This window comes from Vibrio rotiferianus, from assembly GCF_002214395.1.
Taxonomy (GTDB): Bacteria; Pseudomonadota; Gammaproteobacteria; order Enterobacterales; family Vibrionaceae; genus Vibrio; species Vibrio rotiferianus.
Genome location: NZ_CP018312.1, coordinates 1152531 through 1210201 on the forward strand (window position 1 = coordinate 1152531; position 57671 = coordinate 1210201).

General features: G+C 44.8%; 56 protein-coding genes and 1 pseudogene (2 of these 57 cut by a window edge). 29 read left to right on the forward strand and 28 right to left on the reverse strand.

Annotated features, from left to right (window positions below):
• Positions 1-139, forward strand: the 3' end of a protein-coding gene (locus BSZ04_RS14365) for a ferredoxin reductase domain-containing protein (RefSeq protein ID WP_088880645.1). It extends 548 nt beyond the left edge of the window; the window shows 139 of its 687 coding nt (coding positions 549-687); its start codon lies off the left edge, out of view; it ends in the stop codon at positions 137-139.
• A 54-nt stretch (positions 140-193) separates the two neighbouring features.
• Here BSZ04_RS14365 and BSZ04_RS14370 read toward each other — a convergent pair whose 3' ends face one another.
• The 6 genes from BSZ04_RS14370 to hutC form a co-directional block, all read right to left on the reverse strand.
• Positions 194-919 (reverse strand): DUF3581 domain-containing protein, encoded by a 726-nt coding sequence (locus BSZ04_RS14370; RefSeq protein ID WP_010448633.1) that lies wholly within the window; start codon positions 917-919, stop codon positions 194-196.
• Positions 920-1177: 258 nt separating this feature from the next.
• Positions 1178-2713 carry a histidine ammonia-lyase gene (hutH, locus tag BSZ04_RS14375; protein ID WP_010448635.1) on the reverse strand — a complete coding sequence of 512 codons (1536 nt, stop codon included), beginning with the start codon at positions 2711-2713 and terminating at the stop codon, positions 1178-1180.
• An 11-nt stretch (positions 2714-2724) separates the two neighbouring features.
• Positions 2725-4422, reverse strand: coding sequence for a urocanate hydratase (gene hutU, locus BSZ04_RS14380; protein ID WP_010448637.1), 1698 nt, complete (start codon positions 4420-4422; stop codon positions 2725-2727).
• Between the two features lie 96 nt (positions 4423-4518).
• Positions 4519-5532, reverse strand: coding sequence for a formimidoylglutamase (gene hutG / locus BSZ04_RS14385; RefSeq protein ID WP_088880646.1), 1014 nt, complete (start codon positions 5530-5532; stop codon positions 4519-4521).
• Position 5533: 1 nt separating this feature from the next.
• Entirely contained in the window at positions 5534-6784 is a 1251-nt protein-coding gene (gene hutI, locus BSZ04_RS14390; RefSeq protein ID WP_088880647.1) for an imidazolonepropionase, read from the reverse strand.
• A 120-nt stretch (positions 6785-6904) separates the two neighbouring features.
• On the reverse strand, positions 6905-7612 hold the full coding sequence (gene hutC, locus BSZ04_RS14395; protein ID WP_088880648.1) for a histidine utilization repressor: 708 nt from the start codon (positions 7610-7612) through the stop codon (positions 6905-6907).
• Positions 7613-7801: 189 nt separating this feature from the next.
• Between hutC and BSZ04_RS14400 the strand changes: the two genes are divergently transcribed.
• Complete coding sequence (locus tag BSZ04_RS14400; RefSeq protein WP_088880649.1) at positions 7802-8545, forward strand: sporulation protein; 744 nt, start codon at positions 7802-7804, stop codon at positions 8543-8545.
• A gap of 217 nt (positions 8546-8762) precedes the next feature.
• On the opposite strand, the gene BSZ04_RS14405 is transcribed toward BSZ04_RS14400, so the two are convergent.
• The 7 genes from BSZ04_RS14405 to BSZ04_RS14435 form a co-directional block, all read right to left on the reverse strand.
• Positions 8763-9254 (reverse strand): hypothetical protein, encoded by a 492-nt coding sequence (locus BSZ04_RS14405; protein WP_088880650.1) that lies wholly within the window; start codon positions 9252-9254, stop codon positions 8763-8765.
• A complete protein-coding gene (locus BSZ04_RS14410; RefSeq protein ID WP_161493757.1) occupies positions 9239-9934 on the reverse strand; it encodes a winged helix-turn-helix domain-containing protein in 696 nt (231 codons plus the stop codon). The genes BSZ04_RS14405 and BSZ04_RS14410 overlap by 16 nt, the downstream gene beginning before the upstream one ends.
• A 122-nt stretch (positions 9935-10056) precedes the next feature.
• Positions 10057-11661, reverse strand: a complete 1605-nt coding sequence (locus BSZ04_RS14415; RefSeq protein WP_088880652.1) for an MFS transporter — start codon at positions 11659-11661, stop codon at positions 10057-10059.
• A 121-nt stretch (positions 11662-11782) separates the two neighbouring features.
• Positions 11783-12559 (reverse strand): hypothetical protein, encoded by a 777-nt coding sequence (locus BSZ04_RS14420; protein ID WP_088880653.1) that lies wholly within the window; start codon positions 12557-12559, stop codon positions 11783-11785.
• 240 nt (positions 12560-12799) lie between these two features.
• Entirely contained in the window at positions 12800-14443 is a 1644-nt protein-coding gene (locus BSZ04_RS14425) for a zinc-binding metallopeptidase family protein (RefSeq protein ID WP_088880654.1), read from the reverse strand.
• A 408-nt stretch (positions 14444-14851) separates the two neighbouring features.
• The gene (locus BSZ04_RS14430; protein ID WP_161493758.1) at positions 14852-16444 is read right to left on the reverse strand and encodes an amidohydrolase; all 1593 of its coding nucleotides are present in this window, start codon (positions 16442-16444) and stop codon (positions 14852-14854) included.
• Positions 16445-16600: 156 nt separating this feature from the next.
• Complete coding sequence (locus tag BSZ04_RS14435) at positions 16601-18217, reverse strand: MFS transporter (RefSeq protein WP_088880656.1); 1617 nt, start codon at positions 18215-18217, stop codon at positions 16601-16603.
• Positions 18218-18661: 444 nt separating this feature from the next.
• On the opposite strand from BSZ04_RS14435, the gene thrS reads away from it, so the two are divergent.
• From thrS to pheT, 14 genes and pseudogenes are all read left to right on the forward strand, one after another.
• Positions 18662-20590: a threonine--tRNA ligase gene (thrS, locus tag BSZ04_RS14440; protein WP_010448649.1), complete on the forward strand. Its 1929-nt coding sequence runs from the start codon at positions 18662-18664 to the stop codon at positions 20588-20590.
• 3 nt (positions 20591-20593) lie between these two features.
• Positions 20594-21145, forward strand: a complete 552-nt coding sequence (infC, locus tag BSZ04_RS14445; protein ID WP_081469140.1) for a translation initiation factor IF-3 — start codon at positions 20594-20596, stop codon at positions 21143-21145.
• A 123-nt stretch (positions 21146-21268) separates the two neighbouring features.
• A complete protein-coding gene (gene rpmI / locus BSZ04_RS14450; protein ID WP_010448653.1) occupies positions 21269-21463 on the forward strand; it encodes a 50S ribosomal protein L35 in 195 nt (64 codons plus the stop codon).
• A gap of 40 nt (positions 21464-21503) precedes the next feature.
• On the forward strand, positions 21504-21857 hold the full coding sequence (gene rplT, locus BSZ04_RS14455) for a 50S ribosomal protein L20 (RefSeq protein ID WP_004727974.1): 354 nt from the start codon (positions 21504-21506) through the stop codon (positions 21855-21857).
• Positions 21858-22121: 264 nt separating this feature from the next.
• Positions 22122-22667 (forward strand): GNAT family N-acetyltransferase, encoded by a 546-nt coding sequence (locus BSZ04_RS14460; protein WP_088880657.1) that lies wholly within the window; start codon positions 22122-22124, stop codon positions 22665-22667.
• Between the two features lie 59 nt (positions 22668-22726).
• Positions 22727-23011 carry a MazG nucleotide pyrophosphohydrolase domain-containing protein gene (locus tag BSZ04_RS14465; RefSeq protein WP_010448672.1) on the forward strand — a complete coding sequence of 95 codons (285 nt, stop codon included), beginning with the start codon at positions 22727-22729 and terminating at the stop codon, positions 23009-23011.
• A 15-nt stretch (positions 23012-23026) separates the two neighbouring features.
• Positions 23027-23388, forward strand: a pseudogene (locus tag BSZ04_RS14470) (RidA family protein).
• Positions 23389-23398: 10 nt separating this feature from the next.
• A complete protein-coding gene (locus tag BSZ04_RS14475; RefSeq protein WP_088880658.1) occupies positions 23399-23788 on the forward strand; it encodes a VOC family protein in 390 nt (129 codons plus the stop codon).
• 1 nt (position 23789) lies between these two features.
• The gene (locus BSZ04_RS14480) at positions 23790-24104 is read left to right on the forward strand and encodes a heavy metal-binding domain-containing protein (RefSeq protein ID WP_005443150.1); all 315 of its coding nucleotides are present in this window, start codon (positions 23790-23792) and stop codon (positions 24102-24104) included.
• 104 nt (positions 24105-24208) lie between these two features.
• On the forward strand, positions 24209-24703 hold the full coding sequence (locus tag BSZ04_RS14485) for a hypothetical protein (protein ID WP_231896317.1): 495 nt from the start codon (positions 24209-24211) through the stop codon (positions 24701-24703).
• Positions 24704-25042: 339 nt separating this feature from the next.
• On the forward strand, positions 25043-25852 hold the full coding sequence (locus BSZ04_RS14490; protein WP_010448682.1) for a helix-turn-helix domain-containing protein: 810 nt from the start codon (positions 25043-25045) through the stop codon (positions 25850-25852).
• A gap of 337 nt (positions 25853-26189) precedes the next feature.
• Positions 26190-27308, forward strand: a complete 1119-nt coding sequence (locus BSZ04_RS14495) for a GGDEF domain-containing protein (RefSeq protein ID WP_029560997.1) — start codon at positions 26190-26192, stop codon at positions 27306-27308.
• 233 nt (positions 27309-27541) lie between these two features.
• The gene (gene pheS / locus BSZ04_RS14500; protein WP_005439802.1) at positions 27542-28525 is read left to right on the forward strand and encodes a phenylalanine--tRNA ligase subunit alpha; all 984 of its coding nucleotides are present in this window, start codon (positions 27542-27544) and stop codon (positions 28523-28525) included.
• Positions 28526-28543: 18 nt separating this feature from the next.
• Positions 28544-30931, forward strand: coding sequence for a phenylalanine--tRNA ligase subunit beta (gene pheT, locus BSZ04_RS14505; protein WP_045390358.1), 2388 nt, complete (start codon positions 28544-28546; stop codon positions 30929-30931).
• 130 nt (positions 30932-31061) lie between these two features.
• Here pheT and BSZ04_RS14510 read toward each other — a convergent pair whose 3' ends face one another.
• A complete protein-coding gene (locus BSZ04_RS14510) occupies positions 31062-31787 on the reverse strand; it encodes a metallophosphoesterase family protein (protein WP_088880659.1) in 726 nt (241 codons plus the stop codon).
• A 100-nt stretch (positions 31788-31887) separates the two neighbouring features.
• Entirely contained in the window at positions 31888-32766 is an 879-nt protein-coding gene (locus BSZ04_RS14515; RefSeq protein WP_045389282.1) for an AEC family transporter, read from the reverse strand.
• Positions 32767-33293: 527 nt separating this feature from the next.
• On the opposite strand from BSZ04_RS14515, the gene ihfA reads away from it, so the two are divergent.
• Positions 33294-33590: an integration host factor subunit alpha gene (ihfA, locus tag BSZ04_RS14520; RefSeq protein ID WP_010448692.1), complete on the forward strand. Its 297-nt coding sequence runs from the start codon at positions 33294-33296 to the stop codon at positions 33588-33590.
• 147 nt (positions 33591-33737) lie between these two features.
• Here the strand turns inward: ihfA and BSZ04_RS14525 are convergent, their stop codons facing one another.
• Entirely contained in the window at positions 33738-34511 is a 774-nt protein-coding gene (locus BSZ04_RS14525) for a nucleotidyltransferase family protein (RefSeq protein WP_088880660.1), read from the reverse strand.
• A gap of 335 nt (positions 34512-34846) precedes the next feature.
• Here BSZ04_RS14525 and BSZ04_RS14530 point away from each other — a divergent pair, with 335 nt between their 5' ends.
• Entirely contained in the window at positions 34847-35497 is a 651-nt protein-coding gene (locus BSZ04_RS14530; RefSeq protein ID WP_071236205.1) for a thiopurine S-methyltransferase, read from the forward strand.
• Positions 35498-35576: 79 nt separating this feature from the next.
• Here the strand turns inward: BSZ04_RS14530 and purT are convergent, their stop codons facing one another.
• From purT to BSZ04_RS14560, 6 genes are all read right to left on the reverse strand, one after another.
• Positions 35577-36752, reverse strand: a complete 1176-nt coding sequence (gene purT / locus BSZ04_RS14535; RefSeq protein ID WP_088880661.1) for a formate-dependent phosphoribosylglycinamide formyltransferase — start codon at positions 36750-36752, stop codon at positions 35577-35579.
• A 146-nt stretch (positions 36753-36898) separates the two neighbouring features.
• Complete coding sequence (cdd, locus tag BSZ04_RS14540; RefSeq protein WP_088880662.1) at positions 36899-37786, reverse strand: cytidine deaminase; 888 nt, start codon at positions 37784-37786, stop codon at positions 36899-36901.
• 265 nt (positions 37787-38051) lie between these two features.
• Entirely contained in the window at positions 38052-38729 is a 678-nt protein-coding gene (locus BSZ04_RS14545) for an LrgB family protein (RefSeq protein ID WP_088880663.1), read from the reverse strand.
• 1 nt (position 38730) lies between these two features.
• The gene (locus tag BSZ04_RS14550; RefSeq protein WP_010448702.1) at positions 38731-39105 is read right to left on the reverse strand and encodes a CidA/LrgA family protein; all 375 of its coding nucleotides are present in this window, start codon (positions 39103-39105) and stop codon (positions 38731-38733) included.
• Between the two features lie 58 nt (positions 39106-39163).
• A complete protein-coding gene (gene sbcB / locus BSZ04_RS14555; protein WP_088880664.1) occupies positions 39164-40585 on the reverse strand; it encodes an exodeoxyribonuclease I in 1422 nt (473 codons plus the stop codon).
• 130 nt (positions 40586-40715) lie between these two features.
• Positions 40716-41411, reverse strand: coding sequence for an NAD(P)H-binding protein (locus BSZ04_RS14560; RefSeq protein WP_010448704.1), 696 nt, complete (start codon positions 41409-41411; stop codon positions 40716-40718).
• A 662-nt stretch (positions 41412-42073) separates the two neighbouring features.
• Between BSZ04_RS14560 and BSZ04_RS14565 the strand changes: the two genes are divergently transcribed.
• The 9 genes from BSZ04_RS14565 to btuD all read left to right on the forward strand — a co-directional run bounded on the left by BSZ04_RS14565 (position 42074) and on the right by btuD (position 50711).
• On the forward strand, positions 42074-42685 hold the full coding sequence (locus BSZ04_RS14565; protein ID WP_010448705.1) for a flavin reductase family protein: 612 nt from the start codon (positions 42074-42076) through the stop codon (positions 42683-42685).
• Positions 42686-42704: 19 nt separating this feature from the next.
• Positions 42705-43748, forward strand: a complete 1044-nt coding sequence (gene cobT, locus BSZ04_RS14570; RefSeq protein ID WP_088880665.1) for a nicotinate-nucleotide--dimethylbenzimidazole phosphoribosyltransferase — start codon at positions 42705-42707, stop codon at positions 43746-43748.
• Positions 43748-44554, forward strand: a complete 807-nt coding sequence (locus BSZ04_RS14575) for an adenosylcobinamide-GDP ribazoletransferase (RefSeq protein WP_088880666.1) — start codon at positions 43748-43750, stop codon at positions 44552-44554. The genes cobT and BSZ04_RS14575 overlap by 1 nt, the downstream gene beginning before the upstream one ends.
• Positions 44551-45084: a bifunctional adenosylcobinamide kinase/adenosylcobinamide-phosphate guanylyltransferase gene (gene cobU, locus BSZ04_RS14580; RefSeq protein WP_088880667.1), complete on the forward strand. Its 534-nt coding sequence runs from the start codon at positions 44551-44553 to the stop codon at positions 45082-45084. The genes BSZ04_RS14575 and cobU overlap by 4 nt, the downstream gene beginning before the upstream one ends.
• An 11-nt stretch (positions 45085-45095) precedes the next feature.
• Positions 45096-45710: an alpha-ribazole phosphatase family protein gene (gene cobC / locus BSZ04_RS14585; protein ID WP_088880668.1), complete on the forward strand. Its 615-nt coding sequence runs from the start codon at positions 45096-45098 to the stop codon at positions 45708-45710.
• A gap of 82 nt (positions 45711-45792) precedes the next feature.
• The gene (locus BSZ04_RS14590; RefSeq protein ID WP_088880669.1) at positions 45793-47592 is read left to right on the forward strand and encodes a M3 family oligoendopeptidase; all 1800 of its coding nucleotides are present in this window, start codon (positions 45793-45795) and stop codon (positions 47590-47592) included.
• 238 nt (positions 47593-47830) lie between these two features.
• Positions 47831-48859 (forward strand): succinylglutamate desuccinylase, encoded by a 1029-nt coding sequence (locus BSZ04_RS14595; protein WP_010448714.1) that lies wholly within the window; start codon positions 47831-47833, stop codon positions 48857-48859.
• Between the two features lie 102 nt (positions 48860-48961).
• Entirely contained in the window at positions 48962-49957 is a 996-nt protein-coding gene (gene btuC / locus BSZ04_RS14600) for a vitamin B12 ABC transporter permease BtuC (RefSeq protein WP_009697375.1), read from the forward strand.
• Positions 49944-50711, forward strand: coding sequence for a vitamin B12 ABC transporter ATP-binding protein BtuD (gene btuD, locus BSZ04_RS14605; protein ID WP_088880670.1), 768 nt, complete (start codon positions 49944-49946; stop codon positions 50709-50711). Before btuC ends, btuD begins: the two co-directional genes overlap by 14 nt.
• A gap of 54 nt (positions 50712-50765) precedes the next feature.
• Here btuD and BSZ04_RS14610 read toward each other — a convergent pair whose 3' ends face one another.
• Positions 50766-51089 (reverse strand): hypothetical protein, encoded by a 324-nt coding sequence (locus BSZ04_RS14610; protein WP_088880671.1) that lies wholly within the window; start codon positions 51087-51089, stop codon positions 50766-50768.
• A 173-nt stretch (positions 51090-51262) separates the two neighbouring features.
• Here BSZ04_RS14610 and BSZ04_RS14615 point away from each other — a divergent pair, with 173 nt between their 5' ends.
• The gene (locus BSZ04_RS14615) at positions 51263-51895 is read left to right on the forward strand and encodes a class I SAM-dependent methyltransferase (RefSeq protein WP_088880672.1); all 633 of its coding nucleotides are present in this window, start codon (positions 51263-51265) and stop codon (positions 51893-51895) included.
• Between the two features lie 98 nt (positions 51896-51993).
• Here BSZ04_RS14615 and BSZ04_RS14620 read toward each other — a convergent pair whose 3' ends face one another.
• The 3 genes from BSZ04_RS14620 to BSZ04_RS14630 form a co-directional block, all read right to left on the reverse strand.
• Positions 51994-52569, reverse strand: a complete 576-nt coding sequence (locus BSZ04_RS14620) for a nucleoside triphosphate pyrophosphohydrolase family protein (RefSeq protein ID WP_088880673.1) — start codon at positions 52567-52569, stop codon at positions 51994-51996.
• Positions 52570-52677: 108 nt separating this feature from the next.
• Positions 52678-53259, reverse strand: coding sequence for a DUF1415 domain-containing protein (locus BSZ04_RS14625; RefSeq protein WP_009697385.1), 582 nt, complete (start codon positions 53257-53259; stop codon positions 52678-52680).
• Positions 53260-53341: 82 nt separating this feature from the next.
• Positions 53342-54553, reverse strand: a complete 1212-nt coding sequence (locus tag BSZ04_RS14630) for an MFS transporter (protein WP_088880674.1) — start codon at positions 54551-54553, stop codon at positions 53342-53344.
• A gap of 112 nt (positions 54554-54665) precedes the next feature.
• Here BSZ04_RS14630 and BSZ04_RS14635 point away from each other — a divergent pair, with 112 nt between their 5' ends.
• The gene (locus tag BSZ04_RS14635) at positions 54666-55535 is read left to right on the forward strand and encodes a LysR family transcriptional regulator (protein ID WP_071236217.1); all 870 of its coding nucleotides are present in this window, start codon (positions 54666-54668) and stop codon (positions 55533-55535) included.
• A 152-nt stretch (positions 55536-55687) separates the two neighbouring features.
• Here the strand turns inward: BSZ04_RS14635 and BSZ04_RS14640 are convergent, their stop codons facing one another.
• Together BSZ04_RS14640 and BSZ04_RS14645 are read right to left on the reverse strand one after the other, a co-directional pair.
• Complete coding sequence (locus tag BSZ04_RS14640) at positions 55688-56692, reverse strand: DUF2955 domain-containing protein (protein WP_088880675.1); 1005 nt, start codon at positions 56690-56692, stop codon at positions 55688-55690.
• A protein-coding gene (locus BSZ04_RS14645; RefSeq protein WP_088880676.1) for an HlyD family secretion protein crosses the window boundary here: on the reverse strand, positions 56682-57671 show its 3' portion. Its footprint extends 117 nt past the window's final position; the window shows 990 of its 1107 coding nt (coding positions 118-1107); its start codon lies beyond the right edge, outside the window; its stop codon occupies positions 56682-56684. The genes BSZ04_RS14640 and BSZ04_RS14645 overlap by 11 nt, the downstream gene beginning before the upstream one ends.

Consider the following 57671-nt stretch of genomic DNA (forward strand, 5'->3'; position numbering starts at 1 on the left):
CAGCTACGATTTAGCGCTAGATTTTTCAGCGGCAGATATTTATGTTTGTGGAAGGCCTGAGATGGTGAGAAGTTGCAAACAACACATGCTTAAATATTTAGCAGTCGATGTTGAACACTTTTATTCTGATGTCGAATAGAACCAAAAAGCCCAGCGATTTGCTGGGCTTTTTTGAGAACTGGTCGGCGGCTGGTTAAGCTGCCTTAGCGAACTTTGCTAAAAAAGCGTCTTTGCGTTCGTGGAAGCGTTGAACTAAATCGTCTACCGCCTCTTGGTCGTATGGCTTAAGGCCACTAGCTACCATGCGCTTAATGCCTTTACCAACAACTTCACCATCTTCTTTGAAAGCGAAGTTTAGCGTCACTAAGCCTCGTTTGCCTTCAACGTCAAACGTTGCACCCGTAAAGTCCACTTCTGGATGAGTTAGGTCCAGACGGCTGAATTCCACTTCCATACTCTCGTAGATTACTAGAGGTCGTTGGCAGTTGATCATCATTTGTTTGTCTTCCATTAGAGGAACCATGATGTGAGGGAAGTTCATGCCAGAGAACTGAACGTAGTTTGTTACGACATGCTCAATGAACGCAGGGTTGTGGTTAGTTTCGCCTTCACGCGACATGTGCAGGTATTCTTTGCCCGCATCATCAACTACCGCACTCTCTTTTTCACACTTATTTTCAATGTGAAGTGCAACACCATCATTTACCATTCCGGAGAAATCGAAACGCATCTTTTGGCTTACGCCTTCTTTGCTCAGCAAAACGGCAAAAAGCAGATCACCAGGCACACAAAAGCGTTTGTTGTCTTCATCATGGATAGGGTTGTAATCACCAGCTACGCGCTTTGCGAAGTGACTTGCTTGTTCACGAGTGAACTGAAATTGGTGATTAGTGTTTGAAAAATAAGGTGTTAGAAACATAATTTTTACGTAGTAACCAAAACTGTCAGGGATTATATGCGAATATCTGCGTAGCAATGGTCCATCCAGTGAAAACTTCACTGTATCTTAACAATGAAACGATAACGCAGCGGAATAAAGCACCAAAAATGGCGTTTTTGTATTGCACTATTCAGTATGGCTATAAATCAGTAATTTACCATATCATTGAAGGACGCGATGCGTATAAATACAATAAAGGCTCCACGAAGGAGCCTTTAGGGTTATCAGCAATAATGATTAATGCACGCTAGGGAGCAAGCTTTCTGGCATTAATGCGTTGTGAAGAGCAAGCTTGAGTAGTGCGTTGGCTTGCTCAATATCTGGTGCGAAGTAGCGGTCTTTGTCGTAGAACGACACTTTTTCACGCAGCATTTGTTTTGCAATCTCGATACGTTCAGAAGATTTGTTTGGCGCGCGGAAATCCAACCCTTGCGCTGCTGACAAGTATTCAACCGCCAAAATACCACGCGTGTTTTCACCCATCTCTTTCAGACGACGAGCTGCGAAGGTCGCCATTGATACGTGGTCTTCTTGGTTTGCGGATGTTGGCAAGCTATCGACAGAAGCAGGGTGAGCGAGCGTTTTGTTTTCACTCGCTAGTGCTGCTGACGTTACCTGCGCAATCATAAAGCCCGAGTTGACGCCGCCATTGTCGACCAAGAATGGAGGAAGTTTAGACAGAGCACTATCAATAAGCAGTGCCATGCGACGCTCTGACAAGCTACCAATCTCTGCAATCGCAAGTGCAAGATTATCCGCCGCCATCGCAACGGGCTCAGCGTGGAAGTTACCGCCAGAGATGATGTCGTCGTCTTCCGCAAACACAAGCGGGTTATCGGACACCGAGTTCGCCTCTACTTGTAGAGTGTCTGCCGCATTGCGGATTTGCTGTAAACAAGCACCCATAACTTGAGGCTGACAGCGCAGTGAATAAGGGTCTTGAACCTTTTCACAGTTGGTATGGGATTCACCAATCTCACTGGTTGCTTCTAACATATGTCGATACGCTAACGCCGCATCCATTTGGCTGCGATGGCCACGAACACGGTGGATACGTGGGTCGAACGGACGACGGCTGCCCAGAGCTGCTTCTACTGACATCGCGCCACAAACGGTAGCAGAAGAGAAGAGGTCCTCTGCAATGAACAAGCCTTCTAACGCAAACGCCGTTGATGCTTGAGTACCGTTAAGCAATGCAAGGCCTTCTTTTGGTGCCAGTGTGATTGGTTCTAGACCTGCAATTTGCAGAGCTTCTAAGCCAGAAATGACTTTGCCATTGTGACGCGCTTGGCCTTCACCAAGAAGCACCGTACTCATGTGAGCCAGCGGCGCTAAGTCTCCCGATGCACCTACTGAGCCTTTTTGTGGCACGCATGGGTACACCTGCGCATTCACAAGGTCAATTAGCATGTTGATCACTTTCAAACGTAAGCCTGAAAAGCCACGCGCAAGGCTGTTGATTTTCAGCACCATCATCAAACGAACGGTCTCGTCTGACATGAATTTACCGATACCAGCAGCGTGCGAAAGCACAATACTGCGTTGCAGTGTCTCTAGATCCTCTGGTGCAATGCGAGTGTTTGCGAGTAAACCGAAACCCGTATTGATGCCATAAACGGTGCGATCTTCTGCAATCACTCGGTCGACAACTTGAGTGCTTTCCTCAATGGCCGGAATGGCTTCTGGATCGAGAGTAAGGTTGACAGGTGAGCGGCTCACCTGACGCAATTCGTTTAAGCTAATATGGCCTGGCTTTAGCGTTAAATTGAGCATGTCTTTCATCCTTACTTCAGCTTTTTCAGTTCTTCATTGAGCATTGGCAAATCCAGTTTTTGCTCGGCTGCACATTGTTTTGCGATGTCATATCCCGCATCAGCATGACGCATAACGCCCGTCGCTGGGTCATTGTGAAGTACGCGAGCAATACGCTCAGACGCATCATCACTGCCGTCACAACAAATCACCATACCTGAGTGCTGAGAGAAGCCCATGCCAACGCCGCCACCATGGTGAAGTGATACCCAAGTTGCGCCGCCTGCGGTGTTCAATAGAGCATTGAGTAATGGCCAATCCGATACGGCATCAGAGCCATCCATCATACCTTCGGTTTCGCGGTTCGGGCTGGCTACCGAGCCAGAGTCTAGGTGGTCACGGCCGATAACGACCGGTGCTTTCAGTTCACCGTTTTTCACCATTTCATTAAAGGCTTGGCCAAGGCGCTCACGGTCTTTCAGACCTACCCAACAGATACGTGCAGGCAGACCTTGGAACTGAATGCGTTCACGTGCCATATCTAGCCAGTTGTGTAGGTGAGGGTTATCAGGGATCAGCTCTTTTACTTTCTGATCGGTTTTGTAGATGTCCTCTGGGTCGCCAGACAATGCTGCCCAACGGAATGGCCCAATGCCTTCACAGAATAAAGGACGAATGTAAGCTGGTACGAAACCTGGGAAATCAAACGCATTTTCGACGCCTTCTTCCAACGCCATTTGACGGATGTTGTTACCGTAATCCAGTGTTGCAGCGCCGCGGTTTTGCAGTTCTAACATAGCTTGAACTTGCACAGCCATTGATTGTTTTGCCGCTTTAACTACGCCAGCTTCGTCTTGCAAGCGCATTTCTGCTGCATGAGACATGCTCCAACCTTGAGGCAGGTAGCCGTTCAATGGGTCGTGCGCGGAGGTTTGGTCTGTTACTACGTCTGGCGTGATGTTACGTTCCACTAGCTCAGGGAAGATGTCTGCTGCGTTACCTAGTAGACCGACTGAAATAGGCGTGTCGGATTCTTTGATCATCGCTAGGGCTTCATCTAGCGATGTGGCTTTCTTGTCGACGTAGCCTGTGCGTAGACGGTAATCGATGCGTGACTCGTCACACTCAACAGCAATCATTGAGAAACCTGCCATTGTGCCAGCTAGAGGTTGAGCGCCCCCCATACCGCCAAGGCCGCCAGTTAAAATCCAACGACCTTTCGCGTCGCCGTTAAAGTGCTTTTTAGCTACTGAGACAAACGTCTCGTAAGTGCCTTGAACAATGCCTTGTGAACCGATGTAAATCCAGCTACCTGCAGTCATCTGTCCGTACATCATCAAGCCTTCTTTATCGAGCTCATTGAAGTGCTCCCAGTTGGCCCAATGTGGTACTAGGTTTGAGTTCGCAATCAGAACGCGTGGCGCATTTTTATGAGTTGGGAAAACGCCAACTGGTTTGCCTGATTGGACGAGAAGCGTTTGGTCATCGTCGAGTCTTTCTAACACTTCAACAATCTTATCGAAGCATTCCCAATTTCGTGCTGCTCGACCAATACCACCGTATACAACGAGCGAGTGAGGGTGCTCGGCTACATCTGGATCAAGGTTGTTCATCAGCATACGAAGCGGGGCTTCCGTCAGCCAAGATTTGGCGCGCAGTTGTGTACCGTGTGGAGCACGAATTGTTCTGCTTGTATCAAGTCGTGGATCTTGTCCCTGGCGCTGTGTCATTTTAAGACTCCTTTAGTTTCACGTGTGTACCAAGTCTGTGCTTGGCTATTTCTACTCGAGTAAAGTGCTGTTCGAGTTGATTCTTATTGGGTTAGGTTATTTTGGTTTATGGTCTTTCTCTGCCATGGCATTGGCAATGTCCCAACATAGGCGGGCTGCCAATCGAGCGGTTTGGCTATCGACGTCATAAGTGGGGTTGTACTCGGCAATGTCTGCCAGCATGAGCTTGTTTTTGTAATGTAGGATTCGGTCGAGAAACGGCGAAATGATGTCGTAGCTGACCCCTCTTGCTGCTGGAGCGCTTACACCCGGTGCTGTTGCCGCCGGGAATACGTCCAAATCAATCGTTAGATAGAGGTAATCGCAGTCATCGATAAAGTGCTGTAGTTGCGTTAAATGGTAGCTGTGGTTCATGTAGCAAAGCTGTTTGTCTTCCACATACCAAACGTTGAGCTCGTCCGCTTTCTGGAATAGCGCTTTGGTATTGCTGCTGCGACTGACGCCAATGCAAGCGTAATGAAACTTCCAATCATTGCGTTGGCAGAAGTGATGAATCTGATTAAATGGTGTGCCTGAGCTCGGTTTTACATCTGCCAGCGAGCTTTCAAAAGCGCGCAGGTCGAAATGTGCGTCGAAGTTGATAATACCAATCTTCGGCTGCATTTCTGGGTGATGGGTTTTGAAGTACTCGGCCAACCCGGAAAATGATGCCCAAGCGATCTCATGCCCGCCGCCTAATACTACGACAGGTGAATGGGGAAGCGCTTGAGCAACTGTAGCTGCGCATTGCGATTGGCTGCTCTCTAGTAAGTCGTCTTCGCAAACGACGGTGCCGAGATCGTAAAGTGGTGCATCTTGGTGCCAAGCGAGATTTGCTAGGGCACGACGGATTAAATCCGGTGACTTTTTCGCACCAATACGGCCTTTATTTCTGGCGACACCCGCGTCAGTCGCAAAACCAAGGATTGAGACGCCTTCGCTTCTGCTCGGTAACTCTTCAACAGAAATATTTTTAATTACGTGGTGAACACGCCTACCCAGTTCTCCATCTTCTGCATCGTGGCGACCTTGCCAGTGAAATGGAGCGGTATTTGGATCTGATTGAGCCATGTTACAGTCCTCCGTGAGAGACATATTCACCATTTACTATACGACCTACTAAACGTTTTGCGCCGACTTGGTAACTAAGGTCTGCTGGGTGTTCGATATCCCAAATTGAGAAATCCGCGTCATAACCGATTTCAATCACGCCACGAGACTCCCCATAACCCAGTGCTTTTGCTGCGTTTTGAGTGACGCCACGCAGTGCTTCTTGAGGGGTTAAACGGAAAAGAGTGCAAGCCATGTTCAGCATCAAGGTTAAATCAGCAAATGGTGATGTCCCTGGGTTGATGTCTGTCGCTACCGCCATTGGCACCTTGTGCGCTCTAAGTAATTCGATAGGAGGCAGTTGGGTTTCACGTAAGAAGTAGAACGCACCAGGGAGCAAGGTTGCCACGGTCGAGGAATTGGCAACCGCACGTACACCAATTTCATCGAGATATTCAATATGATCGGCAGAAAGGCCATTGTATTTTGCCGTTAGCGTAGTGCCGCCTAAATTAGAAAGCTGTTCAGTATGCCCTTTTACATGCAAACCGTGCTTTTTTGCGGCCTCAAAGACACGCTCGGTTTGAGCTAAGTTAAAACCTATCGATTCACAAAACACATCGACGCTGGTGGCGAGCTTTTCCTCTGCCACGAGGGGAATGATGTCGTCACAAATGTGCTGAATATAATCGTCAGCGCGGTCTTTAAATTCTGGAGGAAGTGCATGAGCGGCGAGTAGGGTTGTGGTGATTTTTACTTTGCGCTCTTGTTCTAAGGCTTTAGCTGCGCGCAGCATCTTGATTTCATCTCGCAGTGTCAGTCCGTAACCAGACTTAACTTCGACTGAGGTAACACCGCTTGCAAGCAATCCATCTAAACGTGGTAGAGCGAGTTCAATAAGTTGCTCTTCGCTTGCTTCGCGGGTTGCACGAACGGTAGAAAGAATACCGCCGCCTTGTTTGGCGATTTCTTCGTAAGGCACACCGTTAAGACGCATTTCAAACTCGTTGGCACGATTCCCGGCGTACACAAGATGAGTGTGGCAATCAATCAAACCAGGTAGCAACAGCTTGCTTTGAAGATCAATGGTTTGTTCGTAGTGGTCTGGATTCAGGATGGATTCGGTTTCTGCGTTGTCTTCGCCTCTTGTCTTGGTATTGAGTGCGATAATTTTTCCTGACCGAAGGCCGACGCGAGCAAGTGGAGAGGGTAGGTAGCCTTGCTCTCCTTCTTGCATAGTGACGAGGCGTGCATTTTCAATCAGCAAATCCATTCTGATACTTCCTTTTGATTTGTACTTTTAAATGTATATACAAATAAATAGGGGAAAAAAGCATCAGTGGCAAGGCTAATGTTGCTGAAATGTGATCAAAACGAAGAAGTAACGCCTAGTTTATAGCAGGATCTTAGAGCTTAATTTGTACTTATTGCCCGGGTGGTAAAGTAGCGCAGTACTCACCAGTTTATCTTGACTCCACGTTCGGCGGTTGAGCAGTAAACAAGGCTCGTTAGCTTGCATTTTCAAGTCTTGTTTAACACGTCCTTCTGGCACTATCGCCTCAACAGTGTGCTCTATTGCACTGAGAGGACAGTTATCAGAAAGGTACTGGTTTGGTGTCATGCAAGTAAAGTCTTGTCGTAGGTAACTAGGTGCGTACTGACTGTTGACCCAACGCAGCTCAAGCTGGATTGGATTACCGTCTTCAAAGTGGATGATCTCGCTGTAAAACACTGTGGTACCTAGCATCACGCCAAGTTTTGTCGCAATACTGTCATCGGCTTTGATAGCGATTTGTTGCAGCACTTCACTGTGGTGAGCGCGGCCCCGATTCGTGATTTCATCGGCAATGTTGCGAATGTCTAATAGGGGAGATTCAGACTTCTCAGCCGGATCACAAACAAAGGTGCCGAGGCGAGGTCGGCGTTGCAGTTTGCCTTCATTAACTAAGTCTCGAATCGCTTTGTTAACGGTCATTCGGCTTACACCAAACTGTACCGTCAATTCGATTTCAGTTGCGATACGATGTCCAACCATCCACTCACCCGAATCAATTTTATCGAGGATAAACCGTTTGATTTGCATGTAGAGTGGCGCAGACATAATGACTTCCTTTTAATTGACTATACAAATAGTGCGTAATCTATGCACAAATTGCAAACAGATAGAGTCATTTTGTGCGCTGATAAAAGGAATTACTCCGCATTCTTGCAGTCTATTACTTGCAGGAGCCGTATCTGTTGTGTAAACAGATATAAAAATAATGAAAACAGACAGTCACGAAGGAATCACATGTTTAAGAAACTAAAAGCGTCACTTGGTATCGGCTCAGCAAAAGTAGATACGATTTTAGATGAAATGAGCGTATATCAAGGCGCGACTTTACGCGGTCATGTTCAAATCAAAGGTGGTGATGTGGAGCAGCAAATTGATGCCATCACCATCAAACTAAACACGGAAATGAAAGTGGAAGTAGATGACAGTGTTAGCTATCAAACTTTTACTATCGATCAGCTGAAAGCAGTAGAGCCGTTTGTTATTCAACCCAATGAAGAAAAGCAAGTACCATTTGAGCTCAAATTACACGATGAAACGCCTATCACCGCAGTGAGCGCGCTAAAAAATCAGTGTCACGTTTGGGTTGAAACCACGCTAGATATCGACTTTGCAATTGACCCTCGAGATAGAGATTACATCGAGGTTAAGCCATTACCAGTGGCTTCACGCGTAATCCAAGCAATCGAGCAAGCTGGTTTTACCATGGTGAAAGCGGATGTAGAGAAAGGCTTCTTACGTGGTAATACTTTCTCTTCTCGCTCGGGTATTTACCAAGAACTAGAGTTCCGCAACAACGGTTTCGTTTCTACTAAAGAGATTGAGCTTTCCTTTATTTTGGATGGTGGAACGATCCATTGCTTAGCAGAGATTGACCGCTCATTTAGCATGTCTGGCGACCAATACCGTTCTTTCTCGCTACCGATCGGAGCGTCTGATTCACAAGTTGCGGCAGCAGTAGCGCCAATCCTTAAGCTGTAACGATCTGGCTTTTATTCAGCACTTTATGTCTAAGTAAAGTGCTGAATGTATTGACGATTCCTTTGAAAGTGTTTAAAGGTCTCATCCAAGTCCGATATGTGCTCAAAGAACTTACGGCAAGGGTTGACAAAGGCTAGCAGCAGAACTTAGAGCACCTTGAATCTTAAATTGATAACTGTGAGATCGCTGGCTAATAGACAAACTGCCGAACTGATGGTTAATCTATTTTACTCAACACAACACCTACTTTTTCTCCGAAAGATAGTGTTAAGTAGAGAAATATCTGTTCTTGGTCTATTGCCCATCCTTCACCAGAGATAACAAGTCCTGTAGGTAACTTACGTTGTATATAAGTCTCAAGCATTTCTTGATTCGAGTAGTGTAATTGGGATAAGGATATGGTGAGCATTTTATCATCACGCTTTATGATGGTTAGCTCTGAAGTTGCATGTGCTTGGAATGTAGTCTCATTTGATTGGTAGGGCGAAAAGTTGACGATAAGTTTCCCTTTCTCTTTTTCAGATTTGTCTACAAATAGGCGAATGTCGGCTAAAAGGTCACCCGATTGATATTGGATCACGCTAGAGCCAGCCCATAGACCTGTAAATTGACTGACAGGTGTAGATTGATACTGGTAAGCACTATAGCCTGCTACAAAGCAAACGACCCAAAGTACGACAAAAGTGATGTGTTTTAATTTAATGAGCATAATGTTGATTTCAAACTGCGATCGTATTTACATTTTAAAAGACTATCACCATCTTTAATAATGATGGCTGTTAATTTCTTATTTTCAGATAGTGCAATTGGAAAGTCCGTATCATTTGTACCTGGATTATATTCACTTATATTAATTGACTCTAAATACTCTATTGAATGCTGTTGAGAGTATTCGGCATAATAATACCCCCCCATAGCTGATAAAAAGATCCCAATAACAGCCACTGCGCCACAAAAACGCTCTAAGTTGCGTTCATTTTTGTTTTTAATACCGAGCTTACTATCTGCATTTAACGCTGATTGATCCAAAGTATTATTGCCGATAATGCTTTGTGTTTGATTTGTTGTTTCTTTTTGAATACTCGCTGGTATTGGAGATGTTTCTATTTTTAAGTTAATAGGTGCAATGGCAAGTTGGTAACCTTGTTTTGGGATGGTTCGTATCAACGAGCGTTTGTCATCATCAAGTGATTGACGTAATCGTTTTACAAGCTGATTGATGGTCGCATCTGTTGCGTAAGTATTGGAATAGAGTTTTTCTACAATATCATTACGCGACAGAATGTCAGGGAATTGATCAATCAGTGTGTTAAGTAACGAACATTCCTTTGCTCGCAGTTTATAGAGCACATTATTTTTCTTGATCACACCAGAAGTTGGTGAAAACAATATGTCACCTAATTGGTACGTAGGAACTTCGAGTGTGAGTTTTGTCATATATATTATTGCGTTGTGGACTTGAGGCTTATTATATCAAACATACAATATAGTCTTGACTCAGATTCGTAATTTTATGCTCCGTTTTGTGCTCTAACCCTCATGCTAATGATTGCACCAAGAGCGCCAAATAACATAATCGCCATCATAGATGTATGAAAATTAGTGCGCCTAGCGTTTGCATTGATATCCATCAAAAAACGTATTTTCTCAGGGTTCATATTTTTCTGAACTAAGTATTGTTTTAGCGAGCTATCCGTAATGTAAGGGATATTATTAACCTGATTTATCCCGAGTTTTGTTTCGGTGATTTGCGAAACTTTGGTGGTGACTTGTTCACGAATCTCATGTTCCATTGTAAATTGACCAACACCCGCAACGATCGCGATACCCATTGCTAGGCCTACATTGCGTACAGTAGCCTGAATGCCCCCTGTTCGTTCTGCTTGAGTTTCATCCACGGAGCCTGTGATGATCGCGACTACTTGAGATGACAGCATGCCTAAACCTAAGCCAAAAAACATCATCGCAACATAAATAAGCCAATGAAAGCTGAAAGCATTGGTACTGAAAAGTGTCATACCCGCAGCAAGCGAACAACATAAAAAGCCCATGCAGGCTATGGTGGCTTTTCTCTGTTGCTTAAATAATAACGGTGTTGCGATAGAAGATATTATTAGGCTTGTCGCAAACGTTAAGACAATGATGCCTGTTTCAGTTGCCGTTAGGTTTAATCCCACTTGCAGAAATGCAACGAGGGTGAAATTAAGACCACCAAATATGACGTACATGATTAAAAGTAAAGTTAGCCCAAATAGGAAGGTGGTGTTTTTAAACCATTGGGATGGGATTAGAGCACTTTTGTATAAGTGGTCAAAGCGATGTTCATGTTTAACGAAAACAGCGAATAGAATCAAACCAGAAAACATCAAAATAAAGGCAGGACTGATGTTCGGCAGCAGAGTAGGGTAAGTTAACGCAGACGTATTGCTCCATACTCCCCACTCAGGTACTTTTAATAGTCCCAAAATAACGCAGAACATGGCGAAAAAACTGAGGGTTGTACCGAGCTTATCAAACCTTTTCGGTGGCGTATTTTTCAAAGGTGGGATCCAAAATATGGCGAGTAAGGTTCCAATAAAATAGAACGTACTATTTACGATGAAGCCGCTTTGCCAACTGATGATATCAATCAGAAAGCCACTTGCGATCGGCACGATTGCGGCTGCAACTCCAGTTGACGCAGCAATTAAGCCAAACAACTGTGCATGTTTGTTTTTGGGAAAGTGACCAATTACGAGAGCAATGCAAGCGGGTAAAATCGCAACTCCAGCCATACCAATAAGTGGTCGAGCAACGAATGTTATCCATTCAATAGATGGTGCGTAGATTTTGGCTAAGGAGCCTACTAGTCCCAAAATTAACCCTGCGCATAACATGCGTCGCCAACCTATGTACAAACCGATTACGCCGCTAGTGAGCATTAGAGATGCACCAACTAACGGATAAATTGTTCCTGTGACTTTTAATGCGTCTACATTTGATTGAAATTGTTCAATAAGAGAACTGGTTGCGATCGCGAGAGTTGCAATATCAGCAGCGATACAGAACTGGGCAAAGCAAAGTGCAATGGTTATTTTGATGAAGTGGTTACGTGAATAAGGTGTTGCTTGGCACATAGCGAACTCCCCGTTTGTGCAAACGGTGTTAGAACTGTATTAATGGGAGAATAAAAATCATGGCAATAATCTCCTGTAGCAATAATAAGGGTATGAGCGCACCCATACCCGAATGACATTATTAGAATTGATAGTTAAACTCGACGCGGTGCTGACCATCTGAGAAATCGACGTTTTCACTCCAATTGGCAAAGTAACGAACGTTAAAGCGTGGATTAAATTGATAAGAAGCGGTGAATTCGTGAGTTAAAACACTTTCATCACCTTCAAAGAAGGAGTCTTTAAACCAAGTCGCTCCAGATAATGTCGTCATGTACATTGGATTATAATTGAGCCAAATTTTGTCCGTGATCGTGATTTTGCTGTACATACCAACCACACCTAACGTCCCCGGAACAGTATAGCCAGTATCTTTAAGGTCTAAATTGTTACCAAACGCGATACCAGCGCCAGCAAGAGGGAATAAGTTAACCGGACCAAACGCAGGTAGGGCTTGAATAACGGAATACGATAGCGTGCCGACTTCACTAGCAATGTTGTTTGTTGCGGTTGTGTAATTTAAGTCGATTTGGCGGCCTCTACCATTGGTCAAGTCTACTTCAAAGTTTCTAAAACGGATGGAATCAACGGAGTCATTTCGTGAGTTAGAACCAGACCAGCCAACTTGATCGCCAGCTATGCCTTTTACTTCAAAAATGTTCATACCCATTTGAGTGTCGATACCCGTTTTGTACGTCGCGCCGTATTTCAAGTTGATACCGTGGTTGCTAAAACCGACGCCAGCCTGAGTGTAGACCGCGAGAGGATCGGACATGTCTTGTAGTTCGGTTGTTTGGTCATCTGCGATTGCCACACTAGAAAGGAGCGTAAGAGTGAAAATGTAGGGTGTCGTTTTCATTGGTCTATGCCTTTTTTTTTGCACATTTACTGGAAGTGAATGTGATGTTGTTTATCTTTCTGGCACATACTAAAAATTACGAAACCATGTTTAAACGAAACAAATCCAACAATTTGTAGGTCATTTTTATTTTATTTAAGTGGCTGTTATATAGTGTTTTTATGTTTTTTTATGTCACTTTTTTCCAAAAAAAAGACCAGCTTTCGCTGGTCCAAATGAAGCTAAATGTGCATGGTGGTGTTAGAAGTTACCGTAAAACACCTTAAATAATTCAGAAGAGTAAATTGATTGCTCAGGTAGGGAAGCAGCATTTTTTTGTAAGTCTTCTTTGCTCCAACCTTTGAGTGAATCGACAATGAAGATGTGTGCTTTTGCGTATTTTTCTAGCAGCTTAAAGCTAATGAGTCCCAAGTCATAATCTGCGGTTGAATGATACGCGTAACTAGAGATTGCCCAACCCGTTGAAATCGCATCGAGGTCGTCAAATTTAGCGAATGGAGGGTGGAAATGCGTTTCATCTGCAGCAGGATCTTGATAGTAAAAATCGGCACTTGGTAGGGAATATAAGTCGACTGCTTGTTTAAAGATATCCAACAGAATCGGGCTTCGGTTAGTGATAAGTTGCATCGCAGGGATAGCTTGATTGCTCTTAGCCTGAATTGGCCCCTCTTTCGTTTGTGCAATAAGCCCGAGTTTTTCTGGTCTCAATACCATTAGCATCTCATCGCGAACAAAGTGGTGGTTATCTTCAATAAATCGGTCAGTAGCACCGACACCTGGGTGCTCATGATCGCCAACGGACAAGACAGCAAGACCGTGGCCTCGTTGTTCTAGTGGACGTGCTGCGTAATGTTTTGCTGCGGCCATCACCATCGCTGCCGTACCGCCGTTGTCATGTAATCCGTAGAAATAACTGTCACTATGGAAGGTCATTAATATGTATTTACCGGTTGTACCTGGAATGAAACCATACACGTTGCTGGATTGACGAGTCGAGCCGTCTTCCATTTCCCCTTTGACTACCATTTTAACTAGGACGTCATCTGTGGCGCGGTCTAACAGCTTTCTCAAATACAACCCATCATCATAACCGATGGAAATCCATGGAATGGCAGTCCCGACGGCATCACCGCCACCCATTGCTCCAACTCGCGTCGCAATTTGTTTTGCTCCGGGTAAGGTCCACCAAGCAATGAGCCCTAAGGGCATACCATACTTTCCTGATGCAATTCGAGAGTAAGCCGTTCTTGCACTTGAATACATTGGTCCGCCAGCTGAGAAGTCGGCTTGAAGTAACACTATTTTTCCGTTTAGATTTCTGCCTTTTAATTCTGCAACCGTACCTTGACCAACGTAAATGATTTCGGCTTCTAAGCCTTCTTCTGGTGTTTGACCTGATGGAAATGGCGTAATTGCGTGTTCAAAAGATAATGGTGCTTCCAACTCGCTGCATACGGTTACGGTCAGTTCATTCTTCGTCGGGTTCCATTGAGGATAACGAATCGGGAAAAAGTCTTGTCTCACATCGTCAATACCAAATGATAGAAGCGTATTTGCGACAAGTGTTTGGGCTTGTGCTTCGTATTTGGTTCCTTGAACTCTTCCCCATAAGATATTGCCTTCTTCACGAGATTGTTTGGAAATATCTACCAATTTCATAGCGAACGCTTCTATCTCTTCAGAGCGAATATCCTCTTTATCATTTTCGATGTAAGGACGAGGGGTTTCTTCCATATCCAGTTGATGGAAGTGTGTTTCATGTAGGCATTGTGTTTTTTGTTGAAGTTTCTCTGGTGTAAGAAATGAAATGTCAGACAGTATCTTTAGCATTTCTTCTGGAGAGTCAGCCATATTTTGTTGTGGTTTTTTAATTGTGTCAGTCATAAGGACCTCGTTGTTTCATTGGATTGATAGCGCCATGTTAAGCAAACCGATATGGGTGCGAAACGAAACAAAACTGACATCTTGTGTGTCATTTTTCTTTAGTTTCTAAAATGGATATTTATTTTTTATTTAGGTCTGAAAAAAACTGTTGGACGTCTTGGGTGTGAATTTGTTCGTGATGGATTGATGAGCTGGCTTTTTTCGACAGCGACAACACCGCGTGTCCTGTGTTGTAGAGTAGGTAGATCAAAAAAAACGTGAGTAATATTAAGCCAAATAAACTTTTTAGCATGGTACAGAGTCCTCCATTTATGGGCGGAAGAACGTTATGGACGGAAGAACGGTAGGGGTTTAATAATTATGATTTTTTGTTGAGAGTGCCTCACAACAATGAGGCACTCGTGACCATTAAGCGGAGTAGGTCTCTTTACCGGCCATAATGGTTTTTCTTACGTTGATCTTGTCTAAGTCGGAAGTGGCGACCGTTAATGGGTTTTTATCAACAATCACGAGATCCGCAATTTTCCCGATTGCAATTGAACCGTGCGTATCTGCCATTTTGAATTGTTCTGCGGCCCAAATGGTGTAGCCTTTTATGGCTTGCTCTACAGTAATGGCTTCAGCGCCATTAAGAACATCACCAGAATAGGTTTCTCGCGTGACTGCGGCTTTGATTGATTGCCATGGCGCGGTAGGCGTTACTGGCGCATCGTTATGAAGCGTTGGCTTTAGCCCATGACCAATAGCGGTCTTTACCTTAAAGGTATGATGTAAATCTTCCTGTTTGAAATAGTCATGAATAATTTGACCTCCGGTCCAATAGAGGTGCCCCATAATAAAGCTAGGGTGAGTATTCAACGCTTTCATGCGGCTAAACTGCTGCGGGGTTGTTAATGACAAATGATGAGCAAGTGACATAAATTGGCTGACATCGATGCCTTTCTCTTCACCATTTTTGCGAGCATGCTCAACAGCATCGAGTGCGGCTTCTAAAGCCAATTCGCCATTGGCGTGGAATACAAAGTCAACCCCCAGTTGTATTGCCGCTTCAGCGGTTTGATTGAACATGTCTTGTGTGCCCCAGATCGGGCGAGGTAAGTTTCTAAACTCTTCGTTCTGATATTCAATATTTGTCGCAGCGTTCCCACCTTGGACTGAACCGTCAGTAAAAGCTTTAAGATAGCCGATACGGAACTTGTTAGTTTTATATTCATCTCGCTGCATTATGACTTGTGAAAAGTCAGGGTAGTTGTTCACGATACTGCCGACAATACGCACATTGAAATCATCGGATTTTGATGCTTCAACTAGAGTATTAAGTGTCTGAGGAGCCATGATCATATGGTCTGATGCGACAGTGATGCCTTCCTTTGCATACAAGTTGGATGCCGCGATAACATCATCAACATTTGGCGTAGGGAATGTACCTTTATACGCTTGCATAACAGCAGCTTGACCTAAGATCATGCCGGTTAGTTTGCCGTTTTCGTCTTTCACATATTCTGAGTTTTGTGGCGCTTCGCTGTGTTCATTGATACCAAGCTCCTGCATTGCTTTACTATTCAACCAGCCGCCATGGCCTTGCATGGTAATGAACATTGGATAGTCAGGGTGGGCTTCATCAATCTCTTTAAGGCTAGGGATGGTTTGTTTTTTTACGTCCCAACCGATGCCCATTAACCAGCCATCTTTATTTGGTGTCATGGTTCGAAAAGCGTCCATCATTTCATTTTGATTTTGGTATTTGAAAAAACTTAAGTCGTGCATGGTTTCCATGTTGCCACACAGTAATATGTGGGAGTGGTTCTCGATAAAACCGGGTAATAATGTTTGTCCTTGCAGATCATGCAATGCAGCAGAAGGGAACTCGACACGCAGTTTTTGGCAAGCCCCCATACCAACGATTTTGTCTCCTTCAATAGCAATCGCTTCTACCGTAGGTGTTGCATCTTCCATTGTGATGATAGGACCACCAAAGTAAATAGTTTGATTTGGTTTCATGTTCTGGCTCCCCTTATTGCTAATGACAGTTGTGCTCGACGTTTTTTTTGAAAATAGTGAAGTAAAGAATTTTTTAAGCATGATTCGATTTCTCTTTCGCAGCTTGTGCCTATATCTACATCTATTGAAGAGCAGATATAGGCTTTGAGAGAGGGATTATTTTTTGTTTTGCATAATGGATACGCGCGGTAGACCTCGGCAAATAACTAGACCAGAGGCAACAATCATGAGTAGGGCAATCATGGTATCGATAGCTGAACTGTGACGCGCTTGAGCGTTGATTTCGTGAATAATTGCTTGTTCTTTAACGTCATTAGTGAGGTCCGACACAATCAATTGGAAATCTTGCGTACTGGTAAACGGCAGTGCAGGGATAGCGAGAACCGCCTCTTTGGTTTCGGCAGTTAAATCTTCGTGCTGTTTGACATCTGATTTAATGTTACCTGTCAAAGAGAACATCAGTACTGAACCTAGAACAGCAACACCAAATGCTTGGCCGACGTTTCGTGAGGTTGCTTGAATGCCGCCAGATTGTTCAGCGTCGCGTTGTTCTAGTGCGGTCGTGACAGTAAGGGAGGCTTGGGTCATCAAAATACCAACACCAAAACCAAAGATGGCAAGTCCTAAGTAGTGTAATGCACTGATTCCAGTCTCTGTAATTCCTGCTGTTGCGATAAGTAGGCCAATAAAGGAGATTGCAAAGCCAATTAGACAAACACTTCTAACTGTCATGTTACTCATTTTAGCTGGGGCGATTACGGTGCCAGCCAGCATACCTACGGCATAGATAGACATCAGCAAGCCAGCGGCAGCAGCAGATGCGCCACCAACGACCTGAACGTAAGCAATATTGATAAATAGAGAACCAAACATTAGGAAGACAATGGCACAAAGGTAAAGGCCAATGAGAACCTGCTTGTTTTTGATAAAGGTCGATGGAATTAAGGCTGTGCCATGCTGAGCTTCGAATTTTGCTTCCCACTTCAATAAGCTAATAAGTGTGATTACACCAAATACCACCAGCGGAAGCGCAGGAGATATGCCAAAGATAGAGACGTCAGAGATCGGCTGAATTAACCCCCATTCTGAGATCTTTAACAAACCCACGATAGTTGCAAGCAGGCCTACAGAAGACAGCAGGACGCCAACAATATCGAACTTACCTTCGAATTTAGCTTTCGGCATCTCTTGGAGTTTAAAAGAAGCAAGGAAAACAAGAATAAAGTAGCCAGTTACGCCGAAGAAAGAAGCCGTGAAGCCAAACTTATCCAGTGCCGCGCCCATCGCTATAGGTACAATAGCTGTTGCGACACCAACCGCACCTGCGATTCCAGCAAATGCTATCGCTTGATCTTTGCCACGATAGATTCCGGCGACATGAGCAAGAATCGCTGGAACAAGGAATACCGCACCAAGTCCCGCTGCAACGCGCCCGCCAAATATCAATACATTCATATTCGGCGCAATAGCAGCAATGGTTGCTGAAATAGCTAGCAATATCGCGCCGAGTCTTAGCTGTCTTCCCCAACCAAGAAATAGCCCGGTTAACCCGCCAACCACCATCCCAGCGCCAGCAATGAGAGGGTACATGGCATTGGCAAATTGAATTTCCGGCATGGTTGCACCAAGTTTCGTAATTAGTGCTTCGGTAGCTACAGCAAACCCACTGTTATCTAGCATGGTGCCAAGCTGTGCAAAAACGAGAATGGCTAGGCTTAGCCATTTTGCATCTGTTTTGGAGTTGGTTACTCCGCTTTCTAGAGTTGTGCTCATTAATCACCTCAGTATCTTTATGTTTAATAGGGTACGAGGCATATTTTTTGACGAATAAAAGCAATAATCTAGCAACAAAAAAAAACGGATTGTGAACTTCTATCATGTTGTTTTTTAAAGCGTAAAAATGCTATGAGTCATTATTTGTTATATGGGGTTCATCCTCTTTGATAACTTTTTATAGCTGTCCCGTGATTTAAAGGTAATTAAAATGATATTGACCAACGATAGAGCATGCTATTAGGGAGAGATTAGTCAATAACTTGGAATACTGAGGTTAATGGAAATCGTTCTTTGCATTCTAAATGTGAGCTATGTACAATCCTCGTTCCGATGAAGGTCCGGTATTCGTGTTACTGAGCGACCGTCATCGACTCTCGAAATATCTTCTAATTTGAATAACATGTGTTGCTTGGTGTGCAACACCACTGTAAAGGACATAGCATGCCTATTATTACTCTTCCTGACGGCAGTCAGCGTCAATTTGACAACCCAGTTTCTACTATGGAAGTTGCGCAATCGATCGGTCCTGGTCTTGCAAAAGCAACTATCGCTGGTCGTGTAAACGGTAACCGCGTTGATGCGTGCGATCTAATTGAAGAAGACGCAAGCCTTGAGATCATCACAGTAAAAGATGAAGTAGACGGTCTAGAAATCGTTCGCCACTCTTGTGCTCACCTTCTTGGTCACGCTCTTAAGCAGCTTTACCCTCAAGCTAAAATGGCGATCGGTCCAACCATCGACAACGGCTTCTACTACGACATCGACTTAGATGAGTCTCTAACGCAAGACGATCTTGAAAAGATTGAAAAGCGTATGAAAGAGCTAGCGAAAACCAAGTACGAAGTTGTTAAGAAAAAAGTTAGCTGGCAGGAAGCACGTGATACGTTTGAATCACGTGGCGAACCATACAAAGTGGAAATCCTAGACGAAAACGTATCTCGTGATGATCGTCCAGGCCTCTACCACCATGAAGAATACATCGACATGTGTCGTGGTCCTCACGTTCCTAACATGAGCTTCTGCCAACACTTCACTCTATTGAATGTTGCAGGTGCTTACTGGCGTGGTAACAGCGACAACAAAATGCTTCAACGTATCTACGGTACCGCTTTCCACGATAAGAAAGCATTGAAAGCGCACCTAACTCGTTTAGAAGAAGCAGCTAAGCGTGACCACCGTAAGATTGGTAAGCAACTAGACCTATTCCACATGCAGCAAGAAGCACCAGGCATGGTGTTCTGGCATCACAACGGTTGGTCTATCTTCCGTGATCTAGAAGTATTCATCCGCGCTAAGTTAGATGAGTACGGTTACCAAGAAGTAAAAGGTCCTCTAATGATGGACCGTGTTCTTTGGGAACGTTCTGGTCACTGGGACAAATACGCAGACGCGATGTTCACAACTTCTTCTGAGAACCGTGAATACGCGATCAAGCCAATGAACTGTCCAGGTCACGTACAGATCTTTAACCAAGGTCTAAAATCGTACCGCGACCTACCACTACGTATGGCTGAGTTCGGCTCATGTCACCGTAATGAACCATCTGGTGCACTACACGGTATTATGCGTGTACGTGGCTTCACTCAGGATGACGCTCACATTTTCTGTACTGAGAGCCAAATTCAAGAAGAAGTAACAAATTGTATCAAGATGGTGTACGATACGTACCAAACATTTGGTTTCGACAACATCGTAGTGAAACTGTCTACTCGTCCAGAAAAACGTGTAGGTTCAGACGAAATCTGGGATCAATCTGAAGAAGCATTGAAACAGTCTCTAGAATCAATGGAAATTCCATACGAGATTCAAGAAGGCGAGGGTGCATTCTACGGTCCTAAGATCGAATTCACACTATACGACTGTCTAGACCGTGCATGGCAGTGTGGTACTGTTCAGCTAGACTTCAACCTACCAGGTCGCCTAGGTGCAACTTATGTAGGTGAAAACAATGAACGTCTTGTTCCGGTGATGATTCACCGTGCGATTTTAGGTTCACTAGAGCGTTTCATTGGTATTCTTATCGAAGATTATGCAGGTTTCTTCCCAACTTGGTTGGCGCCGGAACAGGCAATTCTTATGAACATTACTGATAAACAGTCAGATTATGTTCAGGAAGTAGTACAAAAACTACAAAAAAGTGGAATTAGAGCTAAAGCGGACTTGAGAAATGAGAAGATTGGCTTTAAAATCCGCGAACACACTTTGAAGCGTGTACCGTATATGCTTGTTGTCGGTGACCAAGAGATGGAAGCAGGCGAAATCGCAGTACGTACTCGTAAAGGTAAAGATCTCGGCAAATTTAAAGTGGATGATTTCATTTCATACATCCAAGACGAGATTTCAAGCCGTAAGCTCAATCTGGAGGAATAAGCTATTAAAGGCGGAAGACGCGGCCAACAGCCGGTAAAACAAAACCCACACCGTATGAACGGTGAAATTCGTGGCGTTCGTGAAGTTCGACTAACAGGCGCTGACGGTGAATCAGTTGGTGTTGTATCGATTCAAGAAGCGATCGCAGCTGCTGAAGAAGCAGGCATGGATCTTGTGGAGATCAGTCCTAACGCTGAGCCGCCAGTATGTCGTGTTATGGACTACGGCAAATTCCTCTTTGAGAAGAGCAAATCTGCTAAAGAGCAGAAGAAAAAGCAAAAGCAGGTTCAGATTAAGGAAGTAAAATTCCGTCCTGGAACTGATATTGGAGACTATCAGGTAAAACTACGCAACCTGACGCGTTTCCTTGAAGAAGGCAACAAAGTGAAGGTAACAATTCGCTTCCGTGGCCGAGAAATGGCACACCAAGACATCGGTGTTGACGTTCTAAATCGCTTGAAAGAAGACACTGTAGACTTTGCTGTAGTGGAATCTTTCCCAAGTAAGATTGAAGGTCGTCAGATGATCATGGTTCTTGCCCCTAAAAAGAAGTAATTAACGGCTCATCAAGTAATTAAGACCTAGCCGCCTTTCCTTCTAATAAAAGGTATAGCGGCTGGGTTTTGTTCGCCCTAATTACGTTGTTTATTAAACCTACTCAATGCGGAGTTATTCATCATGCCTAAGATGAAAACCAACAAAGGTGCTGCTAAGCGTTTTAAGAAAACTGCTGGTGGTATTAAGTACAAGCACGCTACTAAACGTCACATCCTGACTAAGCGTACTACTAAGAACAAGCGTCAACTACGTCCAAATGCAATTCTTCCACGTTGTGAAGTTGCTGCAGTTGTTCGTATGATGCCATACGCTTAATTCTTTTTAGTTATCAATCGTTTAGTTTAGGAGAAGCATAATGCCTCGCGTAAAACGTGGTGTACAAGCTCGTGCACGTCATAAGAAAGTTCTAAAACAAGCTAAAGGTTACTACGGTGCACGTTCACGTGTTTACCGCGTAGCTTTCCAAGCAGTTACTAAAGCTGGTCAATACGCTTACCGTGACCGTCGCGCTAAGAAACGTCAATTCCGTCAACTATGGATTGCACGTATCAACGCAGCATCTCGTCAAAATGGTCTATCTTACAGCCGTTTCATCAACGGTCTTAAGAAAGCATCTATCGAGATCGACCGTAAGATCCTAGCGGACATCGCAGTATTCGACAAAGCAGCATTTGCTGTTCTAGTTGAAAAAGCGAAAGCTGCTCTTTAATTAGCAGTTTAGGATTAAGAGAAGGAGAGCATTAGCTCTCCTTTTTTATTGCCTTCAGCTTTCGCTGGCGTAAACTTTCCCGTTTCCCGTTTCCCGTTTCCCGTTTCCCGTTTCCCGTTTCCCGTTTCCCGTTTCCCGTTTCCCGTTTCCCGTTTCCCGTTTCCCGTTTCCCTGCTTACATCCCAACTCTAACCAAATCAGTTGCTCTGATGACTGGATTTGTTATTTTGCCCCTACTCATCACATCATGGATAAGGAGTATCTGTGTTACCGAGCTATTGGGAATCAAAGAACTTAATTTTTTCTACTTTCGACACCACGCAGGCCGAACTGGCTAAGTCTCTATTTGCCTCTAATCATCCAAAAGTGGCTCAAGACCATACCTTTCGTGACTGGCCGATTTGCGAGTATGAAGCGCTAATTTCAAAGAGTGCTTTGCTGAAAAGGCCGGAAGACCTAGAAGCCTTCTACCTCAGGAAAATCTCGACAAAAGAGGGGGATGCTATAGGTTATATCCAACTCGAACTGAATTTTCCTGAGAAAGAATGTTTATGGATACCAATGTTGTGCCTGACTCCTAAGTATCAAGGTCGAGGTTTAGGAAAGGAAATCGTTGATAGCACACTGGCGGTTGCTCTTGAGTATGCGCCTTTCGATAAAGCCATGCTGAACGCGTACGTTGAGAATATCGACTCTTTTCGTTTTTGGTTTAAGCAAGGCTTCAATCAGATAGAGCAATTTGATGATACTGAGCATGAGTTAGGGCGCGACTATCACTGCATTGTTTTAAGCAAAGGAATATCACGTTAAATCATTCTGTTATCTACTTATGGTAGGGTGGAATCGGACAACAAGCAAAAGGACTAGGAATGAAAATCCGTGAACTACAAGCGCATATAAAAGAGTTTGATCACGACCCGGAACAGAAGCACCATTACTTTCTCAAACTGATTGAAGAAGTAGGTGAACTGTCTGAGTCGATTAGGAAAGGCGCTACAGGTCAGCCGACAGAAGACACAATTAAAGGAACAATCGCGGAAGAGCTCTATGACGCACTCTATTATATTTGTGCGCTGGCCAATGTTTATGAGATAGATTTAGAAAAAACGCACCAAGTGAAAGAGATACTGAACAAACGAAAATACAACCGCTAGGGAAGGGGAGACAACATGGTTCAACGAATCAGTTACGAATTTTTGCCGCAAATTTCTGGTCCTTATGTTCATGCCACGAGACATTGTGAGACTTTATATGTGTCAGGGCTGACCAAAGTGAAAGCCTAATCGAGCAAACAAAAACGATTCTGTCTTACTTGTCGCAGATACTCACAGAAGAACAAAGAGAGAAACGCGATTTGGTCAAGCTGACCATATTTGTAACCGACATGAACCAACTGCCAGAGATTCGCTCGGTGTTATTCGACTTCTATAAAGGTTATTTGCCAGCTTGTTCATTAGTCGAGGTGAGCCGTTTGATTCACCCCGACTTATCTATTGAGATTGAGGCAGTCATCTCATCTGAAGCATTGTAGAGAGGCTTTAATGAAAATAAATCGCTTGGATCACCTTGTACTGACTGTTAAAGACATTCAAACCACACTGGATTTCTATACACAGATTCTGGGTATGGAAAGTGTTACTTTCGGGGAAGGGCGTGTTGCTTTGGTATATGGGCGGCAGAAGATAAATCTTCATCAGCTTGGCAATGAATTTGAACCTAAGGCGAGTCAGGTGGCCTTTGGGAGTGTCGACTTGTGTTTTGTATGTGATACGCCAATTGCAAACGTGCTTTCCCATTTAAACTTCCATTCTATCGAGGTTATTGATGGCCCCGTCCAACGGACAGGTGCAATTGGTAACATCCTATCGGTTTACATCAGAGACCCAGATGGTAACTTAATTGAGTTATCTAACTATCTTACTGAGGTATAACATGATTTATTCAACAACCGAGACGATTCCTGGGCGAGAGATTGCCGAGATAAAAGGTGTCGTGACGGGCAATGTGGTTCAGTCAAAGCACATTGGGCGTGACTTCATGGCCGGTTTAAAAAGCATTGTTGGCGGAGAGATTCGAGGCTATACCGAAATGATGACTGAAGCCCGTAATATTGCTATTCAAAGAATGGTTGAAGATGCAGCGAACCTAGGAGCAGATGCCGTCGTCGGCATCCGTTTTACCACCAGTTCGATTGTCGATGGCTCTTCGGAAATTCTTGCATTTGGCACCGCAGTAAAGCTCGTTTAGAAATAGGTAGCACTGTACGGTGTGTTGCAAAGTCATGATTAATAAGATGGATTTGTAAACTCTCCCTCGACTAACCCTCTTAAGCAAAATGCAGATGGTCGATTGTGATTCATAATCCGCCCCCTGAAAAGGGAGGTGTATTTATGCGTGATACGGTGTTAAACAATACGATTGTGACTTTCTGCGTTTGCTTGCTCGTTGCGACGTTAGCAGCTAAAGGTAATCTACTTGCCACCATGTTGTCTTTTCCTATCGACTTCTTGGGTTTGCTTGCTTTATTACTATTGTCTTGGCTTGTTTCCATTGTCGCTATTCTTCACTTGGAGAGAGGGCAGTGGAAAGAATCTATCTTGATGTATCTAATGTTGTATTATCTTGCTTTTGGTATTTTTGCTGATGGCAATATCAAAGGAATTGAGCATTCGGTTGGAGCAATTGAAAAGCTCAAAATGACTTTGGTTCACATCGCGGTATCAGTGCCGAGCATCTACATTCCTATCATTATTTTTGGAATCTCTGTTATACACTTACTGTTTTTACGTGCTCACTTGGTTGATGTCGATCGTAGTGTTTGCAAAAAAGCAATTCACCGAAAATAAACATTACGACTTTGCATAAAAATGCAATTTTGCCAACATGCTTTTTAGGGTGAATATTCTAAATTAGGGCTATTCTTTGAGTAGGAAATACTCAAATTTCCGCTTAAAAATAGCATTAAATGCGACGAATAGCATGTTGTTTACAATGTTTATAATCTAAATGATTTGTAATTTATAATGAAACTGAATGCATTTTGTGGGCAGGTATCGGGTTGATAAATGTGATCAATGATATATTAATTCACGTTTTTCTTATAAAAATATGAACTTATGTCTTGCTACTTGGTTCTAAATTGTTACAAATATAATATAAACGTAACAGAGAACTAGGAACTTTTAATGAGAGAACTCACTCCCGAGTACTTGTTGGCAGCGTTAAGGCAGGCGATAAAAACAAAAGGGCTAACGTATCGAGAGCTATCAGAAAAAATGGGTATGCCGCTGTCAACCTTCAAGCGCCATCTTACTAGTACGAACCTAGCTTTAGATAAACTACTAGAGTACTGTCGAGCAGTAGATTGCACATTAGATGAGTTACAAAAGCTGGCTAACCAACTTCAAGCTGAGGATCAGGACTACTTTAGCCACACGCAAGACGAAGTCTTTTTCCAATTTCCCCACCTTTACGATTTCTACCGTGAACTACGTATGCTACGAGGAAAAGACGGCTATACCATTCTCATGAAAAAGTATGATCTTTCAAAACAAAGCATGTCAGATTATCTGGGAGCGCTTGAACTGCTCGATCTGGTTTATGTCGACGAGGAAAACAACATCACGTTGCATGGTCCTCTCTATTATAGTTATGCCGACAACTCAAAGCTTAATGACAAATATACAGAGATCATAAAGGAACAAACAACGAAACAGGAAAAGTGTGTTCGTGTTGCATTATCGAGAATGAAAATAACAGAGGAGCAACTACTCGTACTTGAAGAGAAAGTTGCTAAAATCGTATTAGATTTTCATTCAAAGAACGTGGTGGCAGAGAACTTTAATGTATCAGATTTTACCAACGTACTTTTGATTGCCGGACCTCATGAACCCGTTACCTTTTCAGACGGTATAATCGAGACTCAGCAGCATTTTATTGATGACATCCGCTATGCAATAGCATCGGCAGGTGATAAACCTAGCTTATCTATATAGGAGTTTTCCGGAGTGTTAGGGAGAGTTTGAATGCTAAGTTTTTAACTCAACCATACACAGTTGGCGTTGACACTTAGCTTCTCATGAAGGAAATGCTTATCGGCTTGTAGCATCTTGTTCATGGAGGTGAGTTTATTTAGCTCTATTCAATACGACTTTAGATTAAATTTGAGGGTTAAGTCAAAAGTCGTACGGTATAGAGATCTACGTCATTATTTTGACTGACTATTAAAGCAATTACTGATGTTTATCGTTACTATTCCTTATATTAATTGTGGTATTGGTTGCTGCACATAAGCAACTGAATATGCCAGCTCGTTGGTTAGGAGTTGTAACGGTGAATTCATTTCGTTGGGATAAGTATTTTGAAACTGGAATAGAGCTAGTCGATGAGCAGCACCAGTATCTCGTGGAATTCATCAATAAATATGGTGAACTCCTAGCGCACAACAATATATCACTTCAAGACATTCAATTGGCTTTATTCGAGTTGTCTCGTTATGCAGAGTTCCACTTCAAGGAAGAAGAAAATCTAATGCGTGAAGTTGGGGTGCATTACGATCATATCCAAAAGCACATACAAGTTCATCGCTCTTTCATGACAGACATTGTTAGCATGCAAAGCTTTATTAGCGAAGAGAATAAAAAAGCAGCAGAACAGCTTCTTGATTTTCTAATTCACTGGTTGGCTTACCATATTCTAGGTATTGATCAAAATATGGCTCGTCAAGTTGAAGCTATTAAAAATGGTAGCTCGCCCTTGGACGCCTATGAAACCGAAGAGCGCAAAGCAGACAACTCCACCGAGCCTTTGCTTGAGGCATTAAGCGCACTTTTTCTTCAAGTATCAGAACGGAATCGTGAGTTATTGAAGCTTAACTTGGTTCTAGAGGAAAAAGTCGCAGAGCGAACGAAACAGCTATCTCAAGCAAATAAGCAACTTGAAGAGCTGTCACTCACTGACTCTCTGACAGGATTACCCAACCGCCGTAGTGCAATTCGCACTTTAAAAAACTGTTGGCAAGAACAGGACATGCAGCTCGAGCCTTTAGTTTGTATCATGATTGATGCTGACTACTTTAAACAGGTTAACGACACTTGTGGTCATGACGCTGGAGATGTTGTACTCAGCGAGTTGGCCAAGGCGTTAAGACATTATTTCAGAAGTGATGATATTGTCTGCCGTCTAGGTGGGGATGAATTCTTGGTAATTTGTCCAGAGACTCAACTTAAAGGCGGTTTACATGTCGCTGAAGCGGTAAGAAAGCAAATTTCTCATATCCTCATACCAACAGGTCTAGAGCCTTGGCGAGGCAGTATAAGTGTCGGTGTCGCTGAACGTCGCAATGAGATGAAAACGTATACTGATCTCATCAAAGCTGCCGATGAATCTGTCTATTTAGCCAAACAAAACGGTAAAAACACAGTGTGTTCGGTCCAAGCGCCATCGCTGTGATTAAGTAAGTAAAAACACAATCATAGTGCATCCAAATCGCACTTGAGCTGATTGAGTGCGGTTGAACGTTTGTATGGTTAGTTGTTTTTTTACGTTTTTGCCTTCTTTTTATTCAATAACCTCTTCTTTTCGTAATTCAATTTGGCATTGGTGGCTGGTTTGGCTACTATGTACAGCTATCAAAAAACCAATCACTCCTTTATGGACACTACCAATAGGTAGATGAGGAAACGATGCAACATCTAGAAGAGATCATTGCTAACGCGAGTGCAGCAATTGAAGCTGCAGAATCGCTAGTCGTACTTGATGAAGTGCGTGTTCAGTATCTAGGTAAAAAAGGTGAGCTAACTGCTCAACTTCAAAGCCTAGGTAAACTACCACCGGAAGAACGCCGTGAAGCTGGTCAAGAGATCAACAAAGCGAAAGGCGTAGTTCAGCAAGCTATCGCAGCTCGTAAAGACGCACTACAACGTGCAGAACTAGAAGCGAAGCTAGCAGCAGAAACGATCGACGTAACACTACCTGGTCGTCGTATTGAGAACGGTGGTCTACACCCAGTTACTCGTACTGTTGAGCGTATTGAGAAGTTCTTCGGCGAACTTGGCTTTAACACAGAGTCTGGTCCAGAAATCGAAGATGCATTCCACAACTTTGATGCACTAAACATCGCAGCTGATCACCCAGCGCGTACTGACCACGATACTTTCTTCTTCAACCCAGATTTGATGCTTCGTACTCACACGTCAGGCGTACAGATCCGTACGATGGAAAATGGTAAACCACCATTCCGTTTCATCGCACCAGGTCGTGTATACCGTAACGACTACGACCAAACGCACACGCCAATGTTCCACCAAGTGGAAGGCATGTTGGTTGATGAGAACGTAAACTTCGCACAGCTGAAAGGCATCCTGCACGACTTCCTATGTAACTTCTTCGAAGAGGAAGTAGAAGTACGTTTCCGTCCATCATACTTCCCGTTCACTGAGCCTTCAGCAGAAGTTGACGTGAAAGGCAAAAACGGTAAATGGCTAGAAGTACTAGGCTGCGGTATGGTTCACCCGAACGTACTACGTAGTGTAGGCATCGACCCTGAAAAATACTCTGGTTTCGCATTCGGTATGGGTGTTGAGCGTCTAACAATGCTTCGTTACGGCGTAAACGACCTACGTGCGTTCTTCGAGAACGATCTTCGTTTCCTAAAACAGTTCAAGTAATCCAGGGGATAAATCACTATGAAATTCAGCGAATCATGGCTTCGTGAGTGGGTTAGTCCTTCGATTACCACTGACGAACTAACTCACCAAATTACAATGGCGGGTCTAGAAGTTGATGACGTGCTACCTGTAGCAGGTACGTTCAACGGCGTTAAAGTTGGTCACGTTGTTGAATGTGGTCAACACCCAGATGCAGACAAACTGCGCGTGACTAAAGTTGACGTGGGTGAAGAAGAGCTTCTAGACATCGTTTGTGGCGCACCTAACTGTCGTCAAGGTCTGAAAGTAGCAGTAGCAACTGTTGGTGCTGTTCTTCCAGGCGATTTCAAAATCAAAAAAGCGAAACTACGTGGTCAACCATCTCACGGCATGCTTTGTTCATTCACTGAACTAGGTATCGACGTTGAGTCAGATGGCATCATGGAACTAGCAGAAGACGCAGTAATCGGTACCGATTTCCGTGAATTCCTAGGCCTAGACGACGTAACGGTAGACGTAGACCTAACAGCAAACCGCGCTGACTGTTTCAGCATTCGTGGTCTAGCTCGTGAAGTTGGCGTACTTAACCGTGCTGACGTGACTGAGCCATCAGTAGAAGCAGTAGCAGCTTCAATCGAAGACAAAGTGTCTATCGAAGTAAAAGCACCTGCTGCGTGTCCACGTTACCTAGGTCGTGTGGTTAAGAACGTAAACGTTCAAGCTGAAACACCACTATGGATGCAAGAGAAATTGCGCCGTTGTGGTATCCGCTCTATTGACCCAGTAGTAGACATCACTAACTACGTTCTTCTAGAGCAAGGCCAACCAATGCACGCGTTCGATCTAGCGAAGATCGAAGGTGGCATCGTAGTTCGTATGGCTGAGCAAGGTGAGAAGCTAACACTTCTTGACGGCAGCGAAGCAGAACTAAACGCAGATACATTAGTTGTAGCTGACCACAACAAAGCACTTGCAATCGCAGGTATCTTTGGTGGTGAAGAGTCTGGTGTAACAACTGAGACTAAAGACGTTCTACTAGAGTGTGCATTCTTTGCACCTGACCACATCCGCGGTCGCGCACGTAACTACGGTCTGCACACTGATTCTTCAATGCGTTTCGAGCGTGGTGTGGATTACGCACTACAAGTGAGCGCAATGGAGCGTGCAACTCAGCTTCTTGTTGAAATCTGTGGCGGTGAAGTAGCACCTGTTGTTGCAGTAGAGTCTGAAGCAGACCTACCTAAGCCAAACAAAGTTGCTCTACGTCGCACTAAACTAGACAACCTACTAGGTCACCACATCGCTGATGCTGACGTAGTAGAAATCCTAGAGCGCCTAGGTTTGACTGTTGAAGCTTCTGAAGAAGGTTGGGTGGCAGTAGCGCCAACATGGCGTTTCGATATCGCTATCGAGCAAGACCTGATTGAAGAAGTTGGCCGTATCTACGGTTACGACAACATCCCTAACCAACACCCAGCAGCAGCACTTAAGATGCACAACCACGTTGAAGCGGATCTTCCACTGAAACGCGTTCGTGATCTTCTTGTTGACCGTGGTTACCACGAAGCAATCACATACAGCTTCGTTGAGCCTGAGCAACAAAAGCTAGTGGTACCTGGTGTTGAGCCTCTAGTGCTTCCAAACCCAATTTCTGCAGACATGTCAGCAATGCGTCTTGGTCTTATCCAAGGTCTGCTGAATACGGTTGTTCACAACCAGAAGCGTCAACAGCCACGCGTTCGTCTATTCGAATACGGCCTACGTTTCATCCCATGTGAATCTGCAGAAAACGGCATGCGCCAAGAGCCAATGCTTGCAGGTGTTATCGCTGGTACTCGCGGTGAAGAGCACTGGGATATCGAAACTAACACGGTTGATTTCTTCGACCTTAAGGGCGATCTAGAAGCAATTCTAGAGCTATCTGCGAACGAAAAAGCATACTCTTTCGCTGCAGCTAAGCACCCAGCACTTCACCCAGGTCAATCTGCGGCAATCATCGTAGATGGCAAAGAAGTGGGCGTGATCGGTACAGTTCACCCTGAGCTTGAGCGTAAGTTCGGTCTAAACGGTCGTACTATCGTATTCGAAATCGAATGGTCTGCAATCAACAGCAAAGTGATCCCAGAAGCGGTAGCACTTTCTAAGTTCCCTTCAAACCGTCGTGATATCGCGGTAGTAGTGGATGAAGCTGTTGCATCTGGTGACATCGTTAACGCTTGTCTAGAGCAAGGTGGCGAGTTCCTTAAAGATGCGAAACTGTTCGACGTTTACGTAGGTAAAGGTGTTGAAGAAGGTAAGAAGAGCCTAGCAATCGCTCTGACTCTACAGTCACTTGAGCGTACGCTTGAAGATGCAGATATCGCTGGTGCGGTTGACGCTATCGTTGCTCACGTTTCTGAGAAGTTTGGTGCGTCTCTACGTGACTAATCTCGCGTAACGTATCTTCTTAAGAAATGAAAACCCTGCCAAACTGGCAGGGTTTTTTTATATCTAGAGAATAGAGAATAGAGAATAGAGAATAGAGAATAGAGAATAGAGAATAGAGAATAGAGAATAGCTACAGCCAAATCGTTTCGACGGTAATTCCATTCTCCTCAAAGCAAAGCTTATTTACGCCAATCTTCTCACTTCGATTATATTCATTAATTTCGTGGTCAAACCCGTAGGCCGTCGCCGGTGCCATGTGTTGGGTGATGCCTTGCTGTGTGACCGTTAATGCATCATGACCATGCCCGCAAATTACATCTTGAACTTGATGCTCCGCCAAAAGCGCAAGTAAGCTTGCATCGTTTTCCAAGCAAATGGCTTTCATCCATTCTGAACCGACGGGAATAACAGGGTGGTGGACTACAACAATCGGGTTGGTTGTATGGCGAAGCTGTTTATTCAAACGTGCTAGCCCGCGGTTATCGATACGGCCAGAGCCTAAAGGATGACGCTTATCTAAAGGTTTGGTGCTGGAATCTAAGAACAAGACTTCACGGTTGTGGATTCTCGCTTTATCTGTGACTTTGATACCACTGCCGCGCAGCTCTTGCTTCATCAACTTCGCATCATCGTGGTTGCCCGCAATCGCGAAGATCGACTTATCTTGGATATGTTCTTCTACAACATTTAGTAGAGTCAGGTAGTCACCCGCTTTGGGGTTGCAACAAAGATCACCAGTAAGCAAAAGGGTATTGCAGGAAGCATCTTTCTGAGCAAGGAGCAGGGCTTTACGCAGGTTTTCAAAGCTGGGCTCATCACTTAAGTGGCAATCGCTGATCTGGATAATTGACTTCATAAGGTCTAGTCGCCCCGGGGGGGGGGGGGAGTGGGTATTTTTATGCCAGTCTAACATTCAACTCTCCGGTTTTAATAGTAAAGTTGATGGTAGAGAGTAATTAGGAGAGCGATAGGGTGAACATCAGCAATAGCGGTAATGTGAGTATACTGAAGAAGTTGCCAAACAAGACCATTGAAGCGACGGTCATTGGCTCAATGTTCAGCCGCTCAGCAAACAAGTAGTTCATTACGGCTGGTGGAAGCATAGTGAACAGTACCATCATTTGCAGTTGCATTATCGGTAGTGGGATTAGCCAATAAATGAGTGCAAATGCAATTGCGCCTGTCCCAAGTGATTGTGCTGTACACACGAGGCCTACCTTTAAGCCATCCAACCTCAGATTTAACATCTGTGCGCCCAATGAAAGAAGCATAACTGGGACGGCAGCTTGACCAAGTAATGCCGTCGCTTCATACAGTGGATTCCAAATGCTAACCCCAGAAAGGTTCATAGCCAGTGCGAGTGAAGCGGATAAAAAAATCGGCATTTTGATGATTTGTTTAAGCGGGTTACCACTACTAAGAAGCATCACGCCTAAACTGATATGTAAACACGCGGAGACAACAAACAGCAGCACCGCAGAAGGGAGAGCGAGCTCTCCGAAAGTATAAGTGAACAGCGGGATCGCTAGGTTTCCGCTATTTCTGAACATATGCGGTGGCGCCCATGCTTTGAAGGATAGACCTGTCAACTTTGTAATTGGCACCATCACAATGCCAGGTACGATTACCGCAATAATAGCGGCAAGCAAAAGAGGAGCTTGACCCATGTCGATCGGCATACTTACTAGAGACGAAAATACGAGTGCAGGCGTGAATACATCCATATTGATGCGATTTATTGGGCGAAAGTCGGGCTTGATAAAGCGACCAACTAAATAACCAACAAAAACCAAAGCAAAGACTGGGAATAGAATGCTGACGACTTGGTGAAGCATATTGGTACTCTGATGGTGAGATGGAATATAAAAACAGTATCAACCTTTCCTTTCACCGTCATGATACAACGTGCAGAATTTTGCTTTTGTTCAAGGTTTCATTTTTCTACCAGATCAGTAGAAACTGAATAAAAACTCCAATGAATACAACTGGTCAGATCTATTTTCAGAGTGACTCAAACTACTGAAAAACTGAGAAGTTTTATGTCAATTGTTTGTAAAGTGACCAGTATCTGACATTTTTATTAAATAGTGAATAATCTTGTTTTGATGTTTAAAACTAGTAATTTGGACTGGATAGCTTCCTAACTTTAGAGGGAATTAAAGTAAAATCTGGAAATACTGGTGAGTAAAGTACTTCGATGGTGAAATATTCGGTATATTAGCAAAGAAAAAAGTTGGCGAAAATCATAAGCTTGGCATACACTTCCTGATGTAACCCCGATATGTTGTTGAATTGGTAGGGTAAAACTGCTCTGGCGCTACACTAAGGTAGCATTGTTTAACATAGCTTTGAGGAAAGTTTTATGGCGCTCACAAAAGCCGAACTTGCAGAAAACCTGTTTGATAAATTGGGATTTAGTAAACGGGACGCCAAGGAAACGGTGGAAGTGTTTTTTGAAGAAATTCGTAAGGCACTCGAAAGTGGCGAACAGGTAAAACTGTCAGGTTTTGGTAATTTTGACCTTCGTGACAAAAACGAACGACCTGGTCGTAACCCGAAAACTGGTGAAGATATTCCAATTACTGCTCGACGAGTCGTTACGTTCCGCCCGGGTCAGAAGTTAAAAGCTCGCGTAGAGAACATAAAGATTGACCAGTAAGCCATGTGACATGGAATGAGACCACGCTTTGTCGTGGTCTTTTTGTTTGTGTTTTTCAGTAGTGGCTAAAGAACAAATAAAACCACCGCAATAGCGGTGGTTTTTAGTATTGGGTAGGTTAGCTTAGCTGTTTGTAAGACTTCTACTTTAAGCAGCTTCTAAGTGTGTTGTTAGGTATGGATGCCAAGCGCCCTGGTACAAGTTTTTCGATTGAGTGCGCATGCTTTTTATCGATGCTATTTCGATATCGTTTAGGTTACGGCCCTCTACTAGTGCTTGACGCTCTAGCTTCTGAATTTGTTCGTACAAATCGTGTTCAGGGCCGTTCTTTACATCAGCGATTGCTTTTAGGTGCAATTGAACTTCGGCAATAAGGTTAGTTTTAGGAAGGCGAACCAACAGGTTCAAGTCACGGTACCCAGATACAGTTGGCTTTTTGAAGCGGTTTTTGACTTTTACGATAGTTGTCTCACGTTCCAATGCTTCATACACAGATACTAGGCTCGCTACATCATCAGCAACGATGGTCGCACGTGCTAAGTCAGTAATACGCTCGACTTGGCCATCAAGTTCGAGGGCAATCTTTTCTTCGGCACGATGTTGAGATTTAACGCCTGCGAAGTATGGCTGAGCGTCAGTTAGAAGGGCTGTACTCTTACAGATGGTTTCAAGCTCGAACTGTGCTTGGTGAGCTTTACTGTAAAGGACGTCGAAATCTGAATAAGGTTGAGTTGGTCTAGAGTCGATTGACTGAATGCCATATAGACCACTAAGGCTATGCTTGAACAATTTTGAGCAAACTTCGTTTTGGCTAGCAGAACGATCTTGCTCGTTACTCGGGACATTTGGAAGTGCGGCGAATGCCGGCGCACGGCTTAGTACTAAAAGCATCAATGCTGTAGTACGTAAAAATAAGCTCATTCACTCTCCTTAACTTGTTTGCACTTAGAAAATGGGTAACGAAAAGGTCACTAAGATTAACAAATCAGGTTCTACCTAATTAATGGGGCCTCTATGAACGATCCCAAGGTCGACTTTTATCCTTATAGTAGAATCGTGTTCTAGATCACCATTTTTCCTTCCTTTATTCTGACAACCAGAAAAAGCAAGGGTTCCTTCTTGAACGATAGTCATCCTACCATCGCAGTATTAACCAAAGATGAACGCCATAGACAAATTTGGAAAAATCATTAGTCTTAGTCCACAAAGTTGCGCTAAGCGCTCATTACAATTATCAGCCGACAAGTAGAAGTAAAATGAGAGATCAAGAATTTTGGCACACTAAGTGGGCCAGTAATCAAATTGGGTTTCACCTTGAAGATGTGAATCCACTGTTACCTGCATTTTGGCAGCACACGAACCCAAAACGTGAAGATACAGTGTTGGTTCCATTATGCGGCAAGTCAGAAGACCTAATCTGGCTTGCGACGAAACACAATGAAGTGCAGGGTGTGGAACTGAGCCAAATTGCCGTGCGTGCATTTTTTGCTGAGCATTTTTACACACCTACCGTAACACCGGTTAACGGTATGCATGAGCTGTATCAGTTCGATGAGCTATCCATTTATACTGGCGACTTTTTTACCGCCCCAGTTTCAAAAGCGGATATCATTTATGATCGTGCTGCACTCGTTGCATTGCCGCTAGAGATGCGAGAAGAATACGCCGCACGCGTTAAGCAGTTACTAAACCCTGGTGGACGTATTTTATTAGTGACGCTCAACTATCCTCAGGATGAGATGTCAGGCCCTCCGTTCAGTGTGCCAGTCGAGGAGATCGAACAGTTGTTTGCGGGTTACAAAATTACTTGTTTGCACGTAGACAAGGCTGACGAGAACCATCCGAAAATCGCTAAGAAAGGGCTCAGCCGTTTCTCTGAAGAAGTGTATTTAATCGAGAGCAAGTAACGGTTTGTTCGAGTCTACACAAAGAAAAAGCGCAGCCAATTGAGCTGCGCTTTTGTTTTTCTTGTGTGGATTCGCGGAATTAGTACACGATCTGTACTTTAGAAGCGTTGTTCACTGCATCTTCAATCGAATTTTCAATGGTCTTGCGACGGGTTAAAACGACACCCAAGCGGCGGCGGCCGTCGATTTCAGGCTTACCAAACAAACGAACTTGAGTTTGTGGCTGAGCCAGTGCTTTGGCAAGATTGTCAAAGCGGATATCAGTTGATGTACCTTGGCCTAAAACAACCGCGGATGCAGATGGCCCATACTGAACGATGCTGTTAATCGGCATGCCAGTAAACGCGCGTACGTGAAGCGCGAACTCAGACATATCTTGAGAAATCATCGTCACCATGCCGGTATCGTGCGGGCGAGGGGAGACTTCGTTGAAAATAACTTTGTCTCCTTTAACAAATAGCTCCACACCAAAGATACCGTAGCCACCTAGCGCATTAACAACTTTCTCAGCCGTGTATTCTGCTGCTTTGATTGCATTCTCTGACATGGCTTGTGGCTGCCATGACTCACGGTAGTCACCGTCTTCTTGTCGGTGTCCGATCGGCGCACAGAAATGTACACCATCGACTGCACGTACTGTTAGCAACGTGATTTCGTAATCGAAATCGATAAAGCCTTCTACAATGACACGGCCAGCACCAGTACGGCCACCTTCTTGTGCGTATTCCCAAGCGGTTTGAACGTCTTCTTCCGTTTTAATCACGCTCTGACCTTTGCCCGAAGAGCTCATCACTGGTTTAACAACACATGGGATGCCTACATGTTCAACCGCCGCTTTAAAGTCTTCAACGTTGTCTGCAAACTGGTAAGGAGAGGTGGTTAAGCCCAATTCTTCAGAAGCGAGCCTACGGATACCTTCTCGGTTCATCGTTAACTTGGTCGCTTTTGCAGTAGGAACAACGTTCAAGCCTTTTTCTTCTAACTCAACCAATTTGTCCGTCGCGATAGCTTCAATCTCAGGCACTACATACGCAGGCTGCTCTTTGCTGATGATTTCTTCTAGTGCTTGGCCGTCAAGCATATCGATGACGTAGCTGCGATGCGCCACTTGCATTGCTGGAGCATCGGCGTAACGGTCACATGCGATCACTTCCAAGCCAAGACGTTGGCATTCAATTGCCACTTCTTTACCAAGCTCGCCTGAGCCCAAAAGTAATACACGGGTAGCATGAGTGCTAGTAGCAGTACCGAACATAGTGTTCCCTTACAAAATAAAGTGATGAAACAGAAATTGCAGGGGATCATACTGAATTTTTAGTCCGAAGCAAACGTTTGCGTGAGTTTTTTGATAATAAAAAAGCCCTACACAGAGTAGAGCTTATTACTTGAGGCCTGAATGAGTTAAACGTTCACAAAACTCACTGGAATATCAGGGTTTAGTGCCTCAAGCGTCGATTGAGTATCAGCTAGGTGGCTGATCTTGCCTTGCGAGTTCTCGACTAGTGCCGCTGCTTTGATGTCTTCAAACTGCTCTCCTGCCATCAGGATTTGAATCAGTGCGACCTGAAGTGGAGGTAGGCTAGGGTTGAATGCAGCGTTTTCTGCATAAGCCCCTTGGAATACGCGACCACTGTTCATCTCAAGAGCAATACCACTGAGGTTGTTCGTGTAAGGCGCGTGGCTGATGTTCATTGCGTTAACAGCTTCTTGAATCAGAGTATCGTCTTCATCGTAAACAAACTCGTGTTTCACTTCTGCCATCAAACCTGACTCAATACCTAAGTCTGCAGGGCCAAACGCTTCAGGAAGGTAGTGATGCAGTGATTTTTCTTCGCGTTCTGGTAATTGGATCTTAAGCTCTTTCGCAGTGCTTAGCTCATTCATGAACTGTCGACAGTGTCCGCATGGGCTGTAGTTGATGGTGATGTCTTTTACACCACGTTCACCTTTCATCCATGCATGGCTGATTGCACATTGCTCTGCGTGAACGGTTTGCCCTAGCTGAACGCCAAAGAATTCCATGTTTGCACCGAAGTAAAGGCGACCAGAGAGGCCACGAACGATCGCGCCAACATAAAATTCAGAAATAGGAGCGTAAGAGAACGCTGCGGCAAAAGGAAGTAGAGCAACACGAAGCTCTTTATCAGAAAGATTGGTAGCGTTTAGCAGCTCATCAAACTGTTGCTCAGAAATAGTAGCATCAAAATCGTCTGCTTGGACGATAGGAGCAAGATGTTTTGAAAGTGCTTCAGGAGCGCTTGTTAGCGCCTGTTCAATGCGACTTTTCATGTTGAATCCTTGTTAGTGCATGGACAGTTATTCTATGTGAAGGATGAAAATGTTCCGTGCTTCAGATCACGTTAATTGATGTAATTGAACTTTACGTTACATAATTAGAGTGAGGTCACACATGTATTCGATTTCATCACGATTTAACGTTATCTCTGTCCCACTAATAACTATATCAACTGATATTCATACTGCGAGTTTTCTAGGAGAGGCTATGACCTGCTCGCTTTAGAGGAGAGTAAAGCAAGGCAGATCATTGAGGTCTTTATTGGTACAACCAAACAGCTAAAGCAAAGAAGCTAGGCGCAAGGATAGAAGTGATGATGCCACAAAGCACTAATGCAAGGGACGAGAAGGCTGCATCGCCTGGTTGTTTTTCTGCACAGGTGGCAGTGCCCAAAGCATGCGATACCGTACCCATCGTTAAGCCGCGTGCAATAGGGTGTTTGATGCCAATGAGGTTAAAGATAGGGTACGCGAGAATGGCACCGAATAAGCCCACAATAAGCACTAGAATAGCGGCAACAGCAGCTTCACCACCCAGGTGGCTAGAAATCTCCATTGCGATAGGTGTCGTTACCGACTTGCCGACTAAGCTTGCAATCAAGCTGATGTCTGCTTTAAACGCTACCGCGATGAGCGTCGCTGTTAGCATTGACATTACACTACCTAACGTACAGGCCAGAGCGATAATGCGCCAGTTTGATTTGATCTGTGGCAGTTGCTCGTACAGCGGGTACGCCAGTGCAACAACGGCTGGTTGCAGCAAGAAGCTGATGTATTCGTTGTCTGCGTAGTACGTTTCAAATGGCACTTTTAAAAAGGTAAGTAACGGGATTAACACCGCGATGCTGATCAAAAGGGGGTTCGCAATAGGATTATTTACCTTAATAGCAATTTGGCGTGCGGCAAGGAAAACCACAATAGTGACGATTAACCACATATCAATGTTTCTCCTTTAATAAGTAGTCTAAGAACCACGCTAAGGTGACCAACACAATCAGTGAGCCACCAACTGCACTAGCAATAATAGGAAGCGCATTCGCTAGTAACATATCAAAGTGCTGCATCAGCCCAACACTGATAGGGACAAAGAGTAGAATCATGTAGCGAATGAAAAGTGTCGCGCCGGGCTTAACCCATTCGACTTTGACTAAGCCAAGAGTCATGGAGAAAAACAGCACAAGCATGCCTAGGACACTTCCAGGAACCGAAATGCCAGCGAACTTTTGAATGGTGTTGCCGATACCAAGTGCTCCCATGATGAGTGCGAGGGAAATGAGCAAATGGATCAGCTGTAATAATCGATCTTTTATCATTTTGACAGCATATAAAACAACAAACACACCCGAAGGTGCGCTTGAACAAGGAAAGAAATTAGGAGGCTAGGCTCTCTACATAACGATAGACAGATTTTAGTATTGCTATCTTTTTTTCGTCACTTTCATGTTCGTGAACTAAGTTCTCTAAATTAAGCATATACTCTTCAATCTGGCTTTCAAAGACTTCACGACAGTGCTGTGCCCAGCGTCTTTGCTCTTGGTCATCTAGTGTGCTTGAGTAGTGACGAGCACGGTAACGAAACAGCAACGGTTTGATGCGCTTGTCATCAAATTCAATATCCAGTGCGGCTAGGTTAGTTGGGTCCGTTTCACGAATGATGTCCATCGCCGCGCGATCAGCAGGCGAGAAAAAACCATCGTAAAGTTGCGTATCTACATCATCACTCTTTTCGTACTCACGCTCAATAGAGAATAGGTTAATGAGTTTCTCACGAATTTCTGGGTGTTGACGTAACAAAGCGAGGTTAGTTAGACATTGCTGACGGTCAATACCAATAGATTCTGCATTCTCAGCAGTGAGTGTTTTCGCTGGCGCTAGAATAGGGCACTTGTTCAGATGCACGAGCTTCACTGGTACAGGGAGTAGGTCACCCAACTCATCACGTTTGGTGTACAAACGCTCTTTTAACTCTTCTGCGGAAAGCTCAAGAATTGGCTGTGGATCTTTTGCCAAATCAATAGTGATAACGGCATTGTTGTTTGTTGGGTGCCAAGCAACAGGCACAATCCAGCTGGTGTACTGGCATTCACGTCCCAACATCCCAGATACGTGCATCAATGGCGTCATGTTAACGATATCGACCAGTTCGTTAAGCTTGCGCTTATTACGCATAGAGAAGAAGTAATCAAACAACTTAGGTTGAGCCGCTTTGATTTTTTTTGCCATCTCAATTGTTGCAATCACGTCTGCCATCGCATCGTGAGCGTTGCTGTGTTCGATGCCATTTGCCACAGATAAATGTTCAAGTTTGAAACTCGGGAAACCTTCATCATTTTCTGGCCATTCCACACCTTCAGGACGAAGGGCGTGACACGCGCGCATGACGTCAAGTAAATCCCAACGTGAGTTGCCGTTTTGCCAGCTCCACGCATAAGGATCGATAAAGTTGCGGTAACAGGTGTAACGTGTGACTTCATCATCGAATCGAATACTGTTGTAGCCAAGGCTAGTAGTATTTGGTTTAGAAAGCTCTGCGTGGATCTTAGCGATAAATTCAGGTTCAGGTAGACCTTCTTGCATCGCTTTTTGTGGTGTAATGCCAGTGATCAAAGCTGCTTCGGGTGAAGGAAGATAATCAGCGGGTGGGCGACAGTACATCACCAAAGGTTCACCAATGATATTGAAGTTTTCATCAGTGCGGAGGCCGGCGAATTGGCTTGGGCGATCTTTGGCTGGACTTGTTCCCCAAGTCTCGTAATCAAAAAAGAAAAAAGTGGGCTGATTATCTTGGTGCATTCTGCTTACCGTTTACGGAACCGATAGGAGTATTAGACCATTCAAAGCTTTGACTCGCAACGAAAGATGCAACGTGACGTTGTGAAAATGAAAAAGCCAAAGCTGAAGAATTCACTTGATTTGAGTTTGATTAGCCAAAGTGTTTAATTAAGTCCAACATTTCCCTTCTATGCAAATAGACAGTGGGCTCTTCTTGGTAGCTGAAAAGTTGATAAATCATCGCCTTAGCGACATCTCTAGCCTGAATCGGTACAAAGTCGGCGAGTTTTCCCCACATTAATGGTCGAGTGACCTTAGAAAGTGATTGAATGAGCCTCTCGTCGGTACGGGGTGTATCACGTTGGCCGACTAAGGGACCCGGTCTAGCAAAGACGACTTCTTCGAACCCCATTTTCTCAATGTTCTTTTCCATCTGCCCCTTACAGGCGAGATAATGAGAGAATGATGAAGCTTTCGCTCCCAAGCTTGAAACTATCGCGATTCGTTTCACTCCTATCATTTTCATTTGTTGGGCAACCTTACAGACCAGTTCTACGTCGACTTTTCGTAGCGCTTCCTTGCTGCCAGCTTGCTTAAGTGTCGTACCTAAGCAGATTACTCCGATACTAGGAGTTGGCTGTTGTTCATCCCAATTGTGAATGGAAAGCTCGGCATCAATAATAGGCACTATCTTGCTTTCAGTATCGGCAATGTCAGAAAGCGCTCTTCGAGAAAGAGAGTATACGGTTTCTATGCTGGGTTGTGACAGCAGGTTAGCGATGACTTCTTTGCCAACAAGCCCAGTTGCGCCTGCGATTATGACGCAGGTATTTGAATCATTGCTCATCATATCCTTCCTCTTAGAGAACAAGTGCTTAGGCTATTGTAGCTTATTTGTTCAACTAGGTTTTATGTGCAGCTCGAATGTTTGAAGCTTAACGAGCAAGCCAAAGTGAAGTCGATGACATAAATAAAAAGACCCGTAGGGCAAACGGGTCTTTTTCGTTAGGAGAATGATAGGGGTACTTTTCGTCGAGGTGGGCTTCCTGACTTCGCTTTTCCCCTCTGTTTAGGTCGGCGGCTCTGATTGGCAAACATGGCGCCTCGCTGCGTTTATTGGGACACGTTTACACTTGCATCAGTCATGCCAAAACCTGTCAGCACTATAAAAAGAAAGCTTCTGGTATTGAAATCTGAAATCAAGAAAAACGGGATTTTCATTTAAAACAGTCAGTTAATTTGTTGTGGGCCTAGGCTCTCTACAGCGGTGATTTGTTCCTCTCGCTTCTATATGAAGGGTTTATTCTGTAATTCGAGGTGGTTGATGCCATTTCTTTGATGAAATTAGGTTTCTGAAGCAATGGTATTGTCAATATGGAAGTCAGATTGGTAAAAGTTGCTGTCAAAATGAGAAAACTAGGTGAAATTGCATGTGAGAGGGGTACACTGATTCTTTCAGAAAATTGAGCTGCTGGCTCATTTGAGATTTTCAAAGACCAAGGACGTCGTATGAACATAGATCTCAGTACACTTGCACCAACGCAGGTGTACCATTTAATGACTCAAACTGTCATTCCTCGCCCAATCGCTTGGGTGCTTACTGACTCAGGTGAGCAGAATTTCAACTTAGCGCCATTTTCCTATTTTACCGCGGTTTCCAGTCGTCCACCTTTATTGATGATTTCTGTGGGGAAAAAGCCCAATGGAGATATCAAAGACACCACGCGAAATGCATTAGAAACCGGTAAGTTGGTTATCCACATCGCACCGAGCGACCTAGCAGAGCAGGTCACCAAGTCTTCAGCAACGTTAGAGTATGGAGAATCCGAACTGGAAGTTACTCAACTCGAAACAACAGATTTTAAAGGGTTCGAATTACCACGCCTAGAGGGCGCGCCAATTGCATTCGGCTGTAAGTTACATGAAGTCATTGAGATGGGTGAGACGCCACAAAGTTTAATCTTTGCTGAAATTGAACACATTTATGTTGATGAACGGGTCATATCCATGGAAGGTGATCGTTTAAAAGTCGACGCTCTAGCAGTGGATCCATTAGCTCGCCTCGGTGGAAACGATTATGCCACGCTAGACAAAACGTTTTCTGTCGCTCGCCCAAAATAATTAATAAGGAACCATCATCATGGATCGCTCTTTTGCGCCAGAAATTCAAGCACGTATTGATAATAAAACGAAACCGCTTGGATCACTTGGCCTGCTAGAAAAAGTAGCATTAGAACTGGCGTTGATTCAAAGCCAAGATAAACCTCAAGCTGCGGAAACCATTGAAATTCGCAAACCGACCATGTTGGTATTTGCTGGTGACCATGGTATCGCTGAAGAAGGGGTTAGCATTGCACCAAGTGCAGTTACACAGCAAATGGTGGCTAATTTCCTTTCAGGAGGTGCGGCTATCAACTGTTTTTGTGAGACTAACCAAATCGATTTTAAAGTTATTGACTGCGGTATGTTGTCGCCAATCGATACATTAATCCCAAACTTCAAAGATCATCCAAACTTAATCGAAAAGCGTCTTGGTAACGGTACGGCCAATCTTTCAAAGCAATCTGCGATGTCATTAGAGCAAGTCGCATTGGGCTTGGAGTATGGTGCGAAAGTTGCCGAGCAAAGTATTTACGGCGGTTCTAACTTTCTAATGTTTGGCGAAATGGGCATTGGGAACACAAGCTCGGCGTCTGCGCTATTAACAGCACTTAGCCCGTTAGAGGTCGATCACTGTGTTGGTTTGGGGACGGGAATTACTCATGAGCAGTTTGGCCGTAAGATTAAACTCGTCGCACAAGGTGTTGGGCGTTGCTATGAACTCGATGTAAAAGGTGTTCTCGCGCAAGTCGGTGGGTTTGAAATCGTGCAAATGGTCGGTGCATTCCTAGAAGCAAAACGCCATAAAACGCCAGTTTTAGTAGATGGGTTTATCGTATCTGTTGCCGCTTACGTGGCGACTCTATTGGATGAAGAGTCGCGAGATTACATGTTGTTTGCTCATAACTCAGAAGAGAATGGGCACAAGTTTGTACTGGAATGCTTGCAAGCGGAGCCTCTCTTGGATCTTGGGTTGCGTTTAGGTGAAGGGACTGGTGCAGCACTTGCCTTACCACTAGTGAAAGCGGCGGCTCATTTTTACAACAACATGGCAAGTTTTGAGAGTGCAGGAGTAACGGTGTAGTGTCTACGCTTGATAATACTATCCCTTCAGAGACTCGTTCTTTGCGCTATCAGAGCGAGCTTTTCTTGCTTGCAGTAAGCTTTTTTAGCCGTATACCTGTACCTGCTGATTTACCTTACAGTGAAACGCGCATGAACCAAGCGGGGCGGTACTTTGCTTTGGTCGGTGTGTTGCTTGGGTTGTTGTGCGTAGCTGTGTTTTCAGTGGCGAGTCTGTTGTTCCCAAACTCAGTTTCCATTGTTCTAACCATGGCTTTCAGCCTACTGCTTACCGGCGCGTTCCATGAGGACGGTTTAACGGATATGGCGGATGGCATTGGCGGTGGTATGACGTTAGAGCGCCGCTTAACCATCATGAAAGACAGTCGCATCGGGACTTACGGCGCGGCAACACTAGTGATGGCGCTGCTGGCGAAGTTTGTATTTTGGAGCGAGTTAGCCAATGAACCTCAGTTTTGGCTGATGATCGTCGTAGCGTACACCGTGAGCCGAGCACTAGCAGCCACTCTCATATATGACATGCCTTATGTTAGTGACGCGGATACCTCGAAAAGTAAACCGTTGGCGAACAAACAATCGAGCTTAGAAGTCGCGATACTGCTCTTAACTGGTGGGGTTGTAGCGTTGTTACTGGGTGTGACTCAGGCAGCTGTGATTGTATTGGTATTGGCACTGTTTCGTGTGGGCTTTAAACGCTGGCTGACCAAACGTATCGGCGGATTTACTGGCGATTGCCTTGGTGCCGCGCAGCAGCTTGCAGAGTTGCTTGTTTATCTCACTCTTATCGCATTTAGTCATTCATTATGAAGCAACTTATTCTAGGTGGTGCGCGCTCAGGAAAATCGAGCTTAGCAGAGAGCAGGGCGCAACAGTGGGCACAAAATAAAAACGGAACGCTTCACTATGTGGCGACGGCATTGCCTTTTGATGAGGAAATGAGGCAGCGCATTGCTCACCATCAACTTCAGCGCGGGGCTGGGTGGATTGAACATGAATGTCCGCTTAACTTGCCTGAGCTCATTTGTGAGTTTTCGTCTCAAGATGTCGTGTTAGTTGACTGCCTTACGCTTTGGCTCAACAACTGGATCTTTGAACTCGGTGATGATTGCTGCAATGAGCGCTTAGAGGAAAAGATACATCAGCTGGTGAACGCGGTAGCGCAATCTGAAGCGAGGCTGCTTTTTGTCTCTAACGAAGTGGGTATGGGTATCGTTCCGCTTGGCACTGTTAGTCGCCATTTTGTCGATAACGCTGGGCGCATGAATCAAAAACTGGCGACGGTGTGTGAACGTGTCACGTTTGTAGCCGCTGGCTTGCCGCTTGAATTGAAATCTTAGGATGTGAAGAGATGCAAACGCTGAATATTTATCTGCTTCGACATGGCAAAGTAAATGCAGCCCCAGGGTTGCATGGACAAACGGATTTAAAAGTGGATGAAGAGGAGCAACGTAAAATTGCGCTAGCATGGCGGCAAAATGGCAAGGAAGTCGGCGGTATTATTAGTTCTCCATTGTTACGCTGTCACGACGTTGCTCAAATGATAGCTGAACAGGATTTGCTGCCTTTGAGCGTGGAACCCTTGCTTCAAGAGTTGGATTTTGGTGATTTCGATGGTGTCCCATTTGACATGCTTTCTGAGCACTGGCATAAGCTTGAAGCGTTTTGGAAAGCGCCCGCCCAACACACATTGCCCAAAGCGGAAAGTTTGGATGTATTTGCAAATCGCGTAACTTGTGCTTGGTCTCAAATCATTAATGATATCAATGACAACTTGCTTATTGTCACGCATGGTGGCGTAATAAGAATGATTCTTGCCCATGTTTTGGGTGTAGATTGGCGCAATCCACGATGGTATTCGACATTAGCGATAGGAAATGCGTCAGTAACACATATAACGATTACCATCGATGATCAGATTTACGCCTCAGTTCGTTCGATAGGCGTACCACTATTTGAAAATTAGTCACGGAAGTAGCTTCTGCTTGGTTCTCTTATTAGTTGAAGAGAAACACGTTTTGGCTCGATTACATCAAAAGGAACCATAAATGACCGCTCCTAGCTGGGATTTATCCATCGTTTATAACGATCTCGCTGACCCTCGTATTCAAGATGACATTGCGCTTGTAGAGCAATGCATTGACCTACTCAATAAACAGTCTGCCGATTGTGACTCGGTTGAAGTGATGCAAAACGCAATCTTAACCAGTGAGGCGGCAAGCCGTTTGGCTGGCACTATTGCTAACTTCGCAAACTGTTACGCATCAGTGGATGCGACAAATGCAGAGGCTAAAGCGCTGCTGGGTCGTATGACGCGTATTTTCTCTGAGCTTTCTCAAGCTTATAGTGCCTTTGAGCTTCAATTGACTCACGCTGATGACGAGTTCATTAGCCACGTTTTAGATCATGAAAACCCAGATATCAATGGGCAGGCCTTTTCTATTCTCAATTCACGCAAGCTGGCTGATACACGCTTAAGTACCGAAGAAGAGAAGTTATTAGCGGCAATGAGCGTGGATGGAAAATCTGCGTGGGGTAAGTTATACAACAACCTCACGGGCTCTTTGAAAGTGAAGCTTGACTACGCTGATGGTGAAAGTGAAGAGCTTGGCTTCTCGCAAGCAGCAAGCATTCTTTATGGCTCTGAATTTGATCGCCAAGAAGCCGCATGGCGTGGCGTTCAAAAGGCGATGGCAACACATCAAGAGTCTTTTGCTTCTATCCTTAACGCGCTTTCAGGTTGGCGTTTAACAGAGAACAAAAAGCGTTCTACCAAACGTGATGTCCATTTCCTTGATCCAAGCTTGCATGGCAGCCGAATCAAAGCGGAAACGCTCGACGCGATGATGACTGTAGCAAAAGAAAGTCGAGACATTGGTCAAAAAGCCGGTTTGTTGATGGCGAAAGTCCACGGTCTGGATGAGATGAAACCGTGGAATCATCTTGCTGCGATGCCTGCTTTGAGTGGCGAAGCGAAAGTTTATCCATTTGATGAAGCAATTGACGTCATTTGTGAAGCGTTCGAAACCGTGAACCCAGATATGTCGGAGTTTGTCCGCATGATGGTACAAAACGGCTGGATTGATGCCGCGCCTAATGCCAACAAACGCCTTGGCGCATACTGTACTAAGCTACCGGCGACGCGTACGCCGCTCGTGTTTATGACTTGGAGTGGTAGCCGCTCAGACCTGATGACGCTTGCTCATGAGCTTGGTCACGCATTCCACAACTGGGTGATTCGTGACTTACCGCTTTGCCAAACGTACTACCCAATGACGTTGGCAGAAACCGCCTCGATTTTCGCTGAAAACATCGTTCGTGATCATCTGATTTCAAAAGCAGAAAGTGTGGATGATAAGCTCGAAATGCTGTGGGAAGAGCTCTCTTCGGCGTTAGCGCTGATGATCAATATTCCAGTTCGTTACGAGTTCGAGAAAGCGTTCTACGAGCGTCGCCAAGAGGGGGAACTGACAGCGGATGACTTCTGTAAACTGATGTCAGAAACATGGAAAGATTGGTATGGCGATGTGATGAGCGAAGCTGACCCCTATTTCTGGGCGAGCAAATTGCACTTCTCAATTGCTGGGCTGAGCTTCTACAACTACCCATATCTGTTCGGTTTCTTGTTCAGTAAAGGTATCTACGCTCAGCGTGACGCTAAAGGGGAGCGCTTCTACGATGATTACGTAGATCTATTGCGCGATACTGGCAACATGATGGCTGAAGAGGTTGTAGACAAGCATCTTTCAATGGACCTGACGCAACCAGAATTCTGGCAGCAGAGTGTGGAGCTAGTTCGTGACAAAGTAGACGAATTTGAACGTTTACTCGCACAACGTGGTGAATAAACGCTAAAAGTTGATCAAATCATAATGATCTTCTTTAGGGCTGTGGTAAAGTTCACAGCCCTAACACTTTGTAATTGTTTAAAAAATAAACGCCTCAATGCTTGATTTGAGTGCATGGCGCGAAAAGGTATGGGATTTTAAATAAATTTGGTGGCTTCTACTCATAAGTGGGATCGCAACAACAAAAATCCTTTGTACAATTTATTAACATACCCGCCGTGCTATTAAGGAGTAACGCATGACGAAGTCTCTCTTTCGCCAATCGTTTTTAACTGACACGTTAGATGTTCATATTGATGTCGCGCCGGCGGAGCAGGTGCTGTCTAATGGTGTAAAACTTAAACTCTATCAGCGTGGTGTGCTAGAAGTGATTCCTGATGAATACACTCAGGAAACGAAGAACGTCATCCTCTCTTGTGGTGTCCACGGGGATGAAACCGCACCGATGGAGCTGGTGGATTCAATTATCAAAGACATCGAATCTGGCTTTCAGAAAGTCGAGGCTCGATGCTTATTCATTATCGCTCACCCAGAAGCCACGCTGGCACATACGCGATTTTTAGAAGAAAACCTTAACCGACTGTTTGATGAGAAAGAGCACGAGCCGACCAAAGAGCTTGCGATTGCTGACACTCTCAAATTGTTAGTGAGAGATTTCTATCAAGATACGGCAGCTGAAACACGCTGGCACTTAGATTTGCACTGTGCGATCCGTGATTCAAAGCACTACACCTTTGCTGTTAGTCCGAAAACGCGTCATCCTGTTCGAAGCAAAGCCTTGATTGATTTTCTCGACAGTGCACATATTGAAGCAGTACTACTGTCTAACTCGCCAACCAGTACATTCAGCTGGTTCAGTGCAGAGAACTACGGCGCGCAAGCTTTGACGATGGAACTGGGTCGTGTGGCTCGCATTGGTGAAAATGACTTAGACAAACTGACAGCATTCGATTTGTCACTGCGTAACCTAATTGCAGAGGCGAAAGCTGAGCACTTGTCTAAGCCATGTATCAAGTACCGTGTGAGTCGTACGATTGTGCGCTTGCACGAAGATTTCGATTTCATGTTTGATGACAACGTCGAGAACTTTACCTCATTCGTTCACGGCGAAGTGTTTGGTCACGATGGTGACAAACCGTTGATGGCGAAGAACGATAACGAAGCCGTTGTTTTCCCAAATCGCCACGTTGCGATTGGTCAACGCGCAGCGTTAATGGTGTGTGAAGTGAAAACGCGCTACGAAGATGGCGAGTTAGTCTACGATTAATGTCATATCGCCTTAATTTCGGCGACTAAAGCGTAAGAACACATTTGCAATTTACCGAGGCTTAACTGTAAGGTTAAGCCTCGTTTGTATTTATCGGCTACTATGGATTTTCAACAACTTATCCTGAACAAGGAACGACGCTGGCAACGCAATCTTTTGATCATGTCAGTGATTCTCGTGCTGCTCTCTGCTATCCACTTGATGGTCGGAGAGGTATTCCTTTCTCCTTTTCAGTCTCTCTCTGCATTTGAACAAAAACTCTTGTTGGATTTACGCTTGCCACGCTTGGTTTCTGCCGCCATTATCGGGGCTGCATTGGCGGTCTCTGGTGCTACCTTACAAGTTCTACTCGGGAACGTTTTAGCCGAACCCGGCGTTCTCGGGATCTCCGGTGGCGCGAGTTTGGCAATGGTGCTAGTCATGTTTGCCTTGCCGGTTTTACCTTCACCGATGATCTTTATGTTGGCTGCCATTGCCGGTTCGATGTTGTTTACCGTCATATTGGTTGGTATAGCGCGTGCGATGCATCTCACTACCGCAAGGTTACTGCTCGTCGGTGTTGCACTGGGTATTTTGTCGAGCGCCATTGTGACGTGGGCGTTCTACTTTAGCGATGACTTGAGCCTGCGTCAGTTGATGTACTGGTTGATGGGCAGCATTGGTGGTGCAAGTTGGTATCAGCACACCGTCACTTTGGTCATGCTACCTGTGTTGATTTGGCTCTGCTGCAAGGGCAAACCGCTTGATAAGTTGATGCTAGGGGAAATCCATGCCACTCAACTGGGTATTGATGTTCATCAGATGCGCTGGAAACTCATTTTGGCAATTTCCATTCTCGTTGGTGGCTCCGTTGCATTGGGGGGGATCATTAGCTTTGTGGGCTTAGTCGTACCGCACCTGCTTCGATTAGCATTTGGTACAGAAAACCGTTACCTGTTGCCTCTTTCTGCGATATCTGGCGCAGCCTTATTGGTGTTTGCTGATATCGGCGCACGTTTATTGCTCGATTCTGCAGAGCTGCCGCTCGGAGTGATGACCACTTCTATCGGCGCACCTATCTTCATTTGGATGCTGGTGAAAAGTCATGATGCACGTTAAGCACATTGCAGTAGGAAGTCGACTGCTACCACTGTCCTTTGAATGTAAGCCGGGTGAGGTTGTCCATGTTGTGGGCCCAAACGGCTCAGGAAAAAGTACATTACTTGGCGCGATATCTGGCACCTTAACTCAGCGTGAAGGCGTGAGTGGGGAAGTACTTGTCGACAATAGCGACCTGCTCACAATGCCACTTTCAGAACAAGCGCATCTTCGCGGGTATTTGTGTCAACAGTCAAGGCCAGCATTCAATGTTGATGTCTTTCAATACTTAGCGCTATCACTGCCAACAGGCGCCCATATCGGCGATGAGAAAGTACGAGACGCAGTCAATATCATTATTGAGCTAGTGCAGCTGCAAGACAAGCTTCATCGAAGCATTCAGACACTATCCGGCGGTGAATGGCAACGTGTCCGTTTAGCCGGGGTGTGTTTGCAAGTGTGGCGTACAATTAACCCTTACTCTCAGCTATTGATTTTGGACGAACCCGCAGCGCCGTTGGATGTTGCCCAAGAAGGACTGCTATATCAGCTCATTAATGCAGTCGCTGCGCAAGGCATCGGGGTGTTGGTCGCAAACCACGACTTAAATCGAACGCTAAGGCATGCTGACAAGGTACTGCTGCTCAATAACGGCGTATTGCATTCTTTAGGTTATGCCGATGAAGTACTCACGGAAGAGGGCTTGGCAGAAGTCTTCCAAACTCAAGTTAAGAAGGTCTTAGTAGAAGAAAGGCCGTATTTGATTTTTGATTAGTATCCCAAGGAGATACAGTGCATCCAGATGCCAAGCTGTTTATTCGTTGTGAGACTAAAACAGAGGCATCTGATGTGGATGGGACTTCTTGATATCTAATGGGTTATCGACACTCTGAAAATACTCCACCCAAACTTTATTACTTCTCGGAAACTCTCGTCTGAGGGCTTTTTTAACGTGTTTACGCGTACTGACCAAATCTCCCGCCAACGTTTGGTTGTGATACCCCATTTCAACAACTTGGAACTGGCTATCTGCTAGACAGTAAATCAGAAAACCGCGATCTCTTTTGTAAGTCTTAAACTCTACCGCTTCTTTAGGCTGCAATTCTTTGAGCTGTTTTTCAACTATCGGCAACACTTGAGATATATGAATCATAGGTAATCCACGATATGGTAACTGAGATTAGGTTATCAGAGAGATAGACCTCAGAAATATCAATAAATACTGAACAGGTGCTTAGTTTTAGCATAACAATGTAGTTGGGGATGCAACATGCAGATTCAATTTGGATGAGTAGAGCTTTATCAGGGAGTGATAGCAGAAAGGATATGAAAACCAACTATCTAGTTCATGAAGAAATGTATGTTCAAGCGCGCCAAGCTGGGTGGGAAGGCTGGGGTGGGAATGAAAGAATGTCTAAGCCTATTTTGGTGGAACGTTTTCTCGCGATGGAAGGGTGTCCAATACGAGGAAGGTTGCTTGAGTTAGGTTGCGGAGAAGGACATCACTGCAGGGCATTTTATCTACATGGTTTTGAGGTGACTGGTGTCGATATCTCAGAAACAGCAATAGCATGGGCAAGGGAAAAAGCACAATTAGCTGATATAGCTGGGGAGTATGTTGTCGCTGACTTAACTGCAGCATCATTGGAACTTACTGAACGTTATGATGTTGTCATCGATGGTAACTGCCTACACTGTATTATCGGGAATGACCGAACCACATTTCTCAATCATGTGTATCGCTTGTTGTCTGAAAATGGGGTGTTTTTCGTGAGCAGTTTGTGCTCGAAAGATGGCAACAGTCATCACACGTACAAAGATGGGTACACTTATCGCTGTATTTCATCAAAAGAAAACCTCGTTTCTGAACTTGAAGAAGCAGGCTTTGAAGTTCGTAATGTAGAGGTATATGAACGAAATGCGTCAAACCATATTACGGTGTATGCTGTGAAAGCTTGAATTCTCGACAGTCATTCAATAAAGCTCGGAATAAAAAAGCGCCCACAATATCGAGTATTGTGGGCGCTGAATTTTATCTGTAGTGCCTAATGGACGACTTACTGTGTAAGTGGCTTAAGGTCTGCAGGGCGGTAGTAAACTGATTTTAGGACCTTGCCTTTACGTACCGTTTTGCCTTCAGATACAAAATCTTCTGCGCATTTAGCAATGATGTATTCGCCTTTTTGAACCGCCATCAGCTTGATGCCTTGTTCAGCGTAGAACGCTTCTGTTTCTGCGTATTCTTGTTCGTTACGACACACTTTGCTCATGTTGCTTGAGTGCACTTCGTCCCAGCAAGGGATAAAGTCGATACCACGGTTCACCGCTACGTTAAGCAGTAGATCGATCAGGTAGCTGATCGCTAGGTTATCTTCAACTTTGCTGTCACCAAGGTGTACTAGACGACCCATTAGAACGTAAACGCTGTCAATGATTGCGTCTGCTTGCTCGGTTTTGCAATCCGCTTCCGCTAGTTCAGTAAGCTCTTCGATCGCCAGAGAAGTGTGTAGCGTGTCTGCTTGTGCATCTAGGGTTGCAACATCCGCCACTGGTAGGTCGAAAGTGCTACGGAACTCGGTGATGTCACGGTATAGGTGATCAAAAATCTCTTGGGTTAGCTTTGACAGTTGCATTCTAATGTCCATTGAATCGATTGAAGTCGCAATCATATCAAACCGAACTTTAATCCCCAAGCGATCCCATTCTAACTGGTCAGAATTCTGTCTCTTGGGGAGTGAGTTTTAGCGGAATAGGTAAGGGAAGAGCTTCTTACGTTCTTCTTCTGAAAGCGCTGATACACGTGCGATATTGGTATCTGGAATGGACTCTGGATCAGGGTAGTGTTTGAGTACCTTTTCCATGCTCTCTTCACGGATCAAATGAAACACTGGGTAAGGAGAGCGATTCGTCAGGTTTTCATCATCTTCTGGTTCCGCACCGCCAAAGCAGTAATCGGGATGGAAGGTGGCAACTTGGAAAATGCCTTCCCAATCTTGCTGCTTGATCAAGCCTTCAACCCAATCAATGAAGAAGTTGTAATCCCAGAAATCTTGCAGCATGTTGGGAACCACAACCAAGGTTGTCTCCAGTTTTTCTGGCTCGGTATTACTCAGTTCGATCAGCTGCAGCAAAATGTCTTCAAGTAGTGCTTCTTCTTGCGAGGCTTCACTCACGAAGATTTTGATTTGTTTATTGCGCTGTGGCTTAGCGGCGAAAGGACAAAGATTTAACCCGATCACGACATCATTGAGCCATTGATCGACTTGCTCTGTAATCGCATTGATATCGGTGTTTGGTGATTCTTGTGTTGAGCGCGTTGGCATACGACTTTCTTGCTTTTATGAATGTGGCGCAAGCATAGCAGACCAACGCCACAACATAAAATCAATAGGGCTTAACGCCTTGCTAAGCAGTTATATCTGCGTTATCGCCAGCGTCAATTCGCTCTGTAATGTGTTTTAAGAATGCGATAGCAGCGAACATGGCAATGTACAGTGTGCTACCGCCAATTAGTACACTCGACCAACCGCCGTTTTGCCAGCAATAGAGCAATAGGAATCCACCTAAACTGCCGCCAATATAGTAATGCACGAGATACAATGCGGTCGCCGTCGCTTTTGCTTGTGTTGCGTTTTGTCCAACCCAACCGTAAGCAAGTGTGTGAGTGAAGAACGCACCGAAGCTGATCAATAACAAACCTGTCAACATTGCAGGTATGCTTTCAATTACTGCGATCCACATGCCAGCCATACTGACGATAGAGCCTAAAAACATGCCAAGTATCGGTGAAAAGCGTTTGCTCCAATGTCCGGCACAGCGGGAAGAAAACGTACCACCCAGGTAGCAAACAAAGATGAGAGAAGCTAACCCGACAGGCACATTATGTGGCGCACTGACTAAGCGGAATCCCATTACCGAATAAAGATTAACGAACAACGCAAAGTTCAAACCACCAATCAGCATGGCGAACCACACACGTTGATTTTTGAAGTGTCCGATAATAGCTCGATTGTGGTGCCTTAAACTGCTCGAAGAAGGGGTGAAGTTTTTCTGTTTTGGTAGCAAGTAATGCACGCTGACCACGCCGATAAGGGTGAATAGCATCATAACTTCGATGGCGATATCGATGCTGAAGTTGTCTGCCAACAATCCTCCGCTGATACGTCCTGCGATTCCTCCCAATGAATTGGCTGCGATATAAGTACCGATCGCCATTGAAAATGCGTGTTTATCTAGCTCTTCCGCCATATAAGCAACGGCAACAGCAGCAAACGCGGCAAGCGCAACACCGATCAAAGCGCGACAAACCACTAAGAACAAAAACGAATCGCCAAGCAGCATTAATGCGGAGATCGCAGGGATCGAAAACAGACCAAACATCATTACAGGTTTGCGCCCAATCGATTCAGAGAGCACAGCCATTGGGACCAAGCTAAAGGAGAGAGCCAGTGTGGTGGCGGCGAATAGCCAGTTGACCTGCGTTTCCGAGATCTGAAAGTGCGCCGCAAAGCTTGGCAGCATCGGCTGAAGGAGATATAGGTTCGAGAAAACCAAAAACGAGCCGAGTGCCAGAGATAGCGTAATGCGTTTGTATTCTGGAGTGCCGAAACTGACCATGAGTCCTGCCTAATGCGAGCGAGCAAATATAATGAAACTGTGATCAATCTATCAGTTAGTTGTGGATTGAAAAAATATATTAAAAATATGGTTGGTATATATTTTTGATCTAATGGAATCGAAGCAACTCAAACACTTCTTGGCGGTCGCGGAACACGGCAACATTACTCATGCAGCTAAGGCTTTGCACATTGCTCAGCCAGCGTTAAGTATTTCAATTAAGAAGTTCGAGCAGTCTCTTGGCGTGACGTTGTTTCGCCGAGAAGAGAAGAAAATCAGCTTAACCAAAGAAGGGGAAACCCTGTTGGTTCACGCTAAACGAGTGATTCAGCAACTACACGATGCGCAGCTAGCAATTGATGAGCTCAAAGGTTTAGCCAAAGGGGAAGTGCGCCTTGGTACGCCTTCAATGATGGGCAGCTATTTTTTCCCTCGAATTGTCATGGCGTTTAAGAGCCAGTATCCAGATTTAAAGCTGACGCTGGTGGAGGCGGGCACTCAGTCTATTCGTAGAATGTTACTTAATGGTCAGCTCGATATTGGCGTGATCAGCTGTGACGATGTACCAGACGACTTAGAAACTGACCATTTGTTTACTAGCCAAATGGTTGCTGTAGTGGCTCCGGAACATGATTTAGCTCAGCGCAACGCCATCACATTTGATCAGTTTTTCGAGCATGATTTGGTGATGTTCCAACATGGCTACTTCCACCGAGAATTCTTAGACCACGTCAGCGAAGAGCATGGCTTTACAATGAAGTCCTCATTTGAAACCAACTTGCTGCCGCTCATTCTGAGTATCGTTAAACAAGAATTTGCTATTACTGCGCTTCTTGAACTGGTGACACAACATGAGCAGGGCGTGGTGGGTATCCCATTTGAACCGAGCGTTAAGCTCGACCTTGCACTCGCTTGGCGAAAGCAAGGCTATTTGTCCATCGCCGACCGAACTTTTATCGACTTTATTAAGCGGTATGTTTGATGGAAAACACTGACTTGCTTTGTTGTCACCCAGTGGGGAAAGAACGTGATCCAGAATCTACTATCGGAGTTTTTTGGTAAGCTTTTTACTGTTCTGCACTTTGATAATAGAGAACACATCTGACAAAGCTCCACTGTAATAAGACTCTTTGGCTAGTGCGCTTTTAGCTTTCCACGAGATTCGAAAAAGTACGTCATGAATACCATGTAGGCAACGACGAACAGCAGCTGCAATATCCGTACGTAGAACTTATCATCTAGAGCTCCGTTACTCATGGAAGTTCCCATCAGCACCATAAAGCCTGTAAACGCAGTGGCGTATATGGGGGCTTTAGCTGGCTCAGTATAAATTTTGGTGCCAAGTAATGCGATGACCACCATAGTGACAAGCATATAAATATACAGATTTGGTACAAGTGAAATCGTTACAAAAGCGGCAAAGGCAAGAAGACCGCCGAGCATGTTGCTAGCGACGAAAAACATTGATGTTTTACCTGCTTTGTCACTTGTCGTCATTAGAGATAGCAACATGACAAAGGCAACGGTCAGCAGTATTTGTGATAATTGAAAATAGAAGTATAAACACACCAAAGGGAATGACATCATCCACGCTCGGGTGGCAGCATTCCAGCGTGCTTCTTTACTCAATGGAGAAGGGGGGAAGCCCTCAAATGTATGCTCCTCCTGTTCGGGGAAATAGACGTGTGAGAGGCCGTAAAGAGCCACAGCAACAATGCCAGAAAAGGCGAAGCCGACGCCCACATCTAACGCTGCTTGTTGGTCAATGATGGTTACTGAAGGGATAAGAATCAGAGCTATCATCAAGAATGTTGCGAACATTACCCATTTGGGGTCAGTGAATAGATAGTAGCCCCACAGCATGCCCAATGAGAACACGGTAAGGAAAGCGATTTTATATTCCGGTAATCCCGTTGAGACCAAAAAACCAATCACTGCGGTTGAAATCAGCGCATAGCCAAGTTGTTTTACATGCAGAACATGGAATTGCGGCTTATCGACGATGAACTTAGCCGTCAGCAGTGGAGTACAGAATGCCAATGGCCAGTTGAACCATAGGGCAATGAAAGCGGCACACCCCACAGTGACAATGTAGCGTAGGATGCGTCTTTCTTGCGTTTGAGTGATGTTAGCGCACATAAGAGAAAACACTCACTAGGTTAATCCACACCTTGCCAAGGAAGTTAAACAGTGTGTTGTTTCCGGTATACACCACGACGTCAGCTTGGCCACCGATGCGCATTAGGTCGATGGCGTGTTCATCATCAAGTTTTATTGTCACTGGCATGCGTTGTGTATCGCGTAGCCAACCATTCTGGTTCTTAACCGTTGCCAAGGTGCCTGGTTGGTTGTTCGCCTCCCATGCAACACCTAAATCCACCGAAGATACCGTACCACTGAAAGTTCGACCTGGGGCGTAATCAAGTGCGATTTCAACTTTGTCACCAGCATGGATGTTACCTAAGCTGTTTTCACGAAAGAATGCCTCAAGCCATAATCCATCGTTTTCTACAAACGTCATTAGTGGCGCACCCGCGGATGCATATGCACCCTGTGACAAATTGAAATTGGTGACAGCGCCATCAGAGGGAGCACGCATCGTGGTACGAGATAAGTTCAGTTGCGCTTGTTGAAGTTCAAGTAAGGCGGATTGAATTTGCGCATTTTCTTCACCAGTAGCACCGACTTGAAGTTTGGCTTTCTCAAGGTTTGCTCTAGCATTTTCTACATCAGCGTTGGCTCGATCAATCGTTGCTCGAGTGGTGTCGGCATCTGACTTTGATACTACCCCTTTTTCCGCCATTGCCAGTATGCGCTGCCCCTGGCGTTTAGCATTTTCTTGCGCGACGAGAGCGGTCGTAAGTTGAGCTTGCGCTGACATGACTCCGGCCATTTGTGAGCCGACATTTTGTCCTGCTATCTTGAGCTCTGCTTCAGCCTGTTTGACCGCGATTTGGTAATCGAGGGTGTTGATCTTAAGTAGCACATCACCTTTCTTCACCTCTGAATTTGGCTTGATACTGATACTCTCGACTTGCCCTGAAACTTGGGGGATAAGTGAAACTACGTTGCCTTCCACACGCACATTGTCGGTTGTTGGAATGATCCGGTCAGAGAT

What these genes read in the sequence shown, in the direction of transcription:
- BSZ04_RS14590 (WP_088880669.1), top strand. Translation starts at nt 45,793, where the DNA reads ATGACCGCTCCTAGCTGGGATTTATCCATCGTTTATAACGATCTCGCT.
- BSZ04_RS14560 (WP_010448704.1), bottom strand. Translation starts at nt 41,411, where the DNA reads ATGAGCAATGATTCAAATACCTGCGTCATAATCGCAGGCGCAACTGGG.
- hutC (WP_088880648.1), bottom strand. Translation starts at nt 7,612, where the DNA reads ATGTCTGCGCCACTCTACATGCAAATCAAACGGTTTATCCTCGATAAA.
- BSZ04_RS14625 (WP_009697385.1), bottom strand. Translation starts at nt 53,259, where the DNA reads ATGCCAACGCGCTCAACACAAGAATCACCAAACACCGATATCAATGCG.
- hutH (WP_010448635.1), bottom strand. Translation starts at nt 2,713, where the DNA reads ATGCTCAATTTAACGCTAAAGCCAGGCCATATTAGCTTAAACGAATTG.
- rplT (WP_004727974.1), top strand. Translation starts at nt 21,504, where the DNA reads ATGCCTCGCGTAAAACGTGGTGTACAAGCTCGTGCACGTCATAAGAAA.
- hutG (WP_088880646.1), bottom strand. Translation starts at nt 5,532, where the DNA reads ATGGCTCAATCAGATCCAAATACCGCTCCATTTCACTGGCAAGGTCGC.
- BSZ04_RS14435 (WP_088880656.1), bottom strand. Translation starts at nt 18,217, where the DNA reads ATGAGCACAACTCTAGAAAGCGGAGTAACCAACTCCAAAACAGATGCA.
- BSZ04_RS14615 (WP_088880672.1), top strand. Translation starts at nt 51,263, where the DNA reads ATGAAAACCAACTATCTAGTTCATGAAGAAATGTATGTTCAAGCGCGC.
- BSZ04_RS14405 (WP_088880650.1), bottom strand. Translation starts at nt 9,254, where the DNA reads ATGCTCATTAAATTAAAACACATCACTTTTGTCGTACTTTGGGTCGTT.
- hutU (WP_010448637.1), bottom strand. Translation starts at nt 4,422, where the DNA reads ATGACACAGCGCCAGGGACAAGATCCACGACTTGATACAAGCAGAACA.
- ihfA (WP_010448692.1), top strand. Translation starts at nt 33,294, where the DNA reads ATGGCGCTCACAAAAGCCGAACTTGCAGAAAACCTGTTTGATAAATTG.
- BSZ04_RS14640 (WP_088880675.1), bottom strand. Translation starts at nt 56,692, where the DNA reads ATGTGCGCTAACATCACTCAAACGCAAGAAAGACGCATCCTACGCTAC.
- purT (WP_088880661.1), bottom strand. Translation starts at nt 36,752, where the DNA reads ATGTTCGGTACTGCTACTAGCACTCATGCTACCCGTGTATTACTTTTG.
- rpmI (WP_010448653.1), top strand. Translation starts at nt 21,269, where the DNA reads ATGCCTAAGATGAAAACCAACAAAGGTGCTGCTAAGCGTTTTAAGAAA.
- BSZ04_RS14425 (WP_088880654.1), bottom strand. Translation starts at nt 14,443, where the DNA reads ATGACTGACACAATTAAAAAACCACAACAAAATATGGCTGACTCTCCA.
- BSZ04_RS14545 (WP_088880663.1), bottom strand. Translation starts at nt 38,729, where the DNA reads ATGTGGTTAATCGTCACTATTGTGGTTTTCCTTGCCGCACGCCAAATT.
- cobT (WP_088880665.1), top strand. Translation starts at nt 42,705, where the DNA reads ATGGATCGCTCTTTTGCGCCAGAAATTCAAGCACGTATTGATAATAAA.
- pheT (WP_045390358.1), top strand. Translation starts at nt 28,544, where the DNA reads ATGAAATTCAGCGAATCATGGCTTCGTGAGTGGGTTAGTCCTTCGATT.
- BSZ04_RS14550 (WP_010448702.1), bottom strand. Translation starts at nt 39,105, where the DNA reads ATGATAAAAGATCGATTATTACAGCTGATCCATTTGCTCATTTCCCTC.
- BSZ04_RS14530 (WP_071236205.1), top strand. Translation starts at nt 34,847, where the DNA reads ATGAGAGATCAAGAATTTTGGCACACTAAGTGGGCCAGTAATCAAATT.
- thrS (WP_010448649.1), top strand. Translation starts at nt 18,662, where the DNA reads ATGCCTATTATTACTCTTCCTGACGGCAGTCAGCGTCAATTTGACAAC.
- btuD (WP_088880670.1), top strand. Translation starts at nt 49,944, where the DNA reads ATGATGCACGTTAAGCACATTGCAGTAGGAAGTCGACTGCTACCACTG.
- BSZ04_RS14635 (WP_071236217.1), top strand. Translation starts at nt 54,666, where the DNA reads ATGGAATCGAAGCAACTCAAACACTTCTTGGCGGTCGCGGAACACGGC.
- BSZ04_RS14475 (WP_088880658.1), top strand. Translation starts at nt 23,399, where the DNA reads ATGAAAATAAATCGCTTGGATCACCTTGTACTGACTGTTAAAGACATT.
- pheS (WP_005439802.1), top strand. Translation starts at nt 27,542, where the DNA reads ATGCAACATCTAGAAGAGATCATTGCTAACGCGAGTGCAGCAATTGAA.
- BSZ04_RS14630 (WP_088880674.1), bottom strand. Translation starts at nt 54,553, where the DNA reads ATGGTCAGTTTCGGCACTCCAGAATACAAACGCATTACGCTATCTCTG.
- hutI (WP_088880647.1), bottom strand. Translation starts at nt 6,784, where the DNA reads ATGGATTTGCTGATTGAAAATGCACGCCTCGTCACTATGCAAGAAGGA.
- sbcB (WP_088880664.1), bottom strand. Translation starts at nt 40,585, where the DNA reads ATGCACCAAGATAATCAGCCCACTTTTTTCTTTTTTGATTACGAGACT.
- BSZ04_RS14370 (WP_010448633.1), bottom strand. Translation starts at nt 919, where the DNA reads ATGTTTCTAACACCTTATTTTTCAAACACTAATCACCAATTTCAGTTC.
- BSZ04_RS14610 (WP_088880671.1), bottom strand. Translation starts at nt 51,089, where the DNA reads ATGATTCATATATCTCAAGTGTTGCCGATAGTTGAAAAACAGCTCAAA.
- BSZ04_RS14565 (WP_010448705.1), top strand. Translation starts at nt 42,074, where the DNA reads ATGAACATAGATCTCAGTACACTTGCACCAACGCAGGTGTACCATTTA.
- cobC (WP_088880668.1), top strand. Translation starts at nt 45,096, where the DNA reads ATGCAAACGCTGAATATTTATCTGCTTCGACATGGCAAAGTAAATGCA.
- BSZ04_RS14620 (WP_088880673.1), bottom strand. Translation starts at nt 52,569, where the DNA reads ATGCAACTGTCAAAGCTAACCCAAGAGATTTTTGATCACCTATACCGT.
- btuC (WP_009697375.1), top strand. Translation starts at nt 48,962, where the DNA reads ATGGATTTTCAACAACTTATCCTGAACAAGGAACGACGCTGGCAACGC.
- BSZ04_RS14525 (WP_088880660.1), bottom strand. Translation starts at nt 34,511, where the DNA reads ATGAGCTTATTTTTACGTACTACAGCATTGATGCTTTTAGTACTAAGC.
- cdd (WP_088880662.1), bottom strand. Translation starts at nt 37,786, where the DNA reads ATGAAAAGTCGCATTGAACAGGCGCTAACAAGCGCTCCTGAAGCACTT.
- BSZ04_RS14430 (WP_161493758.1), bottom strand. Translation starts at nt 16,444, where the DNA reads ATGAAACCAAATCAAACTATTTACTTTGGTGGTCCTATCATCACAATG.
- BSZ04_RS14515 (WP_045389282.1), bottom strand. Translation starts at nt 32,766, where the DNA reads ATGCTTCACCAAGTCGTCAGCATTCTATTCCCAGTCTTTGCTTTGGTT.
- BSZ04_RS14480 (WP_005443150.1), top strand. Translation starts at nt 23,790, where the DNA reads ATGATTTATTCAACAACCGAGACGATTCCTGGGCGAGAGATTGCCGAG.
- BSZ04_RS14490 (WP_010448682.1), top strand. Translation starts at nt 25,043, where the DNA reads ATGAGAGAACTCACTCCCGAGTACTTGTTGGCAGCGTTAAGGCAGGCG.
- BSZ04_RS14400 (WP_088880649.1), top strand. Translation starts at nt 7,802, where the DNA reads ATGTTTAAGAAACTAAAAGCGTCACTTGGTATCGGCTCAGCAAAAGTA.
- cobU (WP_088880667.1), top strand. Translation starts at nt 44,551, where the DNA reads ATGAAGCAACTTATTCTAGGTGGTGCGCGCTCAGGAAAATCGAGCTTA.
- BSZ04_RS14465 (WP_010448672.1), top strand. Translation starts at nt 22,727, where the DNA reads ATGAAAATCCGTGAACTACAAGCGCATATAAAAGAGTTTGATCACGAC.
- BSZ04_RS14420 (WP_088880653.1), bottom strand. Translation starts at nt 12,559, where the DNA reads ATGAAAACGACACCCTACATTTTCACTCTTACGCTCCTTTCTAGTGTG.
- BSZ04_RS14415 (WP_088880652.1), bottom strand. Translation starts at nt 11,661, where the DNA reads ATGTGCCAAGCAACACCTTATTCACGTAACCACTTCATCAAAATAACC.
- BSZ04_RS14510 (WP_088880659.1), bottom strand. Translation starts at nt 31,787, where the DNA reads ATGAAGTCAATTATCCAGATCAGCGATTGCCACTTAAGTGATGAGCCC.
- BSZ04_RS14595 (WP_010448714.1), top strand. Translation starts at nt 47,831, where the DNA reads ATGACGAAGTCTCTCTTTCGCCAATCGTTTTTAACTGACACGTTAGAT.